Origin of the sequence: Bacillus sp. 22483, from assembly GCF_052044605.1 — a bacterium.
Taxonomy (GTDB): domain Bacteria; phylum Bacillota; class Bacilli; order Bacillales; family Bacillaceae; genus Bacillus; species Bacillus altitudinis.
Genome location: NZ_JBQENU010000018.1, coordinates 1 through 55,397, shown reverse-complemented (window position 1 = coordinate 55,397; position 55,397 = coordinate 1). Strand labels below are relative to the sequence as shown.

Genomic DNA, 55,397 nt, shown 5'->3' with positions numbered 1-55,397 from the left:
TATGATGTATCATAGGATTTTTTTATAAAAACTCGAATTAACAGGTACGTTTTGTCTTGTTTAGTTTTCAAAGATCATTTTCGTTATCGCTCGTAAGCGACTTTAATATCTTAACATTTCGCTTCGGTTGAAGTCAAGAACTTTTTTCATTTTCTTTTTTCAACCTCGTTGCTGTTTTGCGGCAACGAATAATAATATACCATCTGGATTCTTTTCTTGCAATAGTTTTTTTGAAAAAAGTTTCATTTTATGAAAAATAAAAAGCGCCATAGATCAAATGGCGCTTTTGTTGATGTATTAACGGTTTCTCATTTGCGGGAAAAGCAGTACATCTCTGATTGATGGAGAATTTGTTAGTAGCATGATTAATCGGTCGATACCGATTCCTAGTCCACCTGTTGGCGGCATGCCATATTCTAATGCTTCAACAAAATCGTCATCCATGAGATGCGCTTCGTCATTTCCTTCTTCACGTTCTTTTAATTGAGCTTCAAAGCGTTCTCTTTGGTCGATTGGATCATTCAGCTCGGTGAATGCATTTGCATGCTCGCGGCGCACGATGAATAGCTCAAAGCGGTCCGTGAAGCGCGGGTCTTCAGGATTTTTCTTAGCTAATGGAGAAATCTCCACTGGGTGTCCGTAAATGAATGTAGGCTGAACCAGTGTTTCTTCTACTTTTTGCTCGAAGAACTCATTGATAATATGACCTACTGTCATGTTTTTTGTGATTTCAACACCGTGATCAGCCGCATGCTGTTTTGCTTCTTCAACAGACATCTCCTGCCAGAAGTCTACACCTGTTGCTTCTTTGACCGCTTCAACCATATGAAGTCTCTTCCATTCAGGTTTGAGATCAATTTCATCTTCTCCATATTGAATGGTTGTTGTTCCTAGCACTTCTTGGGCAATATGAGCAATCAGGTTTTCAGTCAGAGTCATGATGTCTTTGTAGTCCGCGTATGCTTCATACAGCTCGATCATAGTGAATTCTGGGTTGTGACGAGTCGATACACCTTCATTACGGAATACACGGCCAATCTCGTATACTTTCTCTAGACCACCGACAATTAGGCGTTTTAAGTGCAGCTCGATCGCAATACGCATATAAAGCGGCATATCAAGTGCATTGTGATGAGTAATGAAAGGACGCGCTGATGCACCACCAGGGATGCTATGCATTGTTGGTGTTTCAACTTCTAGGTATCCTTTTGAATCTAAGTATCTTCTCATTGATTGAATGATTTTGCTTCGCATGATGAACGTCTGCTTACTTTCTGGATTGACAATCAAGTCAAGGTAACGCTGACGATAGCGTTGTTCTACATCTTTTAGTCCGTGATATTTATCAGGGAGCGGGCGAAGTGCTTTTGTCAGAACCTCAAAGCTAGTCGCTTTAATTGAAAGTTCCCCTACATTCGTTTTAAATACGGTTCCCGTCACACCGATAATATCGCCTAGGTCCGAGCTTTTGAATAATTCGTAAGCTTCTTCTCCTACACTATCTTTACGTACATAGATTTGAATTTGTCCTTCTAAGTCTTGAATGTGTGCAAAACCAGCCTTCCCTTTTCCACGCTTTGTCATCATACGGCCAGCAATTGTTACTTGAGCTGCTTTTTCTTCTAAGTCTTCTTTTGAAAACTCGTCATATTCAGCAATAATTTGTGCGGATTGATGAGAACGGTCATATCGTTCACCGAATGGATCGATACCCTCTTCTCTCATTTTATTCATTTTGTCACGTCTTACTTGGAACTGATCATTTAATTCTTCGTTATTAAGCCCTTCATTACTCATTTATATCACTCCAATAATGTATTTTGCAGAGAAAAGCAGAAAAACTGCCAGTACGTGCACTAGCAGTGAGCTACAAAAAGAAAGATAGTCTTATCCTACTTTTATTCTTTGAAGCTCTTTTGCCTCGGCTTCGATCGTAAAGTCATCTAGAACTTTTACAAGCTCCGCTCTCGTTTCACTTTGATTGATTTGGTTTCTTACATCTGCATTGCCTCGGACACCTTTTAAGTACCATGCTGCATGTTTTCTCATTTCTCTGACAGCCACATGCTCGCCTTTCAGGTCTATGAGTCTGTCTAAGTGAAGTTTGCACACAGACATTTTCTCAGGCACATTAGGTTCTTCTTTTAGTTCACCCGTTTCTAAATAATGAACCGTCCGGTAAATCATCCACGGGTTTCCTAGTGCGGCTCTTCCGATCATGACAGCATCTGCACCCGTTTCATCAAGCATACGTTTTGCATCTTGAGGGGTTTTGACATCTCCATTGCCGATGACTGGAATGGAAACAGATTGTTTGACCTCTTTTATAATATCCCAATTCGCTGTTCCTTCGTACATCTGCACACGTGTCCGTCCGTGAAGCGCAACCGCTTGTCCACCTGCTCGTTCAACAGCACGGGCATTTTCGATAGCGAAAATATGGTCTTCGTCCCAACCCATTCTCATTTTCACCGTAACAGGTTTATCTACAGCTTCTACGACTGCGGATACCATTTCGTAAATCTTGTTTGGATCCAGCAGCCATTTCGCTCCTGCGTCACATTTCGTGATCTTTGGTACAGGACATCCCATATTAATATCAATAATGTCCGCCGTTGTATTCTGGTCTACAAACTTGGCCGCTTCTACGAGCGTGTCCTTTTCTCCCCCAAATATCTGAAGGCTCAACGGTTTTTCACGTTCGTCAATGTACAGCATGCCCATCGTTCTGGCATTATTAATCAAGATCGCTTTGTCACTGACCATTTCAGCGCAGACTAAGCCCGCTCCAAACTCTTTCACCGTGAGTCTGAAAGCAGAGTTACACACACCAGCCATTGGTGCGAGCACTACTTTGTTTTTAATTTCGATATCTCCGATTTTAAACATCATGTCCCCTCCTTTCTTCTTCAAGTATTGGTGAAAGTTCTTCCACCGTTATATTTAAAGCATCTGCTATTTGACCAACCATTTGGTTTGTTGGTAATCGATTGCCTCGCTCAATTTCCCCTAAGACAGAGACAGAGATGCCCAGTCTTTTGGCGAACCCTTCCTGAGTATACCCTTTTAGCTTTCGGTATGCACGAATTCTTCTACCCCACATGTCTTTTTCCATATGCTTACACCTTCTTGGTCTGTTACGGCGTTTATCTGGGCTTCGCCGATTTCTGGGCAAATCTCACTCATCGGAACAAGAACGAATAAACGTTCGTACATTCTAGGATGCGGCACTACAAGTTGTTCTGTTTCAATATTTTCACGATTATAAAGTAAAATGTCAAGGTCAACTGTCCGTGGACCCCACCTCACTTCTCTTGTTCTGCCTAACTCCTGCTCAATGTTCTGAGTCAGTGATAGAAGTTCTTCAGGACGAAGCGAGGTGGAAATCTTCACAGCCATGTTCAAGAAGTCATCCTGATTCTCGTAACCTACAGGTGTTGTCTCATATATAGATGAAATGGATTCAACTTGTACACCTGGATGTTCGTGAAGTTTTTTGACAGCTTCTTTTAAGTAGGTTTCCTTTTTTCCTATGTTTGAGCCTAAAGCGATATATGCTGTATTGTTCATGCGCGTGATCTCGTCATTTCAATGGCAACGGACTGATAGTGTCCTGGAATTGGCGGATCTGGTTTGATTACTTTTACTGTACATTCTTGAACTGTCGGAAAGTCCTTTAACACTTGGTTTGCAATTCTTTCTGTCAGCGTTTCAACGAGGTTCACTGGGTTCCCTTCTACAATATTTTTGCAGATGTTGTAGAGTTCAGCATAGTTGATGGTCTCATTTAGGTCATCCGTTTGTCCTGCCTTACTTAAATCAAGTGAAGCTGTTAGGTCCACACGAAAGCGCTGGCCTAGTTTATTCTCTTCTGCAAATACACCGTGATAGCCGTAAAATTCCATTCCGTTTACATATACTTTATCGATGATAAGCGCCTCCTTTATTCAGCATGGCATCCATCATTTTTGCCATTCTTGCGATTTCTTTTACATCGTGCACTCGGACCATCGAGCTGCCCTTTTGAATCCCAAGACAGACCGTCGCACCCGTTCCTTCAGTACGTTCTTCAGGCGGCAGGTCTAAAACTGCACCGATGAATCGTTTGCGGGATGTTGCTAGAAGCAGCGGATACCCAAGGTGACAAAAATGTTCAAGTTCATTCATGACCATGAGGTTGTCAGTTTTATTTTTCGCAAATCCTACACCAGGGTCTAAGATGATCATGTCATCACGGACACCCGCTTGTTTTACAATTTGAACACTTTCTTTCAGATCTGCAATCATATCTGAAATCAGATGGGTGTAATTCCGCTCTGGTCGATTGTGCATTAAGATGATTGGCACGTTGTGCTTCGCTGCCACATGCGCCATTTGAGGATCAGCTTTCGCCCCCCATACATCATTAATGATTGAGGCTCCTGCTTTCACTGCCTCATCTGCGACAGGGGCTTTATACGTATCAATAGAAATAGGTATGTCCAATTCTTTTGTGATCTTCTCAATGACAGGAATGACCCTTGAAAGCTCCTCTTGCTCTGAGACAAGTGCCGCTCCCGGCCGAGTCGATTCACCGCCAATATCAATAATATGCGCCCCATTATCTATGAGCTGTGTTGCATGAGCCAGCGCTTTATCAATTTGATTAAATTTTCCTCCATCTGAAAAAGAGTCCGGTGTGACATTTAAAATGCCCATGACCAATGTCTTTTCTTCATAACTAAGGGTATGGTGCTTGGCTTGTATGATTTTAGGCTGTTTTATCAATTGTTGTGTCATTGTGTCCACCTACTCTTTATGTTCTAGACGTGCTTTTGTATATTCTGTTCTCAGCTTGGTCGAAATCGTTCGGTTGTGGTTTTGCAGGACGGTGTCTCCGATATTTTTAAAAGGCACAATTCCCTGAACCGAATTGGTCATCCACGCCTCATCAGCTGAGAGCAAGTGTGAAAGTGGATATCTTCCTTCTATTAGTGGGATCCCCGAAGCTTGCAGCGTTTCGATACAATATCGACGGGTAACCCCGTTTAAAATACCGGTATCAAGTGAAGGTGTATAGATCACATCTTTTTTTCGCCAAAATAGATTTGACGTAATTCCTTCTGCCACATCGTCTTCTTTTGTTAAAAAGATCCCTTCTACCGACGGGTCGTTCCCTACTTCTCTTTTCGCCAGCAGGTTGTTCATGTAATGATGCGACTTGAGCCGTCTTGGACCTTCCGGTGTGTTTCTTCTTGTATCAAGAATGATTCCCTGTTTTTCATCTACTATTGATTCAGGCCGGAATGGGGAGATCATCACAAAAACAACAGGCTCCTCATAAGGGTCTGCAGAAAAACCATTGCCTCTGCCCGCAGAAACATTGAAGCGGATCCTCGCATGACCGCCCGTTATTTGGTTTTGATTGAATAATGTATGAATGATGTCGAGTACAAATGGTTTCTCTATTGTGGATTCGATGCAAAGGTCACGCAATGATTGATTGAGCCTTTCAAGATGCCAGTCTAACAAGAAGACTTGTCCTGCTAGAGAGGTAAATGTTTCGAATACACCGATGCCATATAGAAAACCATGATCAAAAGGAGAAAGAGTCGCGTCTTTCTCCTCTATATACTGACCGTTCAGGTAAATGATCATGCGTTTACTTCATTCCCCTTTTTACGATAGGTTTCAATGAAATTTCTGAGCATTTCTTTACCGAAGGACGTCATAATCGATTCTGGATGGAATTGAACACTTTCAATCGGAAGTTCTTTATGGCGAATGGCCATGAGTTCGCCTTCTTTTGTGCTCGCTGTTCTGACAAAGCACTCCGGTAGCGTCTCGTCTTTAACAATTAATGAATGATATCTCGTGGCGACGAGCGGATTTTGTAGTCCCGTGAAGACACCTTTGCCGTCATGTTCAATCTCTGATGTTTTCCCATGCATTAACCGCTCCGCACGAATGACATCTCCACCAAATACTTGTGCAATGGATTGATGACCTAAACAGACACCGAAGATCGGAATCTTCCCAGCAAAATGTTTGATCGCTTCCATACTAATTCCTGCTTCATCCGGACTGCAAGGTCCTGGAGAAATCATCAGAAAGTCTGGCTTAAGCTCTTCGATTTCTTGAATAGTGACTTGATCGTTTCGTTTTACAATCAGTTCTTCCCCAAGCTCACCTAAATACTGGACCAGGTTGTACGTAAATGAATCGTAATTATCAATCATTAATATCATACTCTGCTCACCTCTAACTCAAAATAGTCTCTTCTTTGCTCAACTGTAATGCTTTTTTCACTGCATAGGCTTTTTTAATCGATTCTTTGTATTCGTGCTTTGGTACAGAATCGATGACAATGCCTGCACCTGACTGCATGAAGGCTCTGCCCCCTGTACAATAAGCCGTACGAATAACGATATTAAAATGCATATCTTGATTGAATCCAAACCAGCCTATAGATCCAGTATAAAGCCCACGCCTTGTCGGCTCAAGCTCTTCTATGATTTCCATTGTTCTCACTTTTGGCGCACCTGTAATCGTTCCGCCTGGGAATACAGCTCTCATGACATCTACTGCATCACAATCATCACGCAGCTCCCCTTGGACATTTGATACAATGTGCATCACGTGTGAATATTTCTCAATGGCCATAAATTCGTTCACCTTGACTGAGCCATAAGTAGACACTCGTCCAAGATCATTCCGCTCAAGATCAACGAGCATCACATGTTCTGCGCGTTCTTTTTCATCTTCAATGAGTTCTTTTGCCAGCGCTTGATCTTCCGCATCATCCTTGCCTCTTGATCTTGTGCCAGCGATCGGTCTTGTTTCGAGCTGAATGCCTTTTTTCTTAATAAGCAGCTCTGGAGATCCACAGACAATTTGGAAATCTGGCGTGTGCAGATATGACATATATGGAGATGGATTCACGTGACGTAATGTTTTGTATAAATGATATGGGTGGGTATGAAGCTGTTCATCTTGTCTAATGGATAGGTTCACTTGGAACACATCACCGTTCGCGATATATTGTTTAATCGTTTCTACAGCTTCCCCGAAAGCTTCTTCAGTAAAAGGTGCAGCAGGTACACATTCCGAAGAAGACACGTTGACAGGTGAATGTGCTGATTCTTCTGATGTGCTTGTCCAGCTTTGCTTTAATTTTTCGAGTCTTTGATGAACTTCACTGACAGGTTCGTCTCCTTCTGTATGAGTCATCAGCCAGAGGACGTCTTTATTATGATCAAAGACAGCGACATCATTGAATACGAGGAAATACAAATCAGGCGTCTTCAAATCATCGATGGACAGCATTTTAAAATGCTCGATATATCTTGCGTAATCATAGCTTAAAAATCCAATCGCTCCACCTTGGAAGTCAGGGTATTCGTCGTTACTTTCGGTTTGTAGGGTTTGAAACCATTCAGCAAATGCCCTAAAAGGATCTCCCTCTTTGAACAACACCTCATTCTGATAATGGATGGTGGTCATCCCGTCCTTCCCTTTCGCTTTAGCGATCGGATGAATGCCGGCAATACTGTATTCTCCGCCACGTGCACTTTCAAGAAGGACGTGATGTGATTCATGAGCCGTTAATTGTTCGTATCGTTTCAAGAATGCATCTTTCGTAAAAGGAATTTTGATGCCCATCGGCCTACGTTGTGTCATGTAATCATCCTTTTTTATTTTCATTAATCTTATTGTAATGCAATCCATTTTAATTAGAAAATAGTATTTGCTTTCCATCTTCAGAATTCATGAAAAAACCCCAGCAAATGCTGGGGTGTATTGTTTAATCAAATTGATAAAGCGGCGTACTAAGGTAACGTTCACCGTTACTTGGAATAATCGCTAGAACCTTTTTCCCTTTACCAAGCTTCTTCGCTGTTTGAAGCGCTGCATAAATGGCTGCTCCTGAAGATATACCACCAAGGATTCCTTCTTCTTTCGCTGCCTTTCTTGCAAGTTCAAATGCATCTTCGTTTTTCACTTGGATAATGCCGTCATATACTTCTGTGTTCAAGATAGATGGTACAAATCCTGCTCCGATGCCTTGAATTTTATGCGGACCTGGTTTCCCGCCTGATAGTACAGGAGAATCTGTTGGTTCTACCGCATAAAGCTGAATAGATGGGATGGCTTCTTTCAGGACTTCACCAGCACCTGTAATCGTACCACCCGTACCAACTCCTGCAATAAATGCATCAAGGTCGCCGTCGAATTGTTCAAGAATCTCTTTCCCTGTTGTGCGGCGGTGAATCTCAGCATTGGCTTCATTGCTGAACTGCTGAGGCATGAAGTATCCGTGCTCTTCTGCTAATTCTTCTGCTTTTTTGATGGCACCTTTCATTCCTTCTGCACCCGGTGTTAAGACAAGCTCTGCACCGTAAGCGCGTAAAAGGTTGCGGCGCTCCTGACTCATTGTATCCGGCATAACTAAAATCGCATTGATTCCTTTTGCAGCCGCGACCATCGCAAGACCGATTCCTGTGTTTCCACTTGTTGGCTCAATGAGTGTGTCACCAGCTTTTAATGTACCTTTTGCTTCAGCATCTTCGATCATCGCTAACGCAATACGATCTTTTACACTGCTGCCTGGGTTCATATATTCAAGTTTCAAGTAGACATCCGCACTGTCTTCATCTACTAAACGGTTTAATTTAACGACTGGTGTATTTCCTATTAGTTCAAAAACTGAATTTGCAATACGAGCCATCACTAACACCTCTATCTCCGAGTAATTTTATTGTATTAATATTAAATTATCAATTTCGAAAAATTTTGTCAATGCTTTTAGTCCTGCTCTCCATCGTAAAACCATGTGACTTTTGCTTCTTTCCACAGGGTTTTGACATTCGCCTTTTCACCCAGATCTTCCATGGCGATCTGCCTTTTGATCTGATCTTTGACATCTTCATAAGAGAAGGAGCGGCCATTTAATTTTTCTTTTAATTGTATGATGGCATAACCATTTTTGATCTCGATCGGCTCTTTCGTCCATTCATCTGGCTTAAGCTTTTGGGCTTCTTGTATGTATAGGGCTGGGATGCTTTCTTGTTCTTCTGTGACAAATCCAAGATCTCCGCCGTAAGGAGAGGTATATCGATCGGTGGATCGTTCAGCTGCTACAGCTTCGAAACTAGATCCGCCCTTTAAATCTTTTAATACACTTTGTGCCTCGTCTTTTGTTTTCACAACAATGTGTCGAATTCGGTATGAGTCATCATATTGATACAAGTCTTTGTTTTTTTCATAAAAGGATTTGGCTTCTTTTTCAGAAACGACCGCATCTCTCGTTAGAAGCTGTTCTAATAAAATTTGATAACGAATCTGCTCTTTCCATTCCTTTTCACTTGTATGACCGTCTTCGTAGAAATTATTAGATACCGCTTTCAGCATCAGCAGCTCACGATTGATCTCTTTTGAAGATACCTCCAGCTTGTTTTCTTTCGCAAGCTGATTGACTACCTTCTGATTGATCATTTGTTCAAGTGTTGCCTTTCCGTAGCGGTCTTCCATTTTCTTTAACCATTCTTGACGTGTGACTTTCTCTTTCCCAATAGAAGCAATTTCTTCACCGCTCTTCCCATTTGAAGAAGCTTGCGACATTTGTGACTTTGTTAATACATATGCAATGACAACGGCATTAATCATGAGCAGAACGAGGATAAATGTCCATACCACTCTTGCTTTCAGTCTCATCTTTCGTCTCCTTTCCATTCTAAAAAGAAAACCCGCTGCTTAGAGCTTAGCGGGTTATTTCTTCACGTAGCTCTTCTAGCTCTTCTTTTGTAAATACATACGTTTCGTTACAAAAATGGCATTGAGCTTCTGCTTGTCCGTCTTGTTCAATCATATCCTCAATTTCGGCTTTCCCTAGGCTGATAATACCGTTGGCAAACCGTTCTTTTGAGCAGTTACAAGAAAATTCGACAGGTACAGTTTCTAAAATTTGAGGTTTTTCACCGAGCACTTCTTCTAAAATTTCTTCAGGAGTCATCCCTTTTTCAATCAGTTTAGAGATCGGTTCAATGGTTGATAATCTCTTTTCGAGTCTTTCGATGACTGCATCTTCTGTTCCAGGTAGCAATTGAATGATGAAACCGCCTGCTGCAAGGATCGAGTTATCTGGATTGACAAGAACACCCACACCTACAGAGGATGGCACTTGTTCAGAGGAGACGAGGTAATAAGTAAAGTCATCTCCAATTTCACCTGAGACAATTTCCGTTTGCCCTGTAAAGTGGTCTTTCAGTCCGATATCTTTGACAACACTTAACGTTCCAGATGTGCCAACAGCACGTCTAACGTCCAGCTTCCCATGTTCATTTAAATCAAAGTGAACTTGTGGGTTTGAGACATATCCGCGCACCTGACCTTTTGCGTTTCCATCTGCAATGATGGCTCCGATCGGCCCACCGCCTTCAATTTTGACAGTTAATTTATTCTCGCCTTTCAGCATGGCTCCCATCATGACAGTCGCTGTCATGGTTCTGCCGATTGCAGCTGAAGCAGTTGGCCACGTATGGTGTCTTCTCTGCGCTTCGTTGATTGTATCTGTTGTGTTCGCAGCATACGCACGGACTTTCCCGTCATATGCTAACGCTTTAACTAAATAATCCATTTTGATTAAACCCTCCTATAATACACCGACACGATTGCGTTCATAAATTAATTGGAGTCCTTTTAATGTGAGGAACGGATCGACAATATCAATACAGTCTGATTCATTTCCAATCAATGTAGACAAACCGCCTGTTGCAATGACTTTCGGTGTTTGTTTGGCTTGCTGCTTCATCCGTTTCACTATTCCCTCGACTTGACCAACATATCCATACAGGATACCTGATTGCATCGCACTGATCGTGTTTTTCCCTACGATATGATCTGGACGAACAATTTCAATCCTTGGCAGCTTAGCCGCTCTTGTATATAAAGCCTCTGTTGAGATGGTAATACCCGGTGCAATTGCGCCACCCATGTATTGTTTTTGTTCATTGATATAGCAGTAGGTTGTGGCTGTTCCAAAGTCTACCACAATGAGAGGGGCCCCATACAGGTGAATGGCTGCCACTGCGTTCACAATTCGATCAGCGCCGACTTCCTTTGGATTGTCACACATAATGTTTAATCCAGTCTTCATGCCAGGCCCAACGATTTGAGGAGTAATGTGAAAATACTTTTCGCACATTCTTTCCAGAGCAAACATCATTGGCGGGACAACAGAAGAAATGATAATCCCTTCTATCTGGTCAAACATCAGCCCTACATAGTCAAATAAGGATCGGATTGCCATACCAAATTCATCTTCTGTTTTATGACGGCTTGTTTCAATCCGCCAATGGTAGTTCAAATCGCCATTATGATAAACACCTAAAACGGTATTTGTGTTTCCTACATCTATCACGAGTAACAACTTCATCACCACTTTGAATAGTGTCTCAAAAAGAGCATTTTTCGACTTTCTATCATACCATACACGAATTGAGTTCCATTTGTAAACAATTCGAAACCGATCCATTCATGAATCGAAATAAAAAAAGCTGCCGGTGAGCCCGACAGCTTTTTATAGAAGGAGATTAAATCTCCTCGTCTTCTTCTTTTTTCTTGATGTTCACTTTCACATCATCGTTTTTCTCTTCGTCATCTGCGTATACACGCTCTGGAAGCTTTCCAGTATCGTAAAGAGATTTAATTTGTTCAGCATCTAATGTTTCCACTTCTAGAAGAGCTTGTGCGATGATTTCTAGCTTATCTTTATTCTCAGTGAGAATTTGTTTCGCACGTTCGTAGCTTTCTTTGATGAAGCGCTGAACTTCTTGGTCAATTTCATAAGCGATCGCTTCACTATAATTCGGCTCGTTGTTGAAATCACGGCCAAGGAATACTTGACCTCCTTGTGCTTGACCGAATTGTAGAGGACCAAGTTTATCAGACATACCGAACTCTGTGACCATTCTTCTTGCAATGCCTGTTGCACGCTGGAAGTCGTTGTGAGCGCCTGTACTTACTTCACCAAACGTAATTTCCTCTGCAACACGACCGCCGAGCAAGCCGACGATTTTATCAAGAAGCTCTGGCTTCGTTTGGAAATAACGGTCTTCTCTTGGAAGCATGACCGCATATCCGCCTGCCTGACCACGAGGAACGATCGTTACTTTATGCACCATGTCAGCTTCGTCAAGGACAAGTCCAATGACGGTATGACCTGCTTCGTGGTACGCCACGATATTGCGTTCTTTCTTAGAAATGACACGGCTTTTCTTAGCCGGTCCAGCAATGACACGGTCAGTTGCTTCGTCGATATCACGCATATCAATTTTCTTTTTGTTTTGACGGGCAGCAACAAGCGCTGCTTCGTTTAGTAAGTTCTCAAGATCTGCCCCTGAGAAACCTGGTGTTCTGCTTGCAATGGCTTTCAGGTTGACTGTATCATCAAGCGGTTTGTTTTTCGCATGAACCTTCAGTACTTCTTCACGGCCAATGACATCTGGGCGGTCAACCGTAATTTGACGGTCAAAACGTCCCGGACGCAGCAATGCAGGATCTAGGATATCTGCACGGTTCGTTGCAGCAATGATAATAATCCCTTCGTTGGCACTAAAACCATCCATTTCAACAAGAAGCTGGTTAAGCGTTTGTTCACGCTCATCATGACCACCGCCAAGACCTGCTCCACGCTGACGACCCACTGCATCAATCTCATCAATAAAGATTAAGCAAGGTGCATTCTTTTTCGCATTTTCAAACAAATCACGTACACGTGATGCACCGACACCGACGAACATCTCGACGAAGTCAGAACCACTGATGCTGAAGAAAGGAACGCCTGCTTCTCCTGCAGATGCTCTCGCAAGCAATGTTTTACCTGTACCTGGAGGTCCTACTAGTAAAACCCCTTTAGGGATTCTTGCGCCAAGCTCCGCAAATTTACGTGGATCTTTTAAGAATTCAACCACTTCTACGAGCTCTTGTTTTTCTTCATCCGCACCGGCAACATCTTTAAATTTCACACGTTTCTTCTCTTCTGTGTAAAGCTTCGCCTTACTCTTACCAAAGTTCATGACACGGCTTCCACCGCCTTGAGCTTGGTTCAATAAGAAGAAGAACAGGATAAAGATGATGATGAATGGAATGATGGTTGTCAGAACTTGCAGCCATCCATTTGTTTCAGGTGCTGGTTCTACTTTTACATCTGTATTCTTCAGTGCACTGTAAATTTGGTCAACTCCTTGACCGTCTGGAACGTGGGTAATGAAGTATTCATCTTTCTTCGCGCCATCTAATTGACCACGAATTTCATAAACCCCTCTTACAGGCTGGATGGAGATACTCTCCACTTTTCCCGCACTTAAATTTTGCGAAAATTTGCTGTAAGACATGTTCTCAGGCTTTTGATTAGGGGATCCTAACCAACTGACAACCCCTATCACAAGTAATAAAATAAGTATATAAAAAATCGTATTACGAAAAACCCGATTCATTCCTTACCTCCTCCCACAGTAAGCACAACTATGTTCAATAGTATCATAGAAAATCATTCCAACACAACCAATAACCTCATGTAAACGTGTGCTCATTAGCCTTCGTAAACAGATGGTTTTAACACTCCAATATACGGGAGGTTTCGGTAACGTTCGGCAAAATCCAATCCATAGCCAACAACAAATGCATCTGGTACTTCAAACCCAACATAATCTGCTTTGATGTCTGCTTTGCGGCCGCTTGGTTTATCAAGCAATGTCACAATTTTAATGGAGTTTGCTTTACGGTATCGGAAAAGCTCTACCAGATAACTCAAAGTTAACCCACTGTCGATGATATCTTCCATAATTAGAATATCTCTTCCTTCAACAGAAGTATCTAGATCTTTGATGATCTTCACTTCTCCAGAAGATACGGTAGACTTTCCGTAGCTAGATACATCCATAAAATCAAGCTCTAAATATGTATCAATGTGTTTGATCAGGTCTGCCATGAATGGAAGAGCCCCTTTCAAAACACCAATAGCCAGGGGAAATTTACCATCATAATCGCTGGTTAATGTTGCACCCAGTTCCTTCACTTTTAGCTGGATCTCTTCTTCTGAGATCAAAATCTTTTCAATATCTTGTTTCATGCTTTTGCTTGCCCCCTACAAATTTTCGTGCTGTCTATATTGTAATACAATGAGATCGCTGTTTGTCATATCAATTTCTTCAAAAACGGATTTTTTCAGACCTGGGATCCAGATGATTTGATGATCCGAGTCAGTGACGATCGGCCAGCTGTCTCTTTCTGCAAGAGGCACTTTTTTATCAATAAATATATCTTTCACCTTTTTTGATCCATTCATCCCTTTTAGTTTGATTCGATCACCGTTTTTTCGTGAGCGAATGATCAAAGGAAGACGAACATGATCTTTTTGAAGCAAGAAAAAATAGTTTCCGTTCCGTGCATCCTTCGGAACATGATTTGATACCAAGATAGACTGTCCATTCGGGAGAAAAAGTTCCTCGCCAAGCTCACCTTTTAAATGATGAGTATATGACTGATCTATGACAAGCGATCGTTCAAAGGTAAACATACAGTGATCATAAGATTTGACAGCTTGTAAACCTTTTGGCAAATCTAATGATCCAGACGGTTGATCAGTATGAGATAACCAGTCCAAAGTCCCTAGAATATGCTGGTTTGAAAACGCTGATTGAGTGTTTTCATAAAGATAGTTTAATATTAGTTGAATGCCTCTTCTTTGTAAAGGCAAAGGCAGGTCAAGCAAAGGCTTCGTTTTGATCTCAATTTGCTTAGGCGTTTGATTCGTAATGACTTGATGCATTTGATCCTTTGTTAATGCCTGCAAGTACTGCTCATCCTCAGTCAGCATGTCACTTACAAACTGAAAGCTTTCATGCACATGAGGTGCCTCTTCTTTTAACACGGGAAGAACGTGTCTTCTGATCCGGTTTCTCAAGTAGTCATCGGTGTGATTGCTTTGATCAATGACATAAGGAACTTGTTCTTTTTCGCAAGCAGTGAGTACATCATCCTTAGAATATCCAATCAGCGGACGAATCAGCCACCCTTCTTGAAAAGGGCGCTTTGCTTGCATACCTGCGAGTCCTATTCCAACAGTCCCTCTTGTCAGCCTCATCACCATTGTTTCTACTTGATCGTCTCCATGATGTGCAAGCGCTATAAATTGAGCGTTGTACTGTTCCATCAATTGACGAAAGAAAGCATATCTGCACTCTCTTGCAGCTGCCTGTTTGTTTAAGCGGTTTTCTTTTGCATATTGGGTGACCTGTATACGAGCCGATTCAAAAAGGATCTCATGCTCTTTACAGTACGCTTCAACAAATGCCAAATCAGCAAAGGATTCTTCTCCTCTGAACATGTGATCTACATGGGCTGCAATCAGCTGAAAGGAACCTTTTCGACGTTTGTTTAGTTCATGCAGCAAGAGCATAGAATCTGGTCCGCCAGAAACCCCGACAATGACTGTCGTATTTTCAAGGAAAACATCATGTTTTTTCAAAAAAGATTCAATTCTATTCACAACTTCCTCCTCACAAAGAGCAGGTAATTTAAAGATATACATATCCTATCACTTTCATTAGCTCCAAGCAAAGAAGAAGCCTGCTTTTTTACAGCTCTATAATAGGAATAAAACCACATAGGCACAGTAAAGAGCGAGCACACTGCATAAGATGAGAATGGTTTCAAAAAGCCCGCCTGATTTTTTGCGTACTGATGTTCTTTTCGCAGCAGCAACTCTTGATCGTGAAGGTGCGGCCTGTTGATGTTGGGAAACAGCTGGCTTTTGCCTAGTTTGCTGTGATGGCTTCTTTTGTCGTGATTTTCTTGAAGCAAGCAATTGTCCTTCTTTCAGCATCGCGCTTTTCATGTCTGCCGCTGATTGAAATTTGCCTTGGAGAGCCGCCTTTAACACCCTCTCATATCGCTTTAATAAAGGATGTCCTTCAATCGCCCGATAAAGCTGCTTTTCTGGTTCTGCCCCTTTTTTAAATTCTTTTTTATAGGCACAGTTCACCATGACCATACTTAAAGCAAATAGATCATAAGAAGGTTCTGCTTTTCTTGTACCGAAGCCCCAGTAGCCGCGGTCAAAAAACTCGGTGTATTCCTTAATCGCCCTTCCTGCCTTCGTTGTTCCTCCAACATCAATACATCGAATCGTAGCTGGGGGGCCTGAAACGATGAGATTATCAGGCTTCAAGTCACCGAAGATCCAGCCTTCCTTATGTAAGTGAGCAAGGTTAGACAACAGTTGAATCATGAGAACGACGATCCATTCATCGCCTTTTTGTTTCACAAATTCAAGTAGCAATGGCCCTCTGACATACTCCATGACATAAAACGACCGTTTCTCTGACATTCCAGGATAAAGAGCATCATCCATATCATAAAAAGAAGGCCCCATGGTTTTCACAGGAGCCTTTGAAAAGGATTTTAATACATTGACTTCAGATGCAATGAGCATACTGTCATCACTCACTTTAAGGGCCACTTGCCCCTTTGGCGATTCGGCCAGATAAACCACACCGTTCGCCCCTTTTCCCAGCTCTTTTACAATGCGGTAATGTTGGTGATGCCACTTTCCCTTTATCATTGTACCTAATGGGATGTTAGAAGCCGAATTCATCATGTTCTTCCTTCGCTTCAAGCAGCCCTTTTCGTGAACGAACTGATTTGAAATGCTGGAGTGCTTCTCGAATTGCTGGTCCTGTCGGTGTAATTCCTCCTGTTGTCAGCTTCGGGAAAATCGATGATAACGAATCGAACCGAGGCGTCCAGTTCAACACAATTTCTGCATCTGAGTTTTTCCCGGGAAATACACACATCCCAAACTGATTTTCACCAATTCTCGAATTTAGACTAATAGAGAGATCGATGAGTGCTTCTTTGACCGTTGGCAACTTCGGTTTCATACTTGCACTCGTATCCACAAGCACAAGCACTTGAAGATGAACCGTCTCACCGAGCTCGTCCACAACCTCCATCACTTCTCCACGCTTATCTGGGGGAAGTTCTTCAATTTCAGTATCTTTGCCAAGAATTTGCTGCAATTCTTTATTCACAACACCTTGTAACGTTTGCGTCATCGCCTTTTTTGTCACCATTTGTACGGTTTGGGACAATTGCTGAACGTAGACAACCTGATGAATGCCTCCGCCTGCTAGAGCAATCCCCTCTACTTCTTTCATCGCTTCATGATCGTGTCTGTTCTCTTCCATAATGCCAATGACATTGACTGTGATCCCTTGCTCCTTTGCCAATGCGGCAATCGCAAGTGGGTCTTCCCCATGATTTGAGCAGCCATCTGTAATCAGTAAGATTTGGTTTACGTGACCTTTTCGCATCTTCATTCCTCCTGGGATTGTAACTGAATGCTTATATCCCCATCATCGCCAGAAGAAATTCATATTATACGATATTTCAAGAAATCTCTTGTTTCTGGAGATAGAATGTACCGGTCGGAATGGATGCCCATTTTGGTGTATTGTGGTCGAGCCTAATGACGACAACCGTCATATCGTCATCGATTTGACCTGCTCTTGTGCGAATGACCTCCTCCATTAATAAATCAGCAATCTCTTGCGGATCTTCTGTTTTAAAGCTCTTCATTTTTCGTTTGACCCATAAATCATGATTTTCGATATGCTTTGGTCCTTCAAAGATACCGTCGCTCATCATGATAAGGAGATCTCCTGCCTTCATCTGTTCACTCACCACTTCTACTTCAAATTCATCAATAATGCCAATAGGCAAGTTGCTGGCCTGTACCTTCATCACTTGATCACCACGTTTAATAAAACTTGGGGTGGAGCCAATCTTGAGGAACTTACAGCTCGCATCCTGTAAATCAATGATGGATAAGTCTAATGTGGAATAGACTTCATCTGTTGTCCGTAAAGATAAAATGCTATTAATCGTTTTAATCGCTACTTTTTCATCAATACCAGACGCCAAGATTTTTTCTAACAACTTGATCGTTTCATTGCTTTCAAAATGGGCTCTTGCTCCATTTCCCATCCCATCACTAATAGCTGCGGCATATTTACCTGCACCCAGCTCCATCATGCTGTAGCTGTCTCCAGATACTAATCCTCCGCCTTTCGCTGCATGTGCTACACCTGTAGACACTCGATACGATTTTGCAGAACCGAATACAACATGACAATAACCTGTTGGATGCTCCGCACACTGCTCTGCTTTGACTAAAACTTGTTCTTCTAAAATATCCGAGAGCATTGGAGCGATGATTTTTTCGCATTCCCCATGACCTTGGCAATAGGGAATTCTCATCTCTATATCAACATTTCCCTGTTCTAAGCTATAAATTTCAACTTGCTGAATTTCAATTCCAAAGTTCTGAAGTGCTTCTATCATCTGCTCTTCCTGAATAAAATGCTGCTCTCTTTCTCGTTTTATTTCCCGGGAAAAATCCTCCATGACTTGCGAAACACCCATCAGTTGTTCGGCCACAAGGCGCCTGCTGTCTTGGACCTTTTTCTTTAAGGTCTGATTTGCTTTATAGTAAGCAATCTCCTCTTCAATCAATTCTTCTACATGCTTTGATTTTGAGCAGTGCTGACTGAATTTCTTTTTCAACTTCCGGTTATGCTCGTACGTTTTTTCATCAGATTCATGCATAACTTGTTTCATGAGTTCATAGGTTGTATCAAAGTTCTGCACCCAGCATTTATTTTTCTTATAGCACGTTTGACAGGAACGTTCTGTGATCGTACTTAAAAAAAGATCTACATCCTCTTCCTGCTTCTTTTCCTCAGGAATGGATTCGTAAAATGTCGCAAAACTCTCAGACAGCGCATGAAATACATTAGAGAATTGATCTACCTTTTTTGCTGTCACGTCTCGTACTTTTCTGGCATATTGCTGCTGTTCCTGTACATGCTCTACCGTACCAGGAATATATTTTGCCACCTTGGACGTTACTGACTGTGGCGTGAGCAAAAACAGTGCAACTGCGATGAGTGATTCATATAGCGTGGTCATTAGCCCTGCTGACCCTTCACCGTAGAGGGAGATTAGTAAAGAACCCACAATCAAGCCGATGGCGGCTCCTGCTTTTTTCCCCTCTTTTAGTAATCCGCCTAATAAGCCCGAAAAGGCAAGCAGACTCATCTGATAAAGGTTGCCGATGTTGGCGAGACCAAGAATTAATCCAGTTACAACACCCACTGTACAACCAATACTCGCTCCTCCAATAAAGGCAAAGCTCAGCACTACATATCGTGACAAAATATGCTCTGCCTGCATTCCTTGAAATGTGATCCCAGCCAGACCTGTTAAAACTGAAGCGATTAATATCATAAAGCAAATAATTTCTTCAACCTTTAAGGAGTGTTTGATTTTCCTGACTGTAAAAATCGGCAAACTTTGAAGAAAAATCAGTGTCAAAATGAAGGCAAGTCCAGCTTCAACCCCTGCCATCACATAGTCATAGCTTTGAACCGCACCCTGCTCGAGGTATACAAAAGCTCCCCTGGTTATCAGCATTGAGAGCACAATTACAACCGGTAATGTTTTCACCGGGTCTTTGATGATGAATGAAACGACCTTTGACATGAGGAGGAACACGATCAATGACGCAAACACGAATAATGCATTTTGAGGTGATATCGTCATCGCTCCAGCGAGTAAAGCAAGACAAGCAAGCATCGCTTTATCCCTTTTAATGAGCAGCATGGACCCAAAGAAAGGCAATGCAAACGGCATAATTTCAGATAAGATAAAGGCTCGTCCCAATAAAAAGCCCAGAACAACATAAATAAACCCTTTATAGAAAAAAAGAGAATGCGTATGATGAAGAAACAGGTTTTTCATCTTTTTTAACCCTGCACTGATTCTTTCAAACCCGGCTCCCGTTAAATCAGTTCTTCTTTCTAGTTTTTCCATCTTTTCATCCCCCACCTGATATTCGTTGCTTGTCATTATAGCGAAGGTGAAAAAGAAATTTTGTCAAAAGAAGTTGTCGTTTCCATAAAACGTTCGACGCTTTATTTGCCAAAAAGGCATACTTTCTTGAAAGTCGATGTCTTTCATCAGAATTTTACGAAAGCACAAAAAAACAGCTTTCCTATAGAAAGCTGTTTTGAAGATGACCCGTACGGGATTCGAACCCGTGTTACCGCCGTGAAAGGGCGGTGTCTTAACCGCTTGACCAACGGGCCTTGCTTATTGTTCTTTTTAAAAGGATAGCGGCGGAGGGGATCGAACCCCCGACCTCACGGGTATGAACCGTACGCTCTAGCCAGCTGAGCTACACCGCCATAATGTAAAATGCGCTAAGAAGCACAAGAACTATAATACAAAGGATTCGCTTGTCCGTCAATAGGAAGTTTTAAATTAAATGGCAAATGCACAAAAAACGTTGAATTTGTATTGAAAAAAAGCACCCGCTAAACAGCAGGTGCTTTGTTGTGAAAGATATATAGAAAGCAGCAACAAGTTAACCTCTTCTTGCTCCGCGTCCCCCACGTTTTGATTCCGTGTTACGTTTTAAAGATGTTAAGCGGTCTTCACTATCTTTTAAGAATTTGTTCATTTTTTGCTCAAACGATTCCTTCGGACGGAAATCATTTCTGCTCGGTCTTGATTGTTGTTGTTGAGGACGATCTTTTGCTTTTTTAATGGACAAGCCGATTTTACCGTCTTTTTCAACGTTAATCACTTTCACTTCAACTTGTTCACCGACTTTTAAATGCTCATTAATATCTTTTACATAGTTATCGGCTACCTCACTGATATGAACGAGACCAGTTGAACCGCCTGGCAACTCCACAAAAGCTCCAAAATTTGTAATGCCCGTAACTTTCCCTTGTAACTTGCTGCCAACTTCAATCGACATAAAAAAAGTGCTCCTCCTTAGACTTATAAAAAAATCTCATTTGTTCAATTATACATAAACTGAATTTTAAGTGTCAACAAGGCTAATCGCTCTTATTGCCCACATCAAAGATTTTTTCGCCTTTTTTAGACATATAATAGTCCCGTCGTGCCAGTTCGAGTACGTATTCTTTGCTTTTCAGCTTTTTGATTTCATCAGAAATATCTTCCTGCTTTGTTTGTAATTGCTTCAATTCTTTTTCAAGCGCAACCTTCTTCTCTTCTTTTTCTTTCAATGCAGACGATTGCGACCAGAGGGCACTTGTTACCAAAACAGCAAACATGAGCACAATGACTCCAAACACGGTAAGCCTTCTAAGGAGTCCCCGGCGTTTGCGTTTTAAGCGCTGCGCTTGCTGTTCCATTTGTTTTTGATAATCATTTTGAATTTGTGCGATATTTCTTTTTCTCTCGTTCAAGGATGAAGGCCTCCTCTCTTACTTTGTCCAGAATTGTTTCCATTTCGTTTTCATGGTACGAGATACTTTCTTGATCCCTTGTAAAATTCCTGCTCCTTTTGAGAAAAACAACCTCATTGATGTTCGCCATTTTTCGGGAATTCGATGAATAATGGTTACATTGAGTAACCAAATAAGCGGATAACAAACAATATACAGCACCTTCCACACGAGTCGAAACGCAAAACGAACAAGGCGTAAGAGCGAGTGGAACAAGAACAGAAGAGCACTTATGATCAAACCAACGATCCAGCGAATGGGCTGGAAAACCATCGACATGATCAGCCTTTTCAGGACGAGAACAGTCTGATAAATACACCTCATCACAAACTTGAGGATGTTCATATACAGCTGTTTCATCAATGCCTGGTACATCGAGAAACCTAAAGCAACAGCTAGAAAAATATAAAGCCTGAATTCTCCCTCATTGGTCAGCAGCAGGACATAAAAGAATAAGAGACCCTGCACCACCCAAAAAAGGAGGTCGTGAATGACCAGCAGCCATTTTGCTGTTTTTTCCCGGTTCACAAACAGCTTGTACGTATCCAGCGATGCGCCCAGCCAGATGCCCATCGCCGCCATCGAAAGCATCGTATAAAACTGGACCGTCAGTGTCATTTAAACAGCTTGCTAAAAAATCCTTTAGCTTTCTCCCCGTGCTGCTCATCTACATAGATTAAGTCAAAGACACGCCCTTTAATGGACACAACACCCTTTTCTACATCTAAGTTTTTCATTTGCAGATTTTCTCCGCGAATGGCGAGGACTCCCATGACAGTCTCAAGCAGAAATTCTTCATTATCAAAGCTCTCGACTTGTTTGACTCCGGTAATATCTAAATGCTTTCTGTTGCGCATTGTGACATGATGCTCGGCTTCTGATGACAACTTCGTGCCTTGAGGTTGATTATAATATTGATTCATTTATACATCCCCCATATCTCATACTTGCATTGTTACTGCATTGTATGTGACAGGCGGGACATTTAGAACAAGCCCTATTCTGCTGTTTTCTCTTCTTTTAGCACGGTATACATGCCAGCAGCTTCTTCTTTTTTCGTTGTGTCTTTTAACTCGTTGACTTGAACAGTCACAAGCTTTTGGCCAAAACGAATTTGAAGCTCGTCCCCTTCTTTCACGTCAGAGCTGGCTTTCGCCTGCGTGCCATTAATGGAAATTCTCCCTTGATCGGCTACTTCTTTTGCCAATGTTCTTCTTTTGATTAAACGAGACACTTTTAAGAATTTATCTAGTCTCATGTGTGTTCACCTCTTTCTATGCGTTTGGCATCGTTCCACAGATCGTCCATTTCTTCTAGGGTCAAGTCCTCTAGTGAACGCCCTATATCCTTTGCTTTTTGTTCAATATGCTGAAAGCGCCGCATGAATTTTGTGTTTGCAGAAGAGAGGGCGGTTTCAGGCTCTAGATGATAAAATCTTCCAATGTTTACGAGAACAAACAAAAGATCCCCAAATTCATCCTTCATCTGCTTTGTTGCACCTTCATCCGTCTTATCTGCCACTTCCACAAGGAATTCCTGCTTTTCCTCTTCGTATTTGTTCCAAATATCCTCTACTTCTGTCCAGTCGAAGCCCACTTTTGCTGCTTTCTTTTGGAGCTTATAGGCTTTTGTTAAAGCTGGAAGAGTCGTTGGAATGGATTGCAAAATAGATGCTGCACGCTCCGGTTTTTCCTGCTGCTTGATTTTTTCCCAGTTGGCGACGACATCTGATGCTTCAGACACATCCGTATCACCGAACACATGCGGATGTCGTCGAATCATTTTTTCTGTCACATGCTGAATGACGTCATCCATTGAGAAATAACCATCATCTTCACCAATTTGAGCATGGAGTAAAACTTGAAGCAGTACATCTCCGAGTTCTTCAACCATATGATCTGGATCGTCTTCATCTATGGCTTCCAGCAGCTCATAACATTCTTCAATTAAATATGGTTTGAGCGACTCATTCGTTTGTTTTTGATCCCAAGGACAGCCGCCAGGACCTCTTAATGTACGAATGACTTCACGGAAAGTGTCAAATTGCTGATAGAGCAGCTTTTCATCTTGAATGGGAGGTACATAAACACTCGTTAAGTTATTTATCGACACATCTCGATCAAGTTCAAATAAAGGAACACCTGTAATCTGCTCCTGACTGCTTCCAGCTGCCGTTACGATAAAGACTTCATAATCGTCAGGTAGCTTTTCCATGAGGGTCAGCTTCACATTCGAGGCTGTCATCTGATCATATACCTGACAGATCAGCACATGCTGGGTCAACTTCAGATCATCCGCTCTCATATCCCCAGCGTCAACGAATTGCAGCCCTTCAATCGGGTCAATCTGTAAGGAATTAAACGTCGCATCCAAAAAGCTTTGTCCACCAGCCACGTACACCTCAACCCCGCGCTTCTTCTGTTGTGAAACAAGAAGCTGCACTGTCTTTTCCGCCACAAACGGGTGACCTGGTACTGCATACACAATATCTTTCTCCTCAGCCTCTCGGAAGAGAATGTCTGTGATTTCCTCATACACTGCATCAAACTGATCATGCTTTTCATAAATCTCATCAAAAAAGGTCAGAGACGGGACCTCCTGCATCAATTCTGCGGTGAGTGGATGATCCTGCGTTCTCATGTATACTTCTTTCGCCTGCTTCAGCTGCTTATATACACCGAGCGTCAGCTGATCCATGTCGCCTGCCCCAAGACCAACGACTGTAATCTTACCTGCCATTTCGATTCCCTCTCATCTGTTTAAAATATAAAATCTTTTCTCCTAATGGAATGAGTCTCCATTCCTCTTCCGTAAATACGTCTAGCTTAAGAATACTATATAAAAAGGCGAAACCACCAATAAAAACTGAAGTCAGGCTCTCTAAAACAGAAAACGGACGTTTCTCAAAGGGAATGACCCAAGAAAACAATGCCTGATATCCAATTAAAACGACAGCCATGAATGCTGCTGATAAAAGAATTTTCACTGGGAATAGCTCTCTTATTGAAATCCACCCTTTATGCTTCAAATACACCGCATTGAGCGCAGCGGCGGCGAGAAACCCACAAACAGTCGACCATGCGGCTCCATAAATGCCGAATAACGGGACAAGAGCCAGCGTCAGCCCCCATTTCACCAGTACACTAATCAGGACCACGACAGCCGGATACACGGTATGTCCCAGACCCTGAAGTAAAGCGGTTTGCGTAATCGCCATTGATGTAAAGGCAATGGATATGCAAAATATTTGCAGCGCATCTGTCCCTAAGTCATTACGAAAAAGCATGATGTTCACAGACGATAAAATACATATAAGACCGACAGCTGAACCAATCCCCAGCACCGATGTTGCCTTAAACGATGTACTTACTTTTTCACGAATTGCTTTATGCTGCCCTTTTCTTAAGGCCGACGACAAAAACGGAACAAGAGACGTCCCGATACTAATTGCAAACACCGTCCCGAGCTGCAGGAACGGCTGACCTCGGTCATATACGCCTTTTGCCGCCTTTGCAGCTGCTTCACTCAGTCCCTCACTGCGCAGTAGCGCATACAAGTGAAAAGCATCGATCATTTGCATCCATAGGATCAGCAATCCACTCACACAAATCGTCAATGTATACAGCACCAAACTCTTCAGCACATCTTTTTTCCGCAGTGTAGCCTGTTTTAATGTCTTGCTCGCTGACGACCGCTTCCGATAGGTCAGCCAAAGGAAAAGAAGCAAAATGAGTGAAGCCGCACTTCCAGCTATAGAAGAGAACACCGCACCCGCTCCTGTTTCATAAAGCGAATAGCCATGTCTCACAAAATAGAAAGATAAAACAAGCAGGACGCCTACTCTGATGAGTTGCTCAGCCAATTGAGAGACCGCAGTGGGGAGCATCAGCCCATCACTCTGAAAAACACCCCTCAGCATCACGGTAAGCGGCAGAAATAAAAACACAAACGAACTCATCTGGATGAGCAACATTAATTGACTGTCCGCCATGAGATTCGCAATTGTGCCTGCTCCTATGTATAAACAAAGAAATAAGGCCAAGCTCAGCAAAGTGATATACACCAAAGATACCTTTGTAATGATTCGGCGATTCTCCTCACCATGCTCGCTCAGGAGCTTGGACACCATCACAGGAAAACCAGTGGTGCCGAGCATGATCGCAATGCCAAGAAAGGGATAGACCTGCTGATAAATATAAAAACCTGTGTCTCCTACGATATTTTGAAAAGGGACACGATATACGGCACTCAGTACCTTTGATAACAAGCCTGCGATGGTTAAAATCACCGCACCTTGGAAAAGCCAATGCGGCTGATTTACAGCATTTTTCATGGATGACTCCTTTATGTTCAATCAAAAAATATACCTGCATTTAAACGCACTCATTATATCATACGTGACTGGCAAGCCGTTTCTTTCTAAGGAGTAGACGATACATTCATTGTTTTGTTTCATCCCATATAAAAAACGCCGACAAAATCAGATGATTTCATCGGCATTCTTTCGTTTTATCAAAATGATATAGATTTATTAGACCTAATGTTCCATTTGACGGGCTAAGAAGCCAGCTGCCGTTTCTGCCGCTTTATGCTCCACTTCTCCCATTGAACGCTCTTTAGAAAATAAGACGACGGCGCCAATTGGATCTCCGTTTGCAACAATAGGTGCAATGGTATAAGCTGATACATCATCATCAATACCATCCACAAGCTGAATTTCTTTCTTGCTGTCCTCTAATACAGAATTACGCTGATCCATTGTTCGTTCAAGTAAATCACTAATGGATTTGTTTAAATACTCTTTTTTTGAACTACCGGATACAGCAATATACGTATCACGATCACAGATGAGGATAGAATGACCCAAACTGTCGAATAATGCATCAGCATATTCCTTCGCAAAGTCTCCTAGCTCACTAATCGGTGAATACTTCTTCAAAATCACTTCTCCATCGCGGTCGACAAAAATCTCAAGTGGATCTCCTTCCCGGATGCGCAATGTTCTGCGAATCTCCTTCGGTATAACCACTCTACCTAGATCATCGATGCGGCGTACAATTCCAGTTGCTTTCATTCACTGCTGCCTCTCTTTCGTTTGATGATGTGTTGGGTGAATGGAACAAAAGCGTCCACTTTATGCAACATTCACCACTTGACCCTGAGATTAGTATCCGTCACATCAAACGTAATATACACGAGAGACCAACAAAATTTTATGAAGATGGAATGGTTTCTTTTTTCACATCTTGAAGACCTCGAAGCATACGAAGAATGACTTCAAGCCACTCCTCCGTTTTCTTGCCTTTTGTTTGGACAGAAATAATCAGCTTGCTGCCTTCCATGCCAAGACCGATATCACGTCCATATTGACTGCCAAGCTCAAATAATTTTTGACCATCGATGTCGCTGCTTGCTTTTTCATCGAGAGTGAGTCTAACAATGCCTTTCTCCATCTTGATCAACTCGACACGTTCCTGCACAGCGTACACCTTCATCGTCGCAATCGTGAACAAATCAGCCACTTCTTGCGGATATTCTCCGAATCGGTCAATCATTTCATCTTGAAGCTCTTTCCGCTCTTCTATTGATCCAATCGCTCTAAACTGTTTATACATCTCGATCTTTTGTTTGCCATCAGAAATATAGCTATCTGGAATGTAGGCGTCAATTTGGAGGTCAATTTCCGGCTCAAATTTTTCTTGAGCAGTCGTATCGCCTCTTCTTTCTTCAATGGCTTCTTTCAGCATTTGAGAGTAAAGGTCGAAGCCAACAGAATCAATAAATCCATGCTGCTGTGCACCAAGTAAGTTCCCTGCTCCTCGAATTGTTAAATCACGCATCGCAATTTTAAAGCCTGACCCAAGCTCAGTGAATTCTTTAATGGCTTGAAGTCTTTTCTCAGCTACTTCAGAAAGCACTTTATCTTTTCGATAAGTGAAATAAGCATAGGCCACACGATTCGAGCGCCCAACTCGTCCTCTTAACTGGTACAGCTGCGAAAGCCCCATTTTATCAGCATCATGAACAATGAGCGTGTTCACATTTGGTATGTCTACGCCCGTTTCGATAATGGTTGTACTAACGAGTACATCCGATTCACCTTCTAGGAAATTAATCATCACGGATTCCAGCTCGTTCTCACTCATTTTCCCGTGTGCGTAGCTTACTTTTGCGTCTGGAACAAGCATCGAGATTTCATCTGCTTTTCGTTCAATATCCTCCACTCGGTTATAAAGGAAGTACACTTGACCGCCTCTTGCCAGTTCTCGCTCAATGGCTTCTCTAACTAACGCACCATTGTACTCGACAACATAGGTTTGAACTGGGAAACGGTTCTCAGGTGGTGTTTCAATAACAGATAAGTCACGTACGCCAAGCATCGACATATGAAGCGTACGAGGAATTGGCGTTGCCGTTAACGTCAGCACATCAATATTGGCTTTCATTTGTTTAATTTTCTCTTTATGCGTCACACCGAAGCGCTGCTCTTCATCGATAATTAACAGTCCTAAATCCTTGTACACAATGTCTTTTGAAAGAAGGCGATGCGTCCCAATGACCATATCAATCGTTCCGTTTTTCAGCCCTTTTAAGGTTTCTGTTGTTTCTTTTCGTGTACGGAAGCGGCTAAGCTGAGCGATTTTAACAGGATAGTCTTGGAATCTGTCCATAATCGTGTCAAAATGCTGCTGCGCTAAGATCGTTGTTGGTACAAGCAGTGCCACCTGCTTCCCGTCAGCAATGGCTTTGAAGGCCGCTCGAATCGCCACCTCTGTTTTTCCATAGCCCACATCTCCACAAAGCAGACGATCCATCGGGCGCTCCCGCTCCATGTCTTGCTTGATTTCATGAATCGAGCGAATTTGATCATCTGTTTCTTGGTAAGGGAATGCAGATTCAAACTGGCGCTGCATCTCATGGTCAGGCGAGAAAGCATACCCTTTGCTTGCTTCACGTTCTGCGTACAGCTTAATCAGATCATCTGCAATGTCCTGCACAGATGATTCTACTTTTTTCTTCACACGTTTCCAGTCGCTACCGCCTAGTTTGTATAGCTTTGGTTCTTTTCCTTCTGACCCTACATACTTCTGCACCTGATCAATTTGTTCAACGGGGACATAAAGCTTGTCGCTTCCTTGATAATGAATATTTAAATAATCTTTATGAATGCCGCCAATTTCAAGCGTTTCAATTCCTAAATACTTACCGATCCCGTGGTTAATGTGCACCACATAATCGCCCACTTGCAGTTCTGAATAGCTTTTGATTCGCTCTGCGTTTGTCAGCTTTTGCTTACGTGCCTGCTTCTTCACACGTTTCTTGAAAAGTTCACCCTCTGTAATGACAGCAATCTTGGATAAAGGTAGTTCAAAACCGGTTTGAAGCTCACCTTGTAAAATATATACTTGCCCGCTGACAAGCTCAGCATCAGGTTTAGCAAGAGCTGCTTCAATGTCATAATCATGCAAGACAGATGACAACTTCTCTGTCCGCTCTTCATCTGCACCTAAAAAGACAACCGTATAATTCTGCTTTTTGTAGCGTTCAATTTCACTTGCAAGCACATTCATCTGCCCGTGGAAATTCTGCATTTGCTTACTAGATACATTGACGATATTTTGCGGATTGGTCTGCTGAACATGTCTCAAAAATAAGGAATAGTACAGAATCGATCTCGATTGCTGATTGAACAGCTCTTGAAATGGGAAGGAAAGGGCTAGATCATGCAGGATATTCCCTTCTTCCAGCAGACTAATTGTCCAATCTGCTTCTTCCTGTTCAAGCTGTTCTTCCATCTCCTGAATTCTGCTGATTTCATCTAGAATGATAATCGTATCCTGCGATGTATAATCTAGCAAACTAGCAGGCTTTTCATAGAAATAGGACAGATACTTCGTCATTTCTTGTGTCACAATACCTTCTAGCAGCTTCTCACGATCAGCAGAAATATTCTGATGGAGCAGTTCTTTTTGTTTATCCGAGTTGAATTTCTTTAAGCTGCTGGCAAGACCTTCGTCAAGCTGTTCAATCGCTCTCACTCGTTCAGGCCCTCTTACAATCAGCTCTTTCGCCGGGCCAATCTTGATTTCTTGAAGTGTTTCCAATGAACGTTGCGTGTCAGAGTGGAAGGACCGAATAGAGTCCACTTCTGTATCAAACAGCTCAATACGGATCGGGTGGTCTTCCGTTAACGCATAAATGTCAATGATTCCTCCGCGCACACTAAAGTCTCCGGGCGCAGCGACCATGGACGTCCGGTCATAACCGATTTGCACGAGTTGTTTTGAAAACGCCTCCAAATCAATTTCTTCACCAACCTTTAAATGGATCTGACTCTCCTTCCAGAGCTCAACAGGAGGAAGCATTCTACGCACTGCAGCTGCTGGGGTCACGACAATCGAATTTTCTCCATTCGCGAGACGATTCAATACATCAAGACGCTGCGCTCTAAGCTCAGGGCTTGCCACAGCAATTTCAGATGCAATGAGTTCATTGACAGGATAAAGAAGGACCGAGCGATCTGGCATCACACTTGCTAGATCATCTGTGACCTTCTGCGCTTGATATAAGTTGTGTGTCACAATAAACATCGGCCGCTTTAATTCGTCTGATATGGCGGCTGTAAATAAAGATCTGACGGAGCCTGATAGTCCGGCGAGCAGTTGTTCTTTTAAACCTTCCTTTAGCCCATTGAAAATGGACTGAAAATCATCACTTTGTTTGATAAATGATTGTATATTTTTCATTTGGCTCCTCCTCCCTGCTTGTTTAAAACAGAAAAACGCTTTGGTCTATTATCTACACCAAAGCTTTTTATTGAATAAAGGTATGATACTGATGGTAATCAGGATTTCTTTCGAGCGCCTCTTGGCAATCCTCACAAATGGTTTGTACATGTAAATCACCATTTTCCCTATAAGAAATCATATCGTTTCTTTCCTCATTTGTTAAGTGATGAAATCCAAGTGCTTCACTTTGGACAGCGGATTCATCTAGACTGCCAACCTTTACACCACAGTGCCGGCAGTAATAGTGCAAAGCCATACGTGATCCTCCCATGCTGAGATTTTATGATCAGTATGTGCTTTGCTTATCATTCTTATACCTTCTTGTTAAAATCATTCATCACTTCTAAAAATGGCTTTGTTAAAGCCGCTTCACAAGCTTCAACAGATGCTTGAATAGCAGATGAGATATCAGGCTGTTCTTCCTCTGAGAAGCGTCCTAGTACGTAATCGACGACCTTCATGCCGTTTTGTGGACGGCCAATGCCGATACGGAATCTGTCAAACTCTGGTGAACCTAAATGCTGAATCAACGATTTGATTCCGTTATGTCCGCCTGCACTTCCTTTTGTACGCAAACGAATCCGTCCCGTTGGCAAATCAAGATCATCATAGATGACCTTCAAATGTTCAAGGGGTATATCATAGTAATCCATCAGCGGACGCACACATTCCCCCGATAAGTTCATATATGTAAGAGGCTTCACAAGTAGAACCTTTTGCCCCGAAACAAACCCAGTTCCATATTGTCCATGGAATTTTGATTGATTTAATGGGATATCCCATTTTTTTGATAGTTCATCTATTGTCATAAACCCGACGTTATGTCTTGTTTTTTCATATTCTTTTCCTGGATTACCCAATCCAACGAACGCAATCATGAAACCAATAACCTCCTTTGTCGCACATGCACACGCCTAAAAAATGAGCCAATGTGATTGCCTCATGCAAAACGTATGAATTCTTTTCATTCTAGCACAAAAGACGTAACCGCGGGAGGGTTACGTCTCTAATTGACCAGTTATTCTTCGCTGTCATCTTTTTCTTTAATGGCCTCAGGCTCTTGCGTTTCCTCTTCACTATCTGGCTCCGGAACCTCTGATTGCTGAGGCGGTAAGATCGAAGCAACAACTTCTTCTGGATCATTATTAATTTGATACGTAGACTGAACAGACAGATCACCAACTGTTAGTACGTCATTTACTTCTAAGTTTGTAATATCAGCTTCAATATTTTGCGGGATATCCTTTGGTTTTGCTGTAATAGATAGCTCAAATAGTGGCTGCTGAAGGACACCGCCATCCTTTACCCCTTTGGATTCTCCAATGAGTTGTACAGGTACATCTGCGTCAATTTCTCGCTGCAAGTCGACCACTTGGAAATCAGCGTGGACAAGCTCATTTTTCAACGGATCTGTTTGCAATTCTGTCACCATCACAGATTTTGTTTCACCGCCAACGTCTAATGTGATGATTGTGTTTTTTCCTTCATCACGTAATGTCTTTAATAAATCAATACTGTCTAATGAAACAGCAAGGTTGTCTGTATTTTTTCCGTATATGACACCAGGAACGTGTCCTGAATGACGGATTTTTTGCAGTGTGGAACGTTTGAAATCAGTTCTTTTATTTGCTTTTAAAGTTGCCATATTCAGCACCATCCTATTTCTTTTTTGTCACTACTTTCATAAATACCCATAACTGAATCATTTTAAACATGTTTGGCTTTCATTTATCACAGCAAAAAGACCCCAAGCTGATGCCTAGGGCCTTTTCCAATCAGAAAATTAGCTGAAAAGGTAGCTTACAGATTCTTCTTCATGTACACGGATGATGGCTTCTGCAAGCAAAGGCCCAACTGAAAGCGGAATGAATTTTCCAACTTTCTTGTCATCTGTTAAGTGAATACTGTTTGTCACAACTAATTCTTTAATTTTAGAGTTTGTAATGCGTTCTACTGCTGGTCCAGACAATACTGGGTGAGTACAACAAGCATAGACTTCAGCCGCTCCATTTTCCACAAGTGCATTTGCAGCAAGTGTAATCGTACCAGCTGTATCAATGATATCATCGATGAGAATCGCCGTTTTTCCTTCAATGTTCCCAATGATGTTCATCACTTCAGCCACGTTCGGCTTCGGACGACGTTTGTCGATAATGGCGATTGGTGCTTTCAGGCGGTCCGCCATTTTGCGCGCACGCGTAACACCACCGTGGTCAGGAGACACAACAACGATATCATTCAAGTTTTTCTGTTCGAAATAGTTTGTTAAGATTGGCACAGCCATTAAGTTATCGATTGGAATATCAAAGAAACCTTGGATTTGCGGCGCATGAAGATCAAGTGCAATGACACGTGTAGCACCTGCTGTTTCAAGTAAGTTCGCAAAAAGCTTCGCTGTGATTGGCTCACGAGGTTTCGCCTTACGATCTTGACGTGCATATCCGTAATAAGGGATGACAATATTGACCGTTTTCGCAGAAGCGCGTTTTAGTGCATCTACCATAATGAGTAGCTCCATAATGTGCTCATTGACTGGCGCACTAGTAGATTGAATAACATAACAATCACAGCCGCGGATACTTTCTTCAATATTGATTTGGACTTCACCGTCACTAAAACGTTTAACAGAGCTCTTTCCTACATCAACTCCGATACGATCGGCAATTTCTTTGGCAAGTTCAGGGTTTGAATTCAAAGAGAATATCTTTAAATTCGCATCAGCATAACGATTAGACATGGTAAACCTCCGGGTATTTGGATTATTTTTTATGAATATTTTTCACATAATCTTCTTTATTGACTTGTCTTGCTCTAGCAATAGACAATGCATCCTGCGGTACATCTTCTGTAACCGTTGAACCGGCTGCAACATATGCCCCTTTTCCGACAGTGACTGGTGCAACGAGATTTGAATTGCAGCCAATAAATGCGCCATCTTCAATCTTCGTTAAGAATTTGTTCTTCCCATCATAATTAACTGTAATGGATCCACAACCAAGGTTTACATCCGCTCCGACCTCTGCATCTCCAATATAGCTTAGATGAGACGCTTTGCTTCGGTCACCGAAAACTGTTTTCTTGATTTCGACAAAATTTCCGATCTTCACTTCATCGCCAATTTTCGACAACGGGCGAATATGAGCAAACGGTCCAATTGTCACATCTACCCCAACTTCACTATCACAGACAACAGACTGCTTAATGACTGTCCGATCTCCAATTACGCTATCAACAATTTCAGTGTTCGGACCGATTGTGGCATCTGCACCAATCTTTACATTCCCTTTGATGACCGTCCCAGGATAAATCATTGTATCTTCACCGATGACTGCATCTGGCGAGATATACGTGTTCTCAGGATCAATCAAGGTTACACCATTCTTCATATGCTGATGATTAATACGTCGCTTCATGAATTGCTCTGCTTGTGATAGAGCGATACGATCATTGACTCCAAGTGTTTCTTCAAAATGCGGTGTTTGATACGCTGCAACCGTCTGTCCTTCATTCTTTAGAATTTCAATGACATCTGGCAAATAGTATTCACCTTGTGCATTTTCATTTGACACTTGCTCAATCACACGGAAGAGATCTTCATTTGAAAAGCAATAGGTTCCAGTATTAATTTCATTCACTTGACGTTCAGCATCATTTGCATCTTTATGCTCGACGATTTTTACTACAGCACCTGTTTCATCACGAAGAATACGTCCATAACCTGTTGGATCATCCGCGTGTGCTGTCAAAATCGTCACTTTTGCTTGTTGTTTTTGATGCTCACTTAACATGGCTTCCATTGTTTCCGCTGTCAATAATGGTGTATCTCCACAAATGACAATGGTTGTTCCCTTTTCCTGCGCGAGGAACGATTTAGCTTGTTTGACGGCATGTGCTGTTCCCAGCTGTTCTTCTTGAAGTGCATATTCACTTCTTTCCCCAAGCTGCTTCTTGACGTCCTCTGCTCCATGACCGACAATCGTCACAAGCTTGGCTAAAGATAGCTTTAACGCTTGATCTGCCACATGCTCGACCATTGGCTTTCCGCAAACTGGATGAAGTACTTTGTATAACTTTGACTTCATTCTTGTTCCTTTTCCCGCTGCTAAAATCACTGCGAACCGCTTATCCATTGATTGGCCTCCAATATCCCTATTATCCATAGAAAAATATATCCTAAATAAGGACTGATTTCAAGGATACAAGAGGAAGTGCATTAATTTTCTAATGGTTGAAACCTAGAAGAATCATGAGGAAAAACGCAAAAAAGACAGCATTTAAAAGAAAACATTCATTTTCTCTTAAAGCTGTCTTTTTAGGTTCACATATCTTTAAGAAGCTCCAGCTTCTTCATATTCAATTGTCTCTTCCTCTTCGCCTAAGCGATGATACTCATTTAAAACAGCATCTTGGATTTTACCCCGAGTGCTTGAATTAATTGGATGTGCAATGTCGCGAAACTCTCCATCAGGCGTACGTTTGCTAGGCATTGCAACAAACAAGCCATTGTTTCCATCAATCACACGAATATCATGAACAACAAATTCGTGGTCCAGCGTGATGGATGCAATCGCCCTCATGCGACCATCGGTATTCACGCGGCGTAATCTTACGTCAGTAACTTCCACAGTAGTTCACCACCTTTTCCCAATATAAAAGCATTAATTAGGTATTCAACGATTGTGGTGATTCTCCTGCTCTTTTTTTAAACTTTTTTTGAAATATCGGGATATTTATACATTTTTTGTCATTTTAATGACGACGCTTACATCGGTTGCGTGAAAAAAGACATCATGACGATGCCTTTTCATACATATAATGAAACCAAACGGCCTCCAAAGAGATGGCCTGTTTATTTCACTAATGCCACAACTTCAATTTCTACAAGTGCATCTTTTGGAAGTCTGGCTACTTCTACACACGAACGAGCTGGCTTATGTGTATGGAAGTATTCACCGTACACTTCATTCACTTCAGCGAATTGTTCCATATCTTTAATGAAAACCGTTGCTTTCACGACTGTTTCAAAGGAAGCACCCGCTGCTTCAAGGACGGCTTTAAGATTATGAAACACTTGATGTGTTTGTTCTTTAATATCTCCATTCACAAAATCTCCAGCTGGCGTTAATGGAATCTGCCCTGAGCTGTAAAACATGTTATTGACGATAATCCCTTGAGAGTAAGGTCCAATGGCTGCTGGCGCGTTTTTGGTTTGAACAACTTTTGTCATATCAATCTCTCCCATTCAAATACATGTTTGATCAAAACTTAAGCTTTCGAATGAAAAAACTCGTGGAAATTACCTTCATTAATCTCAATGATTTTCTGCTTCATATCAATGGTTGAAAGCTTTAAAAGTGATACATATTCATCGACAAGACGTTCATCTACGCCTTCATCTTCTAATAAAACACCGATCCCTGCAACATTTGCATTAAATTCCTCTAGAAGATTCATCATGCCATTAATGGTTCCGCCTGCTTTCATAAAGTCATCAATAATCAACACATTGGATCCTTTATCTAAGCTCCGCTTTGCAAGTGACATGGTTTGAATTCGGTTAGAAGAACCTGATGCATAATTAATACTCACAGTTGATCCTTCTGTTACCTTATTATCTTTTCTAACGATCACAACAGGCACATTTAAATAATCTGCAACAGAATAGGCAATCGGAATACCTTTCGTCGCAACAGTCATGACAACATCAATCGGTCGATCCGAAAAAATGGTCGCAAAAAGCTTACCGATTTTCGCAAGAATCGATGGATTGCCTAAAACATCAGTTAAATATAAATAGCCGCCAGGAAGCACACGTTCAGGAGTTGATAATGCCTCTCCGATATCGTTTACCACTTCGTCTGCTTCTTTTAAATGAATCTTTGGAATATATTTCACTCCGCCAGCAGCGCCAGGTACAGTAAGTAAAGTCCCTATTCCCTGCTGTTCGAAGGTCTGTTTGATAATCGTTAAGTCTTCACTAATAGAGGACTTTGCAGATTGATATCGCTCTGCAAAAAAAGTTAAAGGTACTAGTACGTGCGGGTGGGTTAACAAATAATTTGTTAAGTCCACCAATCTGCCGCTTCGACGAAACTTCATGAACTTACCCCCAGAACCCGAATAATTTATGAATAATATAACTTAATATACGGATTTAATCAAGGGTATTTTGTTCGCCGATCATGCGGACAGCGTAAACCTGATCACAAAATCCTCTCAGTCCGTTATATATTCTTTGTACCTTCGATTCATATTGAATCAAGCCAAATACAGTTGGCCCGCTGCCGCTCATTAATACAGCATCTGCTCCGAAACGCTTCATCTGTCTCTTAATCATATCGACTTCCGGATACATCTTTAATGTCACAGATTCCAACACGTTACCGAGTGAGCCGCACATCTCTTTATAATCTTTCGCTTCAATTGCTTCAATCATACGCTGTACATTTGGGTGTTCTACTTTGCTTGCGTCATATTGTCTGTAGACCTCAGCTGTAGATACCCCAATCACCGGCTTCGCTAAAATCACCCAGCAATGCGGCGGTGTCGCAATATGCTTTAGTTTCTCTCCACGTCCTGTCGCTAGCGCTGTCCCTCCGTGTACGCAAAAAGAGACATCTGAGCCGATCTCCGCTCCAAGCTCAGCTAGTTCATCTAACGTGAGATTTAACTTCCACAAACGGTTTAAGCCGCGAAGCGCTGCTGCGGCATCACTGCTGCCTCCAGCTAAACCTGCTGCGACGGGAATTGCTTTTGTGATGACAATCGATACGCCTTTTTGAATACCGAATCTTGTTTTTAATAATTTAGCTGCCTGATAAGCCAAATTCCGTTGATCATCTGGCACAAAACGATTATGAGATGATACACGGATTTCGTCTTTGTCCAGCTCCGTCAGCTCTAGTCGATCTGCAAGATCTATTGTTGTCATCACCATCTCCACTTCGTGATATCCATCCGGTCTTTTTCCATGAACATCAAGTGAGAGATTAATTTTTGCCGGTGCTTTTTCTAAAATACGCAAACATTTCACCTACTTCTCCATCTAAACATAAGTATCAATATTGTATCACATTTGATGGATCTGATGAATATTGGCTTTTGCCCCCAGCACACTCACTTTTTCAAGCAAAAAAGACCAGAGACACCCGAGGTATCCCTGATCATTTCTTTATCGTTGATTCTCTTCTTGAGCCATGTGCTGTTGAGCTAATTCAATGGCACGTTTGACCATATTTCCTGCGTCACGCGCACGAATCTCTCCCCAGCCTCCATTTTTGACGGTATCATAAAATCCAAGATCCTTCGCCAGCTCGTATTTGAACTCATCTGACATAATGCCTCGGCGTCTACCCAAACGAAACAGCCCCTTTGGTCGAGAATTCGAATCATCGCCACTCCTTTGTGGCTTTCTTATTTTGCATCGATTCCTGCCTTTTACCCCTTTCAAATAATGGACAGCCTCCCATACAGAAAAAAAGGCAAAACAAAAAGCAGTAAACAAAAAGTTCACTGCCCATTAATAGGCGACTGAGCTAGCGGTATCATCGAACGTTAATTCGACCGTCTCAGTCAGTATATCTGCATAACTGTAAGAAACTCTTTCAAACGAATTCTCATCTTGATCTAATTGAATCACAAAAACAGAAGGGTACGTTTCAGCTAAAATGCCCGAACGCTCAATTGTTTTTCGGCGGCCTCCGTTAGCCTTTAACGTCAAACGTTTACCTAAGTTACCATCAAGCGATCTTTTGATGTCGGACAAAGTCTTCGCCATTGCATCCACCTCACTGAGATAATTATACAACAACGGCCCATTTTTGTCAAATAAAAATTAAATTATATCAACCAACACGAGCCATTGTCAACAAAATAATTTTGACAAACTTCTACCTTTTCTCCTCCCTATTTTTCTCAAATTCCGGTGAATTATGTATTCATATGAAATTTCTTTTTGAGCATAAAAAAAACCAGACTGAAATCAGTCGGGTTATGTCGATTCATGGTCTCTTTTATATGGCATACCTACCCTTAAAACACCCCTTGTTTCAATTCCTCCGAGACCTTTTTCTCTCGTCAGCGTATTTCGGAGCACATCCCACACGTTGATTCGATCTACAAATGGAGTGAAGCTGATCTTGGCAACAATATAGACGGGGTCAAGTGCATGAATGTTGACACGTGAGGGTGAGCTTGCAAAATTAGCACCTGCTTGAATTAATGATTCAAAATGAGATTGGCAGGCACCTGCAAAGATTACGAGTTGATCTAAATGCGGAACCTTCCTTCTTGCCTTTTGAACCGTTTCAACGAAATGACGAGAATGACGATATGCACCGATATCGTGTACACCGCCCTTTTGTTTAGAATACGCATCATGTCCTGTGATGACCAAAATATCAGGCCGGTATTGATCAATTAATGAATCAATCATGCTTGGCATTTTCTTCTCGTGGCAATGCACACCATACACAGGTACACCGATTCTTTCATATACATCTAAGCATTTCTTTAAGTATGAAGCATCTCCATCTAAATGCAGAACCTTTCCGGGCATATGAAAATACTGCTCCTGATGCTGATATTGTCCAGACGTATAATACTCTTGTTTTTCACGAAGCAGCTGATAATCTTGCCTGAGTAAGTCGAGCGATTCGTTAATTTTCCGTTCATCGTCCTTCTCTCTTGTCAGCTGCTCCTCTTTTTGAATCAAGACCAAATCTGACATCTTCGCATCGGCAATCAGCCTCACTTCATTCCCATGCAAAATGGCGGTGGCTTCGTGCTGGTCTGTCTCATCAATTCGAATGATACGAAACATAATATCCATCTGATAGGATGCCCTCGTCACCATATCTCCTATTTGAAATTGCATGCTTTTCACTCCACAATCAGGCTCTTATCCTGTTGGTATCGTCTTACGCTACACTTGTTCTTCTTTCAGGTATGTTGTTCTTTCTAGCCTATGCCTGAACAGGTGAAGTGGTGAAAACCAAAAGAAAAAAGCCCTTATGAAAGGGCTTTGTCTTCTTTTCAGCGTGATAGAAAACCTTTGCAGTCTAGGAAGGACGAGTACTGGCGCGGAGCGAATTTGACATTCGTGAGCACCAGCGCGCAGGACTGACACCGAATGCGAGGGTTTGTCTACACGCTGAAAAGCCCTTATGAGAGGGCTTTGTGTAAAACATTGGACAAACGGGCAAATTCATCGATTGACAATGATTCACCGCGGCGTTTCCCATCAACCTCAGCTGTTACAAGGGCTTCTTCAATGATGGCTTTATGTTTCTTGCCATCTGGCAGATTGTTCATCAAGTTATTCATCAATGTCTTCCGGCGCTGGCCAAAACTCGCACGAATCAGTTGAAAGAAAAACGTATCATTGTCTACTGAGACTGCAGGTGTTTCACGAACAGTTAGTTTGATCACCGCTGAATCCACATTCGGTTGTGGGACGAAAACCGTTTTCGGCACAACCATGACCGTCTTCGCTTCTGTATAAAATTGCACTGCAATCGACAAAGAGTTGTATTCTTTTGATGAAGGAGCAGCGGCCATGCGATCTGCTACTTCTTTTTGCAGCATGACAACGATTCCTTTCAATGGAAGGTTTTCTTCAAGCAATTTCATAATAATTGGTGTCGTCACATAATAAGGAAGGTTTGCTACGACCATTACTTCTTTACAGTCAGCAAATTGTTCTTCAATCACCTTTCTTACATCTGCTTTTAATACGTCTTGATGAATAATGGTGACATTATCATATGGAGAAAGCGTATCGTTTAAAATCGGCAATAGTCGCTGGTCGATTTCAAAAGCCGTGACTTTCTTTGCCCGTTTGGCGAGCTGTTCAGTCAACGCACCGATACCAGGGCCAATTTCAATTACACCTGTCTCATCCGTAATCTCTGCATGATCGACAATGCGATCTAAAATATTCGTATCAATTAAAAAGTTTTGCCCTAAGCTCTTTTTAAAAGAGAAACCGTACTTCTTCAGTATTTCCTTCGTTCTGATGGGCGTGGCAATATCTTTATTCATCGGCTTCCTCCTGCATGACGGTCTTTAAGGCCGCAATAAAATCCTCTTTCGTTATTTGGAACATGTGAAGACGCTTTTGCAGCTGCTTCGCATTTGTATATCCTATATTTAAAAGCACACCTAATCGTTCGCGGCGGCGTTTTGATGCTTCGCCTCCGATAAGGCCTGCGTCAAATAAATCGTCTAACGTAATCTCGCTTTCTGATTCTTCCATTTCCTCATGGACATGTGCAAGGCATTCTCGAATACTATCCAAGGAAGCATGCTCGACACCAATTCCTTTGTCCCGCTTCGCTTTCGCAAGGTGTTTTGGTAAAAAGGCGTGCTTACAGCCAGGGACAGCCTCTGCGATGGTTTTACGGATCTTTTCCCCAGGGAAATCAGGATCAGTTAAAATGATAACCCCCCTCGTCTCCTGAGCAAGACGCACTTGTTGAATGACTGTATCGCCAATGGCAGATCCATTCGTTTCAATCGTATCTGCATCAACTGCCATTTTTACTCTAGCAGTGTCGTCACGCCCCTCCACCACAATGATTTCTTTGATTTTCATGTATTCCTCCGCTTGCAAAAACAATCTACATTTTTTTGTCAAAAAATGAAACCTTCCATGCTGTTTTTGCGTCTAATTAATTAGAAAACAGTGCTTCTATTATAACCAAAAAAACAGAGGGTGCGCAAAGCCCTCTGTTCATATAAATGATTTGATGTGTTTATTTGAGCACTCTAATTTTCACTCGTTTATTTCCCCATTGATAAGCTGCCGACTTACTTGGGACGAACACATCAATTTTATTCCCTTTTATAGCAGATCCAGTGTCTGATGCAACGGCATACCCATAGCCTTCCACATACACTTTAGAGCCCAGCGGAATGACACTCGGGTCAACTGCTATGACCTTTGCACCTGGATTTGCTTTTAAATTAAAGCCTGTAGACGTTCTGCCCGTACATCCAGCACAGCTCGCTGTATAGGCTGTAGACGTCACATAGAACTCTTTTCCTGACGATTCATTACTTCTTGAAACCGCAGGGGACGCCTTAGGTTCTTTCTTGGACACTTGTGTACCAACGGCCACTAAACGATCCTTACTGTCTTTTGCAGTAACCTCTTTAATTAATTCTTTAGACACCACTTTGCCGTTTTCTTTCACAATGGCATAGTGCTTCTTTAATTTACCTTCTTCACCTTTTTCAAGCACCTTCTCTTTTCCTTTTTCAAGAGATCGATCCTTTTTATGTTTGGTATCAAAAGCAATTTTCTCTTCCACTACATCGGTGACTTTTTCCACCCGAGTGATCTTCACATCTGCGCTTTTTTTAGAAAGGTGACTATGTAACGCAGGTTTGATCTTATCGTGCTTCTTGAGCTTCAGCTCTTGTTGCTTTAAAAAGTCAGCGACCGTAGTCGAAGTGGTCCACACTTTCTTATCCTTTCCTCCATCGTTTAAGCTGACCTGGAAGGCCTGCTGAACCACAAGATCCATATTCTTTTTAATCTTGTCATTCTTTCCTGGAGTGACTTGATCGTGCTTCCCAATATCTATCTTCTCATTCTTCAATAATGCTCCAACCGTCTGATCTGTTGTCCATATCGTTTTCTCTTTCCCATCTAGGGTGAGATGAACCGGTTTAGCCGCATCATACACAATGTTCATGTTGTCTTGAATCTTTGTATTTAGACTTGGAGAGATATGATCCTCCGCCTTGGTCCTTATTCCAAGGTCTGAAAGCAGCTGTGCTACTGTCTCTTCATGTGTACGAATTGTCTTCTCTTTGCCATTGATTGAAATGGTAATAGACTGCTTAGTGAGCTCATGCGCACCGTAAGCCGTCCCAGTTCCAGCTAAAAGCAAGCAAGCGACTAGAAATAAAACCTTGCCTTTTCCTAGCTTGACAGAAAACAGATTTTTCATTTTTTGTACGATGAAAAACGCCTCCTTCTCCTCGGAGAGATTATATAGAGTATCTCAAAACCTGTCAACCCTTCCACCCACTGTACAAAAATGCTCGATTGTAAACCTATTATGGGAGATTTTTGGAAGGAAGGGAAGAAAGACTTATCGACAACTTATCCTATGAGGAGGCGCAAACGTGTAGAACTTTTTCGTTATGTTTCACAATTGGACAAGCTTAAACAAGGATTGACATCATATACTGTCAGTTTATACGGAAAACTTTTTTCGCATTTTCTGTTGTCAATGCAGCAAGCTCTTCAAAGCTCATTTCTCGCAATTCAGCAATTTGTTCTGCGATATATTTCACATAACTCGGCTCATTACGTTTCCCTCTAAATGGCGCTGGAGTTAAATATGGACAGTCTGTTTCAATCAACAGACGATCACTTGGAATATCCTTTACAACTTCCTTTGGTTTTTTTGCATTTTTAAATGTCACAGGTCCACCAAATGAGATATAAAAGTTCATTTCCATACACGCTTTTGCAATTTCGAGGCTGCCAGTAAAGCAGTGCATAATTCCTCCAACTTCTGCCGCTCCTTCTTCTTTTAAGATCGTCACTACATCTTCCGTAGCGTCACGGTTATGAATGATAATTGGTAGATTCACTTCTTTCGCAAGAGCAATTTGACGTCTAAAGACTTCTTTTTGCACATCTTTTGGCGACTTGTCCCAATAGTAATCTAGACCCATTTCTCCAATGGCAACAACCTTTTCATGCTGAGATAATTCTTTGATCCAAGCCAAATCTTCATCTGTCATATCAATGGCATCAACAGGATGCCAGCCGATGGCTGCATAAATAAAATCATATGCTTCAATTAGCTCCATCGCTCTCGTAATGGTTGGACGATCAAACCCGACCACCACAATCTTCTCTACCTTTTCACTTTTGGCTCTTTCAATCACCTGCTCTAAGTCTTCATTATATTGTTCAGCATTTAAGTGGGCATGTGTATCAAATAACATGGTTGATTGCTCCTTTCGACAATTCTTCTGAAAAACAAAAGGTGTTCGACGAAATGTTACACGTGGAACACCTTTGTTGAATTATAAAATTTTTGTTCCATTTGCTAGAGATTGATCTACTTCAAGAACCTGCAATTTACCACCAGTTTCTCCAGTTAAAATCATTCCCTGGGAAATTTCCCCTCTTAGTTTAACTGGTGTGAGATTCGCTACGCAGACGAGCTTCTTCCCTACCAATTCTTCTGGTTGATAATGCTTGGCAATCCCTGAGACAATTTGTCTCTTTTCAAATCCAAAATCAAGCTGAAGCTTTAAGAGACGATCAGCTTTTTTCACTGGTGCTGCTTCCAATACTTGTGCTACACGAAGGTCAACTTTCGAAAAATCATCGAAGGCGATTTCGGCACCCAGCTCAGGTAATTCAGTTTCTTCTATTTCAACTGTCTCTTCTTCTACCTTAGGCGCACTTCCCTGCATCTTCTCTTTAATGTATGCCACTTCTTCTTCAACCTCTAAACGAGGGAACAATGGCTCACCTTTTTGTACCGTCGCTTTTTGGATCGCACCGAAAGAAAGAATGCTTTCCCAGCTTTTGAGTTTCTCTTCTTCAATTCCAAGCTGGAAGAAGATTTTCTCAGGTGTTTTTGTTAAGAATGGCGTTAACAACACAGCTGTGATTCGGAGTGATTCTGCTAAATGGTACATCACCGAATGCAGTTCTTTTCGTTTTGTTTCATCCTTTGCTAACACCCATGGAGCTGTTTGATCAATATATTTATTTGTTCTGCTGATTAATGTCCAAACATTTGAAAGAGCCACTGAGAATTCGAGGTTTTCCATCGCTTCTTCATAGGCTTTCACCGTTTGTTCAGCTACAGCTTTTAGTTCCTCATCAAACTCATTGACTGGTCCCTTATAGCTGCTTAATGTACCGTCGAAGTATTTTTGCACCATCGCCACTGTACGGTTAAGTAAGTTCCCTAAATCATTGGCAAGGTCATAGTTTACACGTTCTACGAATCCTTCTGGTGTAAACACACCGTCTGCACCAAATGGTACTTCGCGTAGCAGGTAATAACGAAGAGCATCAAGACCATAGCGATCAATTAACGTAACAGGATCTACTACGTTCCCTTTTGATTTAGACATTTTGCCATCTTTCATGAGCAGCCAGCCATGTGCAAAAATTTGTTTTGGCAACGGCAGATCAAGTGCCATCAGCATAATTGGCCAGTAAATTGTATGGAATCGTACAATTTCTTTCCCGACTAGGTGTACGTTGGCAGGCCAATATTTTTTATATTTTTCATCTTGATCGGTTCCGTAGCCAATCGCTGTTAAGTAGTTGAATAACGCATCAATCCATACATAGATGACGTGCTTCGGATTATTAGGTACTTTAATGCCCCAATCAAAGGTTGTTCTTGATACAGCTAAATCCTCTAACCCCGGTTTAATGAAGTTATTAATCATTTCATTCTTTCTTGATTCAGGCTGAATGAACGACGGGTTCTTTTCGTAATAATCTAGTAAGCGATCTGCATACTTACTCATACGGAAGAAGTATGATTCCTCTTTAATCAATTCAACAGGGTGTCCACTGTCTGGGCTTTTCCCTCCAATGACTTCCCCTTTCTCATTTCGCTCAACATCAACAAGCTGTGTTTCCGTATAGAATGTTTCATCAGGAATACTGTACCAGCCCTCATATTGATCTAAATAAATATCTCCTTGATCAAGCAACTTTTGGAAGACTTGCTCAATGATTTTCGTATGTCTTTTTTCCGTTGTACGAATGAAATCATCGTTTGAAATGTCGAGTTTCTTCCATAATGATTTAATGTCAGCAACGACCGGATCTAAATACTCAATCGGTGTAATATTTTGTTCTTCAGCTTTTTGCTGAATTTTTTGTCCGTGCTCATCTGTACCCGTTAAATACATCACATCATAGCCTTGCAGACGTTTATATCGAGCCATGGCATCCCCTGCCACTGTCGTATAAGCATGTCCAATATGTAATTTTCCGCTCGGATAGTAAATTGGTGTAGTCAGATAAAACGTTTTTTTCTTTTCCGGCATGTCGGAACCTCCTGCTTGTGTGTAAATGTCAAAAACTCCCGCCCAATGGACGAGAGCGGTCATCATACTTCATTAAAATGTGTCAGATCATTTCATTATGTTTTGCACTTGTGCTTTCTCTATGATACCATCTTAGCCTTTAAGATCAAGCATATATACATAGAACAGATTGAAATGAACGAAAAAGATGAGTTTTTCGAAAAAAACGACAAACCGCTCGACATTTTGTCGAATATTGTCGTATGAAATCTATTTCCAGATTTACAATTGGCTAAATTAGGGCAAAAGTCTTGTTAATCTGTTATCGTCATTTTTCATATTTTTATAGATAAATTCTGAAAAATCCTTATACACCGGTAGTTTCAAGGTCCTTTGACTTTAAGAGTCATATTTTACAAACAATAGTAAACAAAATGATTGACGATTTATGGAAACCTTGTTATGCTAGGAATGTAAGGAATTTGTCGAATAATGACGAAGATAATATTATATTAAGAATAAGAACTTTTTGGGAGGAGAATGAAGATGAAATCTACAGGTATTGTACGTAAAGTTGACGAATTAGGACGCGTGGTGATTCCAATCGAGCTTCGCCGTACGTTAGGAATCGCAGAAAAAGACGCTTTGGAAATTTATGTTGATGATGAAAAAATTATCCTAAAAAAATATAAACCAAACATGACTTGCCAAGTAACAGGTGAAGTATCAGACGATAACCTTAAACTTGCTAATGGTAAATTAGTTCTTAGCCGTGAAGGTGCAGAGCAAATCATTAACGAAATCCAAAACCAACTTCAATCACAAAAATAAGTTTTATATAAAAAGGTTCTTGCACCGTTTGCAAGAACCTTTCTTTATTGTTCAATATGATACGCATCATAGATCGTCCGCTTTGGCACACCACGTTCGACCGCAGTACGTTTAATAGCCTCTTTTGACGTTAACCCTTCCTCTATGTAATGGATCACGTGCTCTTTTTCAGATAAAGAATTCCACCAAGCTTCTTCATTCAGTTCTTCTTCATTCTGATCATTTCCTTGTACGACGAGACAGAACTCACCACGGATTTGTTGTTCTGTCACCCAAGTCAGCGCGTATTCTAAATCTCCACGAATGAACTCTTCAAATTTCTTTGTCAATTCTCTCGTAATGGCAATATTCCGGTTCCCCCACACTTCTTTCATCACAGTCAGCGTTTCTTTTAACCGATGGGGCGCTTCATAGAAAATAATTGTTTCTTGGCGTTTCTTCAATGCTTCCAGCTGTTTTTTCTTTTCCTTTTTTTGACGATCAAGAAAACCGTAAAAGAAAAATGGCTGAGGTGCGATTCCTGACGCAATGAGCGCCGTAAGTGCTGCATTTGCACCAGGTAACGGAATGACATAGCCTCCGATGTTCGTAAAGTCGCGAACCACTTCGGCTCCTGGATCAGAGATCGTCGGTAAACCGGCATCGCTCACGAGTGCAATGTTCTTTCCTTCTTTTAACCATTCGATTAACTTGTGACCACTGCTATCTTTGTTATGTTCATGATAACTCGTTAATGGGGTATCAATTTCATAGACATGACAAAGCTTTTTCGTTTGTCTCGTATCTTCTGCGGCAATATAGTCTACATCTTTTAACGTTTGTATCGCTCGAAACGTCATATCTTCTAAGTTTCCAATCGGGGTTGGTACGAGATAAAGAATACCCATTTCTGATTGACCATCAAAGCTTTTCTGTGTCTTTTTCATGTGCCGCCTCCTTTTTGATTCGCTTTTCTTCTATATACATGTCCTTTTTTCGACGTGTCCACGTTTTGAAACGATATTCCTGTTGCATGGCTTCTCTTTTGGTGAAAAAGCATTCGTGGTAATAGAGTTCCACTGGCCGTCTAGCTCTCGTATACTTTGCACCCTTCCCACTATTATGGGCAGTCAGCCTTTTTTGTAAGTCATTTGTATACCCAGCGTACAAACTGCCATCTGCACATTTCAATACATAGAAATAATGACTATGCTTCTCCATACAGTATCGTCCTGATTTCTTTTGTATACTCTTGGTCTTCTCCATAAACAAAAAGCGGCGGGAGGATTTTCAAATCCGGCTTTCCATCTTTCATCCCTTCCACTAAAATGGTATTCGCTTCTTTTCCCTGTTTCGGATATACAAATTGAATTCGTTTTGGCTCAATTCGGTATTTCTTCATCATTTCAACAATCTCAAGCAGCCGTCCAGGGCGGTGAACCATTGCCAGTTTGCCTCCTTGCTTTAACAAAGTGGAAGAAACACGAATGACATCTTCTAATGTACAATGAATCTCATGACGTGCGATCGCCAAATACTCATTTTCATTGATTTCATCCTTAGAAGGAGTCTTAAAATATGGCGGATTACAAGTAATCACGTCTACTTTGTGGTTTCCGTACCGTTTAGGCATATCATTTAAATCACCATGGATCAACTCAATCTGCTGCTCAAGTTGATTATGCGCCACACTTCTCTTTGCCATATCAAACAGGCGTTCTTGAATTTCAACCCCTGTAATAGAGGCTTTAGATCTCGTCGAAAGCAGCAATGGAACAATGCCATTTCCCGTACAAAGATCAATAATCTCCCCTTTTTGAATCGGCACATACGCAAATTTTGCTAATAACACTGCATCCAATGAAAAGGCGAACACCGTTTTACTTTGAATAATTTTCATATCTTCTGCAAGCAAGTAGTCTAAACGTTCATCTTCTCTTAACGAAACCATGATGTATCCTTTCTTTTCCTGTGAAAAAGGCTCCCGATTCAGCGGAAGCCTTTTCTCATTTTTTATTTAAAAATGACAGACAGAACAAACAGTCTCCCTCTTTCCGAATGCTCCCATAATGTACATTACAAATATGGAAGCCCTCCTGATATAAACGAGCTAGGTTATCATGACCTTCTCCTATATCAGAATGACTTGGCTTCTGGGCAGAATCATGCTCTGCCTCAGACGATTTATCTCGATCGGATTGATCCAGACGTTCACGCAAGTGCTGATTCTCCATCTGCAGCTGATGATTTTCTTCAATCACTTCACCAATATGATTTTTCAAATCACCTAGCTGGCGATAAAGAGAACCGATTTGTTCTTCTAAATTAATCACCGTATCAAATAGTTCCTTTTTATCCAAGGTGGCACACCTCGTTACTCAGTTGTTTGTGCAGATACAACGCCTTCTTGTATTAATTCTTCCCAAGTATATTCTATCACTTTTTCTTGCCCGGTTAATTCAACTTGCAAAATTCGTTCTAAAATATTAAGCCCTACTACCTTTGCAGAGCCATTAGACGTCTGAATCGTTTCACCGATGTCCGGTAATTGTTCTTTTGCTGTTTCGTACTCATCATTCTCATATTTCAAGCAGCACATTAAACGGCCGCAAAGCCCTGAAATTTTGGTAGGGTTTAACGAGAGGTTTTGATCTTTTGCCATTTTAATGGACACAGGTTCAAAATCTCCTAAGAAAGTTGAACAGCAAAGCATACGTCCACACGGACCAATGCCGCCTAGCATTTTCGCCTCGTCTCTTACACCGATTTGACGAAGTTCAATTCTCGTCTTGAAGATAGATGCAAGATCCTTGACCAGCTCACGGAAATCTACTCTGCCATCCGCTGTAAAATAGAAGATGACCTTGTTGCGGTCGAATGTAAATTCGACATCGACCAGTTTCATTTCCAGGCCGTGTTCACTTACTTTCTGAAGACATGTGTCAAAGGCTGCCATCGCTGCTTCTTTGTTCTCCTCAACGATGAGCCGGTCTCGTTCGTCTGCGACGCGAATCACCTTACGCAAAGGGAGAACCACATCGTGTTCATCTACTTTTTTATTGGCGATGACCACTTGCCCGTACTCAACACCTCTAACCGTTTCTACAATGACACAACTATCATTTTCTATATGAAATCCATTAGGATCGAAATAATAGATTTTGCCCGCTTTTTTAAAGCGAACACCAATTACGTTGTACAAGCTTATCCCTCCTGCAACATCAACACCAATTGCTCCATTAGCCCTTGGGCATTCACGTTGGATTGAAGTCTCTTTTTCGCTTCTAATACAGCAAGGATCTGATTCGTCACCATTTGCTGTGTGGAATGCAGCGCGTGCTGCTTCATTGTCTGGAATAAGTCTTGATAAATGACTTTATCTTCATTTCCTATTTGAATCGACAATACATCACGATATATAAATAAAAGCATATCAAGACCAGTTTCTTGAAGGTCTTTCTCTTTGAAAAAAGGCATCCATTGATCTTGTATATAAAAAAATGCATGTTCTTTTCGCTGGTGTAAGACTTCATACAATTTTATCACTTTCGCTCTAGACTCTGCAAACTGATCATTTCGACTTAATTCGAGTGCTTCTGCTAAATTATTGGTTAAATTCGACAAAAGCCTTGCGAGATCCTGAGACACGCCTTCTTGTAAAAGCTGCTGCTCCAAAGATTGCGGCTGCAGCGGCTGAAAGCTAAGCATCTGACATCTTGAAATAATCGTATCCAGCATTTTATGCGATTGTTCAGTGATTAAAACTGCCATCGTTTCCCGGTTGGGCTCCTCTAGGAACTTTAATAAACTGTTCGCAGCATTGACCGTCATTTTGTCCGCATGGAGAATGATATACATTTTCCGATGCGATTCTACGCCTGCTTTTGTAAATTCCTCCTGCAAAGCCTGCACTTGCGCCTTCTTAATTGATTGACCGTCAGGCTGCACTAGATGTAAATCTGGATGGTTGCCAGACTGAATTCTTTTGCAGTTTTGACAGGACTCGCATGGTTTCACTCCTGCTTCCAAACAAAAAAAGCTCTTCGCTAAAAGCATCGCAGCATCTAGCTTTCCTGTCCCTTTTTTTCCTTCAAATAAGTAAGCATGAGCCAGTCGGTCTTTATCAATACTATTAAAAATCAGCCGCATGACGCGCGGCTGTAGATCATTCATGTCATCCCAGCTAATTGCCATGTTATCACTCTCTATGTGTAAAGGTTAATCAATAAACCTTTTATTTCTCCAATACGTTCAAGCAAATCAATCGAGGGTTTCTCTTGATTCATCATATCCTCTGTTAACTCAATCAGTTTTTCATCTAATGCTTTGACTAAAGCGAGTGTTCGCGTGTTGCCATAAATGTCAAAGCTCCTTGATGTCTCTATATTTAATCCATTATCGACTGTTTCTTTTACAAAGCGTTTCACAAGTCCTTTAAACCTAGCCAAATCTTTAAGGTTTCGTGACTTTGTCAGTTTCTTGCCGAAGACTTCGATATCGCTCAGCATGACTGTCAGCTGCTCTAAACGCATTTTACCACTTTGTGTCTCCATCGATGATTTAAACGATGCTGAAGTTTGGCTTCCTTTCATCGCTTGAAGTTCACGCTTTTCTAAAAGCAGCCGCATATCTTGATTAATTTTCACAGCAACCCATCCTTAAAATTGATGAAATTGTTCAACTGGCAGAATAAAGACGGTAGCTCCACCAACTTCAACCTCAACAGGGTATGGTACATATGAATCTGCATTTCCACCCATTGGTGATACAGGCGCGATCATTTGATCACGTTTACGGCAATTTTCCTTGATTAGCTGTAACGCTTTATCCACTCGGACATCATCGCAACCAATGATAAAAGTCGTATTCCCAGACTTTAGAAATCCACCAGTCGAAGCTAATTTTGTCACGCCGAATTGATGTTCGGTCAATATTTTCAATAACTTGCTGCTATCTTGATCCTGTACAACGGCAACAATTAATTTCATTTGATTGGCCTCCTTCATTTTAGGCACAGGTGACATGCCGATGTCTTCCTCTATATTATAACAACGATTGGGAATGAGGTCATATTTGATTTTTCTTTAATGTGTCCTGAATCAGCTGAAACACTTCATTAAAGACATCCTGAACAGGCTGAGACGCATCTACTACACGGAATCGTTCTGGTGATTGCGCAATCAGCAGCTCATATCCTTCTCTGACCATTTGATGAAAATTCAGTGTTTCCATGTCTAATCGATTTTTTTCTCTTCCTTGATTTGCATCAATTCGCTTTAGACCTTCCTCTGGTGTAATGGAAAAGTAAATGGTCATTTGCGGCATCGTGCCATCAATGGCAAAATCATTAATGGATTTGACTTCTTCAATCCCAAGCCCTCTCGCATAGCCCTGATAAGCAAGGGAGCTGTCGACAAAACGATCACATAAAACAGTTTCCCCCCGCTTCAATGCCGGTTCTACTTTTTCAGCCAAATGCTGCCTTCTAGCTGCTGCATAAAGCAATGCCTCTGTTTTTGCGTCCATTTTTGTATTTTTTTCATTTAAAATGACTTCACGAATTTGCTCTGCAATGTCAATGCCTCCGGGCTCACGTGTCGCCATCACTGCATAGCCTTGACGTTCCATTTCTTCGTACACTTTTCGAATCACTGTCGTTTTTCCAGCACCCTCAGGCCCTTCAAACGTAATAAACATACCGCTCATAGTGTCTCCTCTTCTATATAAACATATAATTTTCTCTGGTGAATCACCTGACTTGCTTGCACATGAACTTGATGCCCAAGCAAACGGCTTAACGTCGCAATTTGATCTGATTCAATCGGTTCTCCTTTAATCATCAAAGGAATGCCAGGCGGATAGGGAATGACCGATTCTGCACTAATCCGGCCAACTGCTTTTTCGAATGGAACAGCTTCTACATCTCGCTTTTGCTGATCGTCCTCTAAGAAGAGCGATCCCGTTTGAGGCTCTTTTTTTACAAGCAATGAATCACTTTGCTGAAGAGCCTGCTCTATAGCTGTAAAAGGAATGTCCTTTGTCTGCCTTAGACCAAAAACGAGTAAGACTTGATGTTCATCCGCAAGTTCTGGGTGAACCTCCACCGACTCAAGCACCTTTTTGAGTTCATAGCCTGTCAGCCCTTTTGTTGAACGAATGACACATTTTAATGGATCCATAGGTAAAGAGTCAGACTCAACCACTTCGAGATTGGAGATCATATTGAACTGTACTTTCAGCTTTGCCAAGTCTCTCAGGATTTCGTCCATTAACCCTTTTCCCTTCAACTCCTCCACATAAGCTCTCGCCACATCTAACGAAGCCATAATTGGATAGGAAGGTGAACTGCTTTGAAGCATCGTTAATAACGTCTTTATCCGCTTCACATCAATTCGGTCTCCTTGAAGATGGAGATAAGACCCCATTGTCATTGCCGGAAGGGTTTTATGTGCTGATTGTACCACCACGTCTGCTCCATAGGAAAGGGCAGATGGAGGAAAGGCACCGCCTAATACAAAATGAGCACCATGTGCCTCATCAACTAATACAATGATGCCAGCTTCATGACACATTTGAATGAGTCCTGATAAATCAGCTGCATGTCCGTAGTAGTTCGGATATGTCAAAACGATTGCCCGGCAGTTAGGATGTGTCGCCATAGCTTGTTTAACTGTTTCCTCCGTCACATGAGTTGGGACGTGCAAGTGCGGATCACTCTCAGTTTCTAACATAATAGGCGTCGCTCCCGCAAGCTCAATCGCATGGAACACAGACTTATGACAATTTCGCTGAACGAAAATGCCCTCCCCAGCCTGACACGCAGACATCACCATCGCCAAATTGCCAACGGTTGTGCCATTCACAAGGAAAAAACTTTGTTTAGCTCCATATAGCTTTGCCAATAAATCCTCTGCCTCTTGAATCACCCCAGTCGGATGGTGAAGATCATCTAGACCTTCAAGTTCTGTCACATCCAGCTGAAGAATGGATGCATAATAGGACCGTGCCTCATCAAAAAAGACATCTCCATTGTGATGTCCCGGAACGTGAAAAGAATAGGGCTTCTTTTCCGCATGTTGTGATAATGCTGTATATAAAGGTGTTTTCAAACAAATCGACCCTTTTCACTTAAACGATATCTTATATCTATTATAACGTTCAAACAAGTGAACTGAAAGATGGATTCTCATTCCTTTATTGGTTTATGATTCACCAGCTTCTGCTCTGCCTCATACATGCTACTTTTTAATTGAGCTCGTTCTTGGCTCCCATGTTCTTTTACCTGCAACGTTTCCTGCAATGTTTCGGCCAATTGGCGCTGAACCTTTTTCAACGTATCTATAGGCGTTAAGGATGCATCTTCAAGCAACTGTCCTTGCTGCTTCGATACCTGTTCATATGTTTGCTGGATACGCTGCTCAAGCGCTGAATTGGCTCGCTGCTGAATATGATTGAACGCAATCGACATTTGGTTAATCCATAAAGGAATTGATGCGGAAACAGTTGATTGAATATGATTGGCTAATGTATGGTTTGTATGCTGAATCATTCGAATTTGGGCATTACATTGCAGTGCGATTTGACGGCTCAACAGCAAATCATACTTCCGTTCTTTTAATCTCTCCATATATTCTTCTTCATCGACTTCCCGACTCATCAATTGTTCCTCTAATGTCCGATCATGTGACTGTGATTCTGTTAGGGCATGTTGCTCTAACAGCGTCAATTTTGCTTCAACTGCTGCAACCTGTAACGTCATCTCTTGAAAGTATGATTGATTTTCTTCAAATAAACGCTCTAATAACTTATGGTCCGAAATTAGCACGCCTCTTGCGTAACGAAGCCTTGCTGACAATCTCTCTATCTGTGCTTCCGCTTGTTTAAAACGAGATATGATCTCCTGAGTAGAACGCTTTTCTCGCTGAAATAACCTTAAAAAAAAGCCTCGCTTCTTTGGCAATAAATCCTCTGGCTCCATTAAATGCAGTTGCTGTAAAAAAGCTTCTAGAACGTCTCCGATTTGGTCAATATCTTTTTTCTCCACATATTGCATCATTTGTTTTGATTGTTCTAACAATCGTTCCTGCACACGTGTGCCATAGAAAAGTAGTTTTTGTGGATGGTCAGGGATCTTCTCAGCTCGCTGTAGCGCCTCCTGCTTTTCCTCATCAGATAAGGTATCAAACACCCGAAACGGAAGATCTGTAGTAGATGGGGCTGGTGGTATGACTGGATCTTCTGGTTTCATCGAGTTTGACTCCTTTCATATCTATTTTTTAATCATTTTATCGGCCACTTCAAGTTCAATATGAAGTGCTTCTATATCTCTTCCTAAAACTTGCTGTAAATCATTCGTTAATTGCTTTTGCAGTTCAGTCAGCGTGACTCGAGTTTGGCTTAATGTCATTTCAAGCTCATGGCTACGATTCGGCTGATTATACAGCAGTGCATATTTCTCAGTTAATTCAACAACAGAATCCAAACTCTCAAAATAAAACCGCTGTGCATCATAAAACCGGTTCGGTTCCTTTTTTGTTATCGTATAGATGCGTCGTGCAAGCCTAAGAATTTCATAATTATGCTTGATCGTCTGTACGTTCTTCACAGCAAATAAAGCTTTCTTCAAACGAACCAGCTTTTGCCCAGCTTCTTTTAAGTGCTGTTTAATATATACATAATCACTGCGAGACAGTCCGTGTTTCTTCAAAAACAACTGGAAGGCAGCCCATCGGCTTCCTGCAAACATCACACCCCACCCAATCATCGCATACAGTATCGACAATCCAACATGATGATGGAAAACACCAATACTGACAGTTAAAATCACCAGCGAAAAAAGAGTAGAGAGAACGGCCCATACAAATGTGTAAAAAATTGATTTCATGTTCATCGACTCCTATGAATAATCAGGCTCTCTGTTTATCTTATTATTTATTACGGTTGATGTCCAAACTAAGTTCCAAAAAACAGGCCCAATCCCCGATTGCCCATAAAAAAAGACCATCTAATGGTCTATGAATACAAAGGCGGCGTATGAAGATTTTTAAGCTTTCTTACATAATCAGCATAACTAGGATCCGAGGTTGATGTAGAAATTAACTTTCGTTCACAATCTCGGCATAAAAACTGATGATATAAATAAATTCCCTTTGTTTTTTTCTCTTCACAAATCAAACAAATTGCTTCTCGCTCTTTTTTGCTCATTGTGACACCTCCACTTATAGCTTCAGTATGCCCTAGCGCTTTCAATTGTATACAAAATTAAGAATGTTTTAGATGATAGTTTAGTATATGTATCCATGCCAGATCGAGTGTTTGTTCCTTTTTTAAAACACAAAAAAGACCAGTTCCGACTGGAACTGATCCTTTGAAAAGCTTGGCGGCGTCCTACTCTCACAGGGGGAAA

58 protein-coding genes, 2 tRNA genes and 1 pseudogene are annotated in these 55,397 nt (G+C 41.6%); 1 reads left to right on the top strand and 60 read right to left on the bottom strand.

Annotated elements, in window-relative coordinates; all coding sequences use genetic code 11:
- Positions 1-297: 297 nt before the first annotated feature.
- The 47 genes and pseudogenes from lysS to metG all read right to left on the bottom strand — a co-directional run bounded on the left by lysS (position 298) and on the right by metG (position 45,202).
- Positions 298-1,797 carry a lysine--tRNA ligase gene (gene lysS / locus ACTJJQ_RS18785; protein WP_396485155.1) on the bottom strand — a complete coding sequence of 500 codons (1,500 nt, stop codon included), beginning with the start codon at positions 1,795-1,797 and terminating at the stop codon, positions 298-300.
- A gap of 90 nt (positions 1,798-1,887) precedes the next feature.
- On the bottom strand, positions 1,888-2,889 hold the full coding sequence (gene dusB / locus ACTJJQ_RS18780) for a tRNA dihydrouridine synthase DusB (protein ID WP_440600496.1): 1,002 nt from the start codon (positions 2,887-2,889) through the stop codon (positions 1,888-1,890).
- Positions 2,882-3,115, bottom strand: a complete 234-nt coding sequence (locus ACTJJQ_RS18775) for a helix-turn-helix domain-containing protein (RefSeq protein ID WP_008341798.1) — start codon at positions 3,113-3,115, stop codon at positions 2,882-2,884. Before ACTJJQ_RS18775 ends, dusB begins: the two co-directional genes overlap by 8 nt.
- Complete coding sequence (folK, locus tag ACTJJQ_RS18770; protein ID WP_440600495.1) at positions 3,067-3,570, bottom strand: 2-amino-4-hydroxy-6-hydroxymethyldihydropteridine diphosphokinase; 504 nt, start codon at positions 3,568-3,570, stop codon at positions 3,067-3,069. The genes ACTJJQ_RS18775 and folK overlap by 49 nt, the downstream gene beginning before the upstream one ends.
- The gene (folB, locus tag ACTJJQ_RS18765; RefSeq protein WP_216099589.1) at positions 3,567-3,929 is read right to left on the bottom strand and encodes a dihydroneopterin aldolase; all 363 of its coding nucleotides are present in this window, start codon (positions 3,927-3,929) and stop codon (positions 3,567-3,569) included. The genes folK and folB overlap by 4 nt, the downstream gene beginning before the upstream one ends.
- Entirely contained in the window at positions 3,922-4,779 is an 858-nt protein-coding gene (folP, locus tag ACTJJQ_RS18760) for a dihydropteroate synthase (protein ID WP_440600494.1), read from the bottom strand. Before folP ends, folB begins: the two co-directional genes overlap by 8 nt.
- A 9-nt stretch (positions 4,780-4,788) precedes the next feature.
- A complete protein-coding gene (gene pabC, locus ACTJJQ_RS18755; RefSeq protein ID WP_048003030.1) occupies positions 4,789-5,637 on the bottom strand; it encodes an aminodeoxychorismate lyase in 849 nt (282 codons plus the stop codon).
- A complete protein-coding gene (gene pabA / locus ACTJJQ_RS18750) occupies positions 5,634-6,227 on the bottom strand; it encodes an aminodeoxychorismate/anthranilate synthase component II (RefSeq protein ID WP_008341810.1) in 594 nt (197 codons plus the stop codon). The genes pabC and pabA overlap by 4 nt, the downstream gene beginning before the upstream one ends.
- A 13-nt stretch (positions 6,228-6,240) precedes the next feature.
- On the bottom strand, positions 6,241-7,659 hold the full coding sequence (locus ACTJJQ_RS18745) for an anthranilate synthase component I family protein (RefSeq protein WP_440600493.1): 1,419 nt from the start codon (positions 7,657-7,659) through the stop codon (positions 6,241-6,243).
- Between the two features lie 124 nt (positions 7,660-7,783).
- Positions 7,784-8,707 (bottom strand): cysteine synthase A, encoded by a 924-nt coding sequence (gene cysK / locus ACTJJQ_RS18740; RefSeq protein WP_008341814.1) that lies wholly within the window; start codon positions 8,705-8,707, stop codon positions 7,784-7,786.
- 77 nt (positions 8,708-8,784) lie between these two features.
- Positions 8,785-9,693: a peptidyl-prolyl cis-trans isomerase gene (locus ACTJJQ_RS18735; RefSeq protein WP_440600492.1), complete on the bottom strand. Its 909-nt coding sequence runs from the start codon at positions 9,691-9,693 to the stop codon at positions 8,785-8,787.
- A gap of 46 nt (positions 9,694-9,739) precedes the next feature.
- Positions 9,740-10,615: an Hsp33 family molecular chaperone HslO gene (gene hslO / locus ACTJJQ_RS18730; RefSeq protein ID WP_007496169.1), complete on the bottom strand. Its 876-nt coding sequence runs from the start codon at positions 10,613-10,615 to the stop codon at positions 9,740-9,742.
- 15 nt (positions 10,616-10,630) lie between these two features.
- Positions 10,631-11,407 (bottom strand): type III pantothenate kinase, encoded by a 777-nt coding sequence (locus ACTJJQ_RS18725; protein WP_008341820.1) that lies wholly within the window; start codon positions 11,405-11,407, stop codon positions 10,631-10,633.
- 163 nt (positions 11,408-11,570) lie between these two features.
- Positions 11,571-13,475 (bottom strand): ATP-dependent zinc metalloprotease FtsH, encoded by a 1,905-nt coding sequence (ftsH, locus tag ACTJJQ_RS18720; protein ID WP_007496173.1) that lies wholly within the window; start codon positions 13,473-13,475, stop codon positions 11,571-11,573.
- Positions 13,476-13,570: 95 nt separating this feature from the next.
- Positions 13,571-14,110: a hypoxanthine phosphoribosyltransferase gene (gene hpt / locus ACTJJQ_RS18715; protein ID WP_007496175.1), complete on the bottom strand. Its 540-nt coding sequence runs from the start codon at positions 14,108-14,110 to the stop codon at positions 13,571-13,573.
- Positions 14,107-15,529, bottom strand: a pseudogene (tilS, locus tag ACTJJQ_RS18710) (tRNA lysidine(34) synthetase TilS). Before tilS ends, hpt begins: the two are co-directional and overlap by 4 nt.
- A gap of 96 nt (positions 15,530-15,625) precedes the next feature.
- Positions 15,626-16,636, bottom strand: a complete 1,011-nt coding sequence (locus tag ACTJJQ_RS18705) for a protein kinase domain-containing protein (RefSeq protein WP_171464884.1) — start codon at positions 16,634-16,636, stop codon at positions 15,626-15,628.
- Positions 16,620-17,354: a vWA domain-containing protein gene (locus ACTJJQ_RS18700; RefSeq protein ID WP_008341829.1), complete on the bottom strand. Its 735-nt coding sequence runs from the start codon at positions 17,352-17,354 to the stop codon at positions 16,620-16,622. Before ACTJJQ_RS18700 ends, ACTJJQ_RS18705 begins: the two co-directional genes overlap by 17 nt.
- A gap of 76 nt (positions 17,355-17,430) precedes the next feature.
- A complete protein-coding gene (gene spoIIE / locus ACTJJQ_RS18695; protein ID WP_035391551.1) occupies positions 17,431-19,914 on the bottom strand; it encodes a stage II sporulation protein E in 2,484 nt (827 codons plus the stop codon).
- Positions 19,915-20,117: 203 nt separating this feature from the next.
- Positions 20,118-20,189, bottom strand: a tRNA-Glu gene (locus tag ACTJJQ_RS18690).
- Between the two features lie 25 nt (positions 20,190-20,214).
- Positions 20,215-20,288 (bottom strand) — tRNA-Met (locus ACTJJQ_RS18685).
- A gap of 179 nt (positions 20,289-20,467) precedes the next feature.
- A complete protein-coding gene (locus tag ACTJJQ_RS18680) occupies positions 20,468-20,866 on the bottom strand; it encodes a S1 domain-containing RNA-binding protein (RefSeq protein ID WP_003217901.1) in 399 nt (132 codons plus the stop codon).
- A gap of 82 nt (positions 20,867-20,948) precedes the next feature.
- Positions 20,949-21,323 (bottom strand): FtsB family cell division protein, encoded by a 375-nt coding sequence (locus ACTJJQ_RS18675; RefSeq protein ID WP_007496186.1) that lies wholly within the window; start codon positions 21,321-21,323, stop codon positions 20,949-20,951.
- An 18-nt stretch (positions 21,324-21,341) separates the two neighbouring features.
- On the bottom strand, positions 21,342-21,980 hold the full coding sequence (gene yabQ / locus ACTJJQ_RS18670; RefSeq protein ID WP_024719361.1) for a spore cortex biosynthesis protein YabQ: 639 nt from the start codon (positions 21,978-21,980) through the stop codon (positions 21,342-21,344).
- Positions 21,977-22,285, bottom strand: coding sequence for a sporulation protein YabP (yabP, locus tag ACTJJQ_RS18665; RefSeq protein WP_007496190.1), 309 nt, complete (start codon positions 22,283-22,285; stop codon positions 21,977-21,979). The genes yabQ and yabP overlap by 4 nt, the downstream gene beginning before the upstream one ends.
- A 74-nt stretch (positions 22,286-22,359) precedes the next feature.
- Positions 22,360-22,620, bottom strand: coding sequence for an RNA-binding S4 domain-containing protein (locus ACTJJQ_RS18660; RefSeq protein ID WP_008341839.1), 261 nt, complete (start codon positions 22,618-22,620; stop codon positions 22,360-22,362).
- Complete coding sequence (gene mazG / locus ACTJJQ_RS18655) at positions 22,617-24,101, bottom strand: nucleoside triphosphate pyrophosphohydrolase (protein ID WP_440600491.1); 1,485 nt, start codon at positions 24,099-24,101, stop codon at positions 22,617-22,619. The genes ACTJJQ_RS18660 and mazG overlap by 4 nt, the downstream gene beginning before the upstream one ends.
- Positions 24,091-25,695 (bottom strand): putative polysaccharide biosynthesis protein, encoded by a 1,605-nt coding sequence (locus tag ACTJJQ_RS18650; RefSeq protein ID WP_440600490.1) that lies wholly within the window; start codon positions 25,693-25,695, stop codon positions 24,091-24,093. Before ACTJJQ_RS18650 ends, mazG begins: the two co-directional genes overlap by 11 nt.
- 204 nt (positions 25,696-25,899) lie before the next feature.
- Complete coding sequence (spoVT, locus tag ACTJJQ_RS18645; RefSeq protein WP_007496196.1) at positions 25,900-26,436, bottom strand: stage V sporulation protein T; 537 nt, start codon at positions 26,434-26,436, stop codon at positions 25,900-25,902.
- Positions 26,437-26,575: 139 nt separating this feature from the next.
- Positions 26,576-30,109, bottom strand: coding sequence for a transcription-repair coupling factor (gene mfd, locus ACTJJQ_RS18640; RefSeq protein WP_440600489.1), 3,534 nt, complete (start codon positions 30,107-30,109; stop codon positions 26,576-26,578).
- Positions 30,110-30,176: 67 nt separating this feature from the next.
- Entirely contained in the window at positions 30,177-30,407 is a 231-nt protein-coding gene (locus ACTJJQ_RS18635) for an anti-sigma-F factor Fin family protein (protein WP_003217967.1), read from the bottom strand.
- 55 nt (positions 30,408-30,462) lie between these two features.
- On the bottom strand, positions 30,463-31,029 hold the full coding sequence (gene pth / locus ACTJJQ_RS18630; RefSeq protein WP_007496201.1) for an aminoacyl-tRNA hydrolase: 567 nt from the start codon (positions 31,027-31,029) through the stop codon (positions 30,463-30,465).
- A 140-nt stretch (positions 31,030-31,169) separates the two neighbouring features.
- Complete coding sequence (locus ACTJJQ_RS18625; RefSeq protein WP_008341853.1) at positions 31,170-31,796, bottom strand: 50S ribosomal protein L25/general stress protein Ctc; 627 nt, start codon at positions 31,794-31,796, stop codon at positions 31,170-31,172.
- A gap of 138 nt (positions 31,797-31,934) precedes the next feature.
- The gene (locus ACTJJQ_RS18620; RefSeq protein WP_003217907.1) at positions 31,935-32,888 is read right to left on the bottom strand and encodes a ribose-phosphate diphosphokinase; all 954 of its coding nucleotides are present in this window, start codon (positions 32,886-32,888) and stop codon (positions 31,935-31,937) included.
- A gap of 22 nt (positions 32,889-32,910) precedes the next feature.
- Positions 32,911-34,281: a bifunctional UDP-N-acetylglucosamine diphosphorylase/glucosamine-1-phosphate N-acetyltransferase GlmU gene (gene glmU / locus ACTJJQ_RS18615; RefSeq protein ID WP_072368353.1), complete on the bottom strand. Its 1,371-nt coding sequence runs from the start codon at positions 34,279-34,281 to the stop codon at positions 32,911-32,913.
- 198 nt (positions 34,282-34,479) lie between these two features.
- The gene (gene spoVG, locus ACTJJQ_RS18610; protein ID WP_008357439.1) at positions 34,480-34,776 is read right to left on the bottom strand and encodes a septation regulator SpoVG; all 297 of its coding nucleotides are present in this window, start codon (positions 34,774-34,776) and stop codon (positions 34,480-34,482) included.
- A gap of 224 nt (positions 34,777-35,000) precedes the next feature.
- Positions 35,001-35,378, bottom strand: coding sequence for a 2-iminobutanoate/2-iminopropanoate deaminase (ridA, locus tag ACTJJQ_RS18605; protein ID WP_008341860.1), 378 nt, complete (start codon positions 35,376-35,378; stop codon positions 35,001-35,003).
- A 38-nt stretch (positions 35,379-35,416) separates the two neighbouring features.
- The gene (gene purR / locus ACTJJQ_RS18600) at positions 35,417-36,250 is read right to left on the bottom strand and encodes a pur operon repressor (RefSeq protein ID WP_440600488.1); all 834 of its coding nucleotides are present in this window, start codon (positions 36,248-36,250) and stop codon (positions 35,417-35,419) included.
- A gap of 55 nt (positions 36,251-36,305) precedes the next feature.
- Complete coding sequence (ispE, locus tag ACTJJQ_RS18595; RefSeq protein WP_017359321.1) at positions 36,306-37,175, bottom strand: 4-(cytidine 5'-diphospho)-2-C-methyl-D-erythritol kinase; 870 nt, start codon at positions 37,173-37,175, stop codon at positions 36,306-36,308.
- 147 nt (positions 37,176-37,322) lie between these two features.
- Positions 37,323-37,508 (bottom strand): small, acid-soluble spore protein, alpha/beta type, encoded by a 186-nt coding sequence (locus ACTJJQ_RS18590; protein ID WP_017366434.1) that lies wholly within the window; start codon positions 37,506-37,508, stop codon positions 37,323-37,325.
- A 162-nt stretch (positions 37,509-37,670) separates the two neighbouring features.
- The gene (gene veg / locus ACTJJQ_RS18585; RefSeq protein ID WP_003217979.1) at positions 37,671-37,928 is read right to left on the bottom strand and encodes a biofilm formation stimulator Veg; all 258 of its coding nucleotides are present in this window, start codon (positions 37,926-37,928) and stop codon (positions 37,671-37,673) included.
- Between the two features lie 213 nt (positions 37,929-38,141).
- Positions 38,142-39,026 carry a sporulation peptidase YabG gene (yabG, locus tag ACTJJQ_RS18580; protein ID WP_007496216.1) on the bottom strand — a complete coding sequence of 295 codons (885 nt, stop codon included), beginning with the start codon at positions 39,024-39,026 and terminating at the stop codon, positions 38,142-38,144.
- A gap of 287 nt (positions 39,027-39,313) precedes the next feature.
- A complete protein-coding gene (rsmA, locus tag ACTJJQ_RS18575; protein WP_024719357.1) occupies positions 39,314-40,192 on the bottom strand; it encodes a 16S rRNA (adenine(1518)-N(6)/adenine(1519)-N(6))-dimethyltransferase RsmA in 879 nt (292 codons plus the stop codon).
- The gene (gene rnmV / locus ACTJJQ_RS18570; protein WP_008341876.1) at positions 40,185-40,745 is read right to left on the bottom strand and encodes a ribonuclease M5; all 561 of its coding nucleotides are present in this window, start codon (positions 40,743-40,745) and stop codon (positions 40,185-40,187) included. The genes rsmA and rnmV overlap by 8 nt, the downstream gene beginning before the upstream one ends.
- Positions 40,746-40,905: 160 nt before the next feature.
- The gene (locus ACTJJQ_RS18565) at positions 40,906-42,108 is read right to left on the bottom strand and encodes a G5 and 3D domain-containing protein (RefSeq protein ID WP_242731397.1); all 1,203 of its coding nucleotides are present in this window, start codon (positions 42,106-42,108) and stop codon (positions 40,906-40,908) included.
- Positions 42,109-42,352: 244 nt separating this feature from the next.
- Complete coding sequence (locus ACTJJQ_RS18560) at positions 42,353-43,120, bottom strand: TatD family hydrolase (protein WP_007496220.1); 768 nt, start codon at positions 43,118-43,120, stop codon at positions 42,353-42,355.
- A gap of 81 nt (positions 43,121-43,201) precedes the next feature.
- Positions 43,202-45,202 carry a methionine--tRNA ligase gene (gene metG / locus ACTJJQ_RS18555; RefSeq protein WP_008341884.1) on the bottom strand — a complete coding sequence of 667 codons (2,001 nt, stop codon included), beginning with the start codon at positions 45,200-45,202 and terminating at the stop codon, positions 43,202-43,204.
- Between the two features lie 519 nt (positions 45,203-45,721).
- Between metG and ACTJJQ_RS18550 the strand changes: the two genes are divergently transcribed.
- A complete protein-coding gene (locus tag ACTJJQ_RS18550) occupies positions 45,722-46,012 on the top strand; it encodes an AbrB/MazE/SpoVT family DNA-binding domain-containing protein (RefSeq protein ID WP_087975202.1) in 291 nt (96 codons plus the stop codon).
- A gap of 44 nt (positions 46,013-46,056) precedes the next feature.
- Here ACTJJQ_RS18550 and rsmI read toward each other — a convergent pair whose 3' ends face one another.
- The 13 genes from rsmI to ACTJJQ_RS18485 all read right to left on the bottom strand — a co-directional run bounded on the left by rsmI (position 46,057) and on the right by ACTJJQ_RS18485 (position 55,195).
- Positions 46,057-46,938: a 16S rRNA (cytidine(1402)-2'-O)-methyltransferase gene (rsmI, locus tag ACTJJQ_RS18545; RefSeq protein ID WP_440600487.1), complete on the bottom strand. Its 882-nt coding sequence runs from the start codon at positions 46,936-46,938 to the stop codon at positions 46,057-46,059.
- Complete coding sequence (locus tag ACTJJQ_RS18540) at positions 46,913-47,212, bottom strand: GIY-YIG nuclease family protein (RefSeq protein WP_058337193.1); 300 nt, start codon at positions 47,210-47,212, stop codon at positions 46,913-46,915. Before ACTJJQ_RS18540 ends, rsmI begins: the two co-directional genes overlap by 26 nt.
- Entirely contained in the window at positions 47,199-47,942 is a 744-nt protein-coding gene (locus tag ACTJJQ_RS18535; RefSeq protein WP_017359328.1) for a tRNA1(Val) (adenine(37)-N6)-methyltransferase, read from the bottom strand. The genes ACTJJQ_RS18540 and ACTJJQ_RS18535 overlap by 14 nt, the downstream gene beginning before the upstream one ends.
- Before the next feature lie 55 nt (positions 47,943-47,997).
- Positions 47,998-48,351 (bottom strand): DNA replication initiation control protein YabA, encoded by a 354-nt coding sequence (yabA, locus tag ACTJJQ_RS18530; protein ID WP_007496228.1) that lies wholly within the window; start codon positions 48,349-48,351, stop codon positions 47,998-48,000.
- Between the two features lie 14 nt (positions 48,352-48,365).
- Positions 48,366-49,193, bottom strand: coding sequence for a PSP1 domain-containing protein (locus ACTJJQ_RS18525; RefSeq protein ID WP_024719352.1), 828 nt, complete (start codon positions 49,191-49,193; stop codon positions 48,366-48,368).
- Between the two features lie 2 nt (positions 49,194-49,195).
- A complete protein-coding gene (holB, locus tag ACTJJQ_RS18520; RefSeq protein WP_024719351.1) occupies positions 49,196-50,185 on the bottom strand; it encodes a DNA polymerase III subunit delta' in 990 nt (329 codons plus the stop codon).
- Positions 50,186-50,196: 11 nt separating this feature from the next.
- Positions 50,197-50,637 carry a YaaR family protein gene (locus ACTJJQ_RS18515; RefSeq protein ID WP_008341898.1) on the bottom strand — a complete coding sequence of 147 codons (441 nt, stop codon included), beginning with the start codon at positions 50,635-50,637 and terminating at the stop codon, positions 50,197-50,199.
- A gap of 12 nt (positions 50,638-50,649) precedes the next feature.
- Positions 50,650-50,979 carry a cyclic-di-AMP receptor gene (locus ACTJJQ_RS18510; RefSeq protein WP_012008640.1) on the bottom strand — a complete coding sequence of 110 codons (330 nt, stop codon included), beginning with the start codon at positions 50,977-50,979 and terminating at the stop codon, positions 50,650-50,652.
- 79 nt (positions 50,980-51,058) lie between these two features.
- Positions 51,059-51,697 (bottom strand): dTMP kinase, encoded by a 639-nt coding sequence (gene tmk, locus ACTJJQ_RS18505; RefSeq protein WP_007496237.1) that lies wholly within the window; start codon positions 51,695-51,697, stop codon positions 51,059-51,061.
- Positions 51,694-53,100, bottom strand: coding sequence for an aminotransferase class I/II-fold pyridoxal phosphate-dependent enzyme (locus ACTJJQ_RS18500; RefSeq protein ID WP_440600486.1), 1,407 nt, complete (start codon positions 53,098-53,100; stop codon positions 51,694-51,696). The genes tmk and ACTJJQ_RS18500 overlap by 4 nt, the downstream gene beginning before the upstream one ends.
- Positions 53,101-53,177: 77 nt before the next feature.
- The gene (locus tag ACTJJQ_RS18495; protein ID WP_440600485.1) at positions 53,178-54,239 is read right to left on the bottom strand and encodes a toxic anion resistance protein; all 1,062 of its coding nucleotides are present in this window, start codon (positions 54,237-54,239) and stop codon (positions 53,178-53,180) included.
- 21 nt (positions 54,240-54,260) lie between these two features.
- On the bottom strand, positions 54,261-54,875 hold the full coding sequence (locus ACTJJQ_RS18490) for a 5-bromo-4-chloroindolyl phosphate hydrolysis family protein (RefSeq protein WP_017359333.1): 615 nt from the start codon (positions 54,873-54,875) through the stop codon (positions 54,261-54,263).
- A 128-nt stretch (positions 54,876-55,003) separates the two neighbouring features.
- Positions 55,004-55,195: a sigma factor G inhibitor Gin gene (locus ACTJJQ_RS18485; protein ID WP_017359334.1), complete on the bottom strand. Its 192-nt coding sequence runs from the start codon at positions 55,193-55,195 to the stop codon at positions 55,004-55,006.
- Positions 55,196-55,397 lie beyond the last annotated feature (202 nt).

Bases quoted from the DNA above. Each gene is read 5' to 3' on its own strand.
- lysS (WP_396485155.1), bottom strand. From the start codon at position 1,797: ATGAGTAATGAAGGGCTTAATAACGAAGAATTAAATGATCAGTTCCAA.
- dusB (WP_440600496.1), bottom strand. From the start codon at position 2,889: ATGTTTAAAATCGGAGATATCGAAATTAAAAACAAAGTAGTGCTCGCA.
- ACTJJQ_RS18775 (WP_008341798.1), bottom strand. From the start codon at position 3,115: ATGGAAAAAGACATGTGGGGTAGAAGAATTCGTGCATACCGAAAGCTA.
- folK (WP_440600495.1), bottom strand. From the start codon at position 3,570: ATGAACAATACAGCATATATCGCTTTAGGCTCAAACATAGGAAAAAAG.
- folP (WP_440600494.1), bottom strand. From the start codon at position 4,779: ATGACACAACAATTGATAAAACAGCCTAAAATCATACAAGCCAAGCAC.
- pabC (WP_048003030.1), bottom strand. From the start codon at position 5,637: ATGATCATTTACCTGAACGGTCAGTATATAGAGGAGAAAGACGCGACT.
- pabA (WP_008341810.1), bottom strand. From the start codon at position 6,227: ATGATATTAATGATTGATAATTACGATTCATTTACGTACAACCTGGTC.
- ACTJJQ_RS18745 (WP_440600493.1), bottom strand. From the start codon at position 7,659: ATGACACAACGTAGGCCGATGGGCATCAAAATTCCTTTTACGAAAGAT.
- cysK (WP_008341814.1), bottom strand. From the start codon at position 8,707: ATGGCTCGTATTGCAAATTCAGTTTTTGAACTAATAGGAAATACACCA.
- ACTJJQ_RS18735 (WP_440600492.1), bottom strand. From the start codon at position 9,693: ATGAGACTGAAAGCAAGAGTGGTATGGACATTTATCCTCGTTCTGCTC.
- hslO (WP_007496169.1), bottom strand. From the start codon at position 10,615: ATGGATTATTTAGTTAAAGCGTTAGCATATGACGGGAAAGTCCGTGCG.
- ftsH (WP_007496173.1), bottom strand. From the start codon at position 13,475: ATGAATCGGGTTTTTCGTAATACGATTTTTTATATACTTATTTTATTA.
- hpt (WP_007496175.1), bottom strand. From the start codon at position 14,110: ATGAAACAAGATATTGAAAAGATTTTGATCTCAGAAGAAGAGATCCAG.
- ACTJJQ_RS18705 (WP_171464884.1), bottom strand. From the start codon at position 16,636: ATGAATTCGGCTTCTAACATCCCATTAGGTACAATGATAAAGGGAAAG.
- ACTJJQ_RS18700 (WP_008341829.1), bottom strand. From the start codon at position 17,354: ATGCGAAAAGGTCACGTAAACCAAATCTTACTGATTACAGATGGCTGC.
- spoIIE (WP_035391551.1), bottom strand. From the start codon at position 19,914: ATGGAAAAACTAGAAAGAAGAACTGATTTAACGGGAGCCGGGTTTGAA.
- ACTJJQ_RS18680 (WP_003217901.1), bottom strand. From the start codon at position 20,866: ATGTCGATTGAAGTTGGCAGCAAGTTACAAGGGAAAGTTACGGGCATT.
- yabQ (WP_024719361.1), bottom strand. From the start codon at position 21,980: ATGACACTGACGGTCCAGTTTTATACGATGCTTTCGATGGCGGCGATG.
- yabP (WP_007496190.1), bottom strand. From the start codon at position 22,285: ATGAATCAATATTATAATCAACCTCAAGGCACGAAGTTGTCATCAGAA.
- ACTJJQ_RS18660 (WP_008341839.1), bottom strand. From the start codon at position 22,620: ATGAGACTAGATAAATTCTTAAAAGTGTCTCGTTTAATCAAAAGAAGA.
- mazG (WP_440600491.1), bottom strand. From the start codon at position 24,101: ATGGCAGGTAAGATTACAGTCGTTGGTCTTGGGGCAGGCGACATGGAT.
- ACTJJQ_RS18650 (WP_440600490.1), bottom strand. From the start codon at position 25,695: ATGAAAAATGCTGTAAATCAGCCGCATTGGCTTTTCCAAGGTGCGGTG.
- spoVT (WP_007496196.1), bottom strand. From the start codon at position 26,436: ATGAAAGCAACTGGAATTGTACGCCGCATCGATGATCTAGGTAGAGTG.
- mfd (WP_440600489.1), bottom strand. From the start codon at position 30,109: ATGAAAAATATACAATCATTTATCAAACAAAGTGATGATTTTCAGTCC.
- ACTJJQ_RS18635 (WP_003217967.1), bottom strand. From the start codon at position 30,407: ATGGCTTTGCACTATTACTGCCGGCACTGTGGTGTAAAGGTTGGCAGT.
- pth (WP_007496201.1), bottom strand. From the start codon at position 31,029: ATGATTGCGTTCGTTGGATTGGGTAATCCAGGAAAAGAATATGAAAAA.
- ACTJJQ_RS18625 (WP_008341853.1), bottom strand. From the start codon at position 31,796: ATGGCAACTTTAAAAGCAAATAAAAGAACTGATTTCAAACGTTCCACA.
- ACTJJQ_RS18620 (WP_003217907.1), bottom strand. From the start codon at position 32,888: ATGTCTAATCGTTATGCTGATGCGAATTTAAAGATATTCTCTTTGAAT.
- glmU (WP_072368353.1), bottom strand. From the start codon at position 34,281: ATGGATAAGCGGTTCGCAGTGATTTTAGCAGCGGGAAAAGGAACAAGA.
- ridA (WP_008341860.1), bottom strand. From the start codon at position 35,378: ATGACAAAAGTTGTTCAAACCAAAAACGCGCCAGCAGCCATTGGACCT.
- purR (WP_440600488.1), bottom strand. From the start codon at position 36,250: ATGAAGTTTCGTCGAAGCGGCAGATTGGTGGACTTAACAAATTATTTG.
- veg (WP_003217979.1), bottom strand. From the start codon at position 37,928: ATGGCGAAGACTTTGTCCGACATCAAAAGATCGCTTGATGGTAACTTA.
- yabG (WP_007496216.1), bottom strand. From the start codon at position 39,026: ATGCAATTTCAAATAGGAGATATGGTGACGAGGGCATCCTATCAGATG.
- rsmA (WP_024719357.1), bottom strand. From the start codon at position 40,192: ATGAATAAAGATATTGCCACGCCCATCAGAACGAAGGAAATACTGAAG.
- rnmV (WP_008341876.1), bottom strand. From the start codon at position 40,745: ATGAAAATCAAAGAAATCATTGTGGTGGAGGGGCGTGACGACACTGCT.
- ACTJJQ_RS18565 (WP_242731397.1), bottom strand. From the start codon at position 42,108: ATGAAAAATCTGTTTTCTGTCAAGCTAGGAAAAGGCAAGGTTTTATTT.
- ACTJJQ_RS18560 (WP_007496220.1), bottom strand. From the start codon at position 43,120: ATGTTATTTGATACACATGCCCACTTAAATGCTGAACAATATAATGAA.
- metG (WP_008341884.1), bottom strand. From the start codon at position 45,202: ATGCCGGAAAAGAAAAAAACGTTTTATCTGACTACACCAATTTACTAT.
- ACTJJQ_RS18550 (WP_087975202.1), top strand. From the start codon at position 45,722: ATGAAGATGAAATCTACAGGTATTGTACGTAAAGTTGACGAATTAGGA.
- rsmI (WP_440600487.1), bottom strand. From the start codon at position 46,938: ATGAAAAAGACACAGAAAAGCTTTGATGGTCAATCAGAAATGGGTATT.
- ACTJJQ_RS18540 (WP_058337193.1), bottom strand. From the start codon at position 47,212: ATGGAGAAGCATAGTCATTATTTCTATGTATTGAAATGTGCAGATGGC.
- ACTJJQ_RS18535 (WP_017359328.1), bottom strand. From the start codon at position 47,942: ATGGTTTCGTTAAGAGAAGATGAACGTTTAGACTACTTGCTTGCAGAA.
- holB (WP_024719351.1), bottom strand. From the start codon at position 50,185: ATGGCAATTAGCTGGGATGACATGAATGATCTACAGCCGCGCGTCATG.
- ACTJJQ_RS18510 (WP_012008640.1), bottom strand. From the start codon at position 50,979: ATGAAATTAATTGTTGCCGTTGTACAGGATCAAGATAGCAGCAAGTTA.
- tmk (WP_007496237.1), bottom strand. From the start codon at position 51,697: ATGAGCGGTATGTTTATTACGTTTGAAGGGCCTGAGGGTGCTGGAAAA.
- ACTJJQ_RS18495 (WP_440600485.1), bottom strand. From the start codon at position 54,239: ATGAAACCAGAAGATCCAGTCATACCACCAGCCCCATCTACTACAGAT.
- ACTJJQ_RS18490 (WP_017359333.1), bottom strand. From the start codon at position 54,875: ATGAAATCAATTTTTTACACATTTGTATGGGCCGTTCTCTCTACTCTT.
- ACTJJQ_RS18485 (WP_017359334.1), bottom strand. From the start codon at position 55,195: ATGAGCAAAAAAGAGCGAGAAGCAATTTGTTTGATTTGTGAAGAGAAA.